At 45.0% G+C, this 57,671-nt stretch carries 47 protein-coding genes and 8 pseudogenes (2 of these 55 only partly in view); 23 read left to right on the plus strand and 32 right to left on the minus strand.

What is annotated here, in order from left to right; all coding sequences use genetic code 11:
- Positions 1-590, plus strand: the 3' portion of a protein-coding gene (locus XBJ1_RS16500; RefSeq protein ID WP_012990175.1) for a GNAT family N-acetyltransferase. Its footprint begins 7 nt before the window's first position; 590 of the gene's 597 nt are visible here — the last part of the coding sequence; its start codon lies off the left edge, out of view; the stop codon is at positions 588-590.
- Positions 591-622: 32 nt separating this feature from the next.
- Here XBJ1_RS16500 and XBJ1_RS16505 read toward each other — a convergent pair whose 3' ends face one another.
- The 12 genes from XBJ1_RS16505 to XBJ1_RS22825 form a co-directional block, all read right to left on the minus strand.
- The gene (locus tag XBJ1_RS16505) at positions 623-1,558 is read right to left on the minus strand and encodes a VirK/YbjX family protein (protein ID WP_012990176.1); all 936 of its coding nucleotides are present in this window, start codon (positions 1,556-1,558) and stop codon (positions 623-625) included.
- 392 nt (positions 1,559-1,950) lie between these two features.
- Positions 1,951-2,385: a GNAT family N-acetyltransferase gene (locus XBJ1_RS16510; RefSeq protein WP_012990177.1), complete on the minus strand. Its 435-nt coding sequence runs from the start codon at positions 2,383-2,385 to the stop codon at positions 1,951-1,953.
- 35 nt (positions 2,386-2,420) lie between these two features.
- Positions 2,421-3,572 carry an MFS transporter gene (locus tag XBJ1_RS16515; RefSeq protein WP_012990178.1) on the minus strand — a complete coding sequence of 384 codons (1,152 nt, stop codon included), beginning with the start codon at positions 3,570-3,572 and terminating at the stop codon, positions 2,421-2,423.
- 374 nt (positions 3,573-3,946) lie between these two features.
- Positions 3,947-5,302, minus strand: coding sequence for a DUF6687 family protein (locus tag XBJ1_RS16520; protein WP_038199392.1), 1,356 nt, complete (start codon positions 5,300-5,302; stop codon positions 3,947-3,949).
- Complete coding sequence (locus XBJ1_RS16525; protein WP_012990180.1) at positions 5,299-5,811, minus strand: DUF2165 family protein; 513 nt, start codon at positions 5,809-5,811, stop codon at positions 5,299-5,301. The genes XBJ1_RS16520 and XBJ1_RS16525 overlap by 4 nt, the downstream gene beginning before the upstream one ends.
- 35 nt (positions 5,812-5,846) lie before the next feature.
- On the minus strand, positions 5,847-7,250 hold the full coding sequence (locus tag XBJ1_RS16530) for an MFS transporter (protein ID WP_012990181.1): 1,404 nt from the start codon (positions 7,248-7,250) through the stop codon (positions 5,847-5,849).
- Positions 7,251-7,287: 37 nt separating this feature from the next.
- Positions 7,288-8,151 carry a VOC family protein gene (locus tag XBJ1_RS16535; RefSeq protein WP_012990182.1) on the minus strand — a complete coding sequence of 288 codons (864 nt, stop codon included), beginning with the start codon at positions 8,149-8,151 and terminating at the stop codon, positions 7,288-7,290.
- Positions 8,152-8,153: 2 nt separating this feature from the next.
- Positions 8,154-9,206 carry a methyltransferase gene (locus XBJ1_RS16540; RefSeq protein ID WP_012990183.1) on the minus strand — a complete coding sequence of 351 codons (1,053 nt, stop codon included), beginning with the start codon at positions 9,204-9,206 and terminating at the stop codon, positions 8,154-8,156.
- Between the two features lie 91 nt (positions 9,207-9,297).
- Positions 9,298-10,281 (minus strand): formylglycine-generating enzyme family protein, encoded by a 984-nt coding sequence (locus tag XBJ1_RS16545; protein ID WP_012990184.1) that lies wholly within the window; start codon positions 10,279-10,281, stop codon positions 9,298-9,300.
- A gap of 15 nt (positions 10,282-10,296) precedes the next feature.
- Positions 10,297-10,992, minus strand: coding sequence for a class I SAM-dependent methyltransferase (locus tag XBJ1_RS16550; protein WP_012990185.1), 696 nt, complete (start codon positions 10,990-10,992; stop codon positions 10,297-10,299).
- Positions 10,989-12,686: a WD40 repeat domain-containing protein gene (locus tag XBJ1_RS16555; RefSeq protein ID WP_012990186.1), complete on the minus strand. Its 1,698-nt coding sequence runs from the start codon at positions 12,684-12,686 to the stop codon at positions 10,989-10,991. The genes XBJ1_RS16550 and XBJ1_RS16555 overlap by 4 nt, the downstream gene beginning before the upstream one ends.
- Positions 12,683-12,940: a GTP cyclohydrolase gene (locus XBJ1_RS22825; RefSeq protein WP_012990187.1), complete on the minus strand. Its 258-nt coding sequence runs from the start codon at positions 12,938-12,940 to the stop codon at positions 12,683-12,685. The genes XBJ1_RS16555 and XBJ1_RS22825 overlap by 4 nt, the downstream gene beginning before the upstream one ends.
- Positions 12,941-13,332: 392 nt before the next feature.
- On the opposite strand from XBJ1_RS22825, the gene XBJ1_RS16565 reads away from it, so the two are divergent.
- Entirely contained in the window at positions 13,333-13,977 is a 645-nt protein-coding gene (locus XBJ1_RS16565; protein ID WP_329840990.1) for an ArsR/SmtB family transcription factor, read from the plus strand.
- Positions 13,978-14,030: 53 nt separating this feature from the next.
- On the opposite strand, the gene XBJ1_RS16570 is transcribed toward XBJ1_RS16565, so the two are convergent.
- Entirely contained in the window at positions 14,031-15,239 is a 1,209-nt protein-coding gene (locus tag XBJ1_RS16570; protein ID WP_012990189.1) for an MFS transporter, read from the minus strand.
- Positions 15,240-15,837: 598 nt separating this feature from the next.
- On the opposite strand from XBJ1_RS16570, the gene XBJ1_RS16575 reads away from it, so the two are divergent.
- From XBJ1_RS16575 to XBJ1_RS16585, 3 genes are all read left to right on the plus strand, one after another.
- Complete coding sequence (locus tag XBJ1_RS16575; RefSeq protein ID WP_071822527.1) at positions 15,838-16,074, plus strand: transposase; 237 nt, start codon at positions 15,838-15,840, stop codon at positions 16,072-16,074.
- Positions 16,075-16,963: 889 nt separating this feature from the next.
- Positions 16,964-18,160, plus strand: a complete 1,197-nt coding sequence (locus tag XBJ1_RS16580) for a hypothetical protein (RefSeq protein WP_329840987.1) — start codon at positions 16,964-16,966, stop codon at positions 18,158-18,160.
- 254 nt (positions 18,161-18,414) lie between these two features.
- Positions 18,415-19,671, plus strand: coding sequence for a DUF1479 domain-containing protein (locus XBJ1_RS16585; protein ID WP_012990192.1), 1,257 nt, complete (start codon positions 18,415-18,417; stop codon positions 19,669-19,671).
- Positions 19,672-19,873: 202 nt separating this feature from the next.
- Here the strand turns inward: XBJ1_RS16585 and XBJ1_RS16590 are convergent, their stop codons facing one another.
- Entirely contained in the window at positions 19,874-20,851 is a 978-nt protein-coding gene (locus tag XBJ1_RS16590; protein WP_012990193.1) for a GlxA family transcriptional regulator, read from the minus strand.
- Positions 20,852-20,961: 110 nt separating this feature from the next.
- Here XBJ1_RS16590 and XBJ1_RS22655 point away from each other — a divergent pair.
- The 7 genes and pseudogenes from XBJ1_RS22655 to fghA all read left to right on the plus strand — a co-directional run.
- A pseudogene (locus tag XBJ1_RS22655) lies at positions 20,962-21,548 on the plus strand (IS1 family transposase); the annotation flags it as partial.
- 37 nt (positions 21,549-21,585) lie between these two features.
- The gene (locus tag XBJ1_RS16600) at positions 21,586-22,623 is read left to right on the plus strand and encodes an IS630 family transposase (RefSeq protein WP_041573280.1); all 1,038 of its coding nucleotides are present in this window, start codon (positions 21,586-21,588) and stop codon (positions 22,621-22,623) included.
- Positions 22,624-22,626: 3 nt separating this feature from the next.
- Positions 22,627-22,761 (plus strand): annotated as a pseudogene (locus XBJ1_RS20250) (IS1 family transposase); the annotation flags it as partial.
- Between the two features lie 151 nt (positions 22,762-22,912).
- Entirely contained in the window at positions 22,913-24,589 is a 1,677-nt protein-coding gene (locus XBJ1_RS16605; RefSeq protein WP_012990195.1) for a beta-ketoacyl synthase, read from the plus strand.
- A 111-nt stretch (positions 24,590-24,700) separates the two neighbouring features.
- A pseudogene (locus tag XBJ1_RS16610) lies at positions 24,701-24,865 on the plus strand (metal-sensing transcriptional repressor); the annotation flags it as partial.
- A 67-nt stretch (positions 24,866-24,932) separates the two neighbouring features.
- Complete coding sequence (locus XBJ1_RS16615; protein WP_012990197.1) at positions 24,933-26,042, plus strand: S-(hydroxymethyl)glutathione dehydrogenase/class III alcohol dehydrogenase; 1,110 nt, start codon at positions 24,933-24,935, stop codon at positions 26,040-26,042.
- A 69-nt stretch (positions 26,043-26,111) separates the two neighbouring features.
- Positions 26,112-26,957, plus strand: coding sequence for an S-formylglutathione hydrolase (fghA, locus tag XBJ1_RS16620; RefSeq protein WP_012990198.1), 846 nt, complete (start codon positions 26,112-26,114; stop codon positions 26,955-26,957).
- Between the two features lie 64 nt (positions 26,958-27,021).
- Here the strand turns inward: fghA and XBJ1_RS16625 are convergent, their stop codons facing one another.
- From XBJ1_RS16625 to XBJ1_RS16640, 4 genes are all read right to left on the minus strand, one after another.
- Entirely contained in the window at positions 27,022-28,002 is a 981-nt protein-coding gene (locus XBJ1_RS16625) for a 3-oxoacyl-[acyl-carrier-protein] synthase III C-terminal domain-containing protein (protein ID WP_012990199.1), read from the minus strand.
- 314 nt (positions 28,003-28,316) lie between these two features.
- Positions 28,317-29,348, minus strand: a complete 1,032-nt coding sequence (locus XBJ1_RS16630; RefSeq protein WP_012990201.1) for a 3-oxoacyl-[acyl-carrier-protein] synthase III C-terminal domain-containing protein — start codon at positions 29,346-29,348, stop codon at positions 28,317-28,319.
- Positions 29,338-31,035: a thiamine pyrophosphate-binding protein gene (locus XBJ1_RS16635; protein WP_012990202.1), complete on the minus strand. Its 1,698-nt coding sequence runs from the start codon at positions 31,033-31,035 to the stop codon at positions 29,338-29,340. The genes XBJ1_RS16630 and XBJ1_RS16635 overlap by 11 nt, the downstream gene beginning before the upstream one ends.
- Before the next feature lie 753 nt (positions 31,036-31,788).
- Complete coding sequence (locus XBJ1_RS16640) at positions 31,789-32,316, minus strand: single-stranded DNA-binding protein (RefSeq protein WP_012990203.1); 528 nt, start codon at positions 32,314-32,316, stop codon at positions 31,789-31,791.
- Between the two features lie 250 nt (positions 32,317-32,566).
- Here XBJ1_RS16640 and uvrA point away from each other — a divergent pair, with 250 nt between their 5' ends.
- The 4 genes from uvrA (at position 32,567) to XBJ1_RS21040 (ending at position 37,245) form a co-directional block, all read left to right on the plus strand.
- A complete protein-coding gene (gene uvrA / locus XBJ1_RS16645; protein ID WP_012990204.1) occupies positions 32,567-35,398 on the plus strand; it encodes an excinuclease ABC subunit UvrA in 2,832 nt (943 codons plus the stop codon).
- Positions 35,399-35,647: 249 nt separating this feature from the next.
- Complete coding sequence (locus XBJ1_RS22660; RefSeq protein ID WP_038199401.1) at positions 35,648-35,800, plus strand: DUF5993 family protein; 153 nt, start codon at positions 35,648-35,650, stop codon at positions 35,798-35,800.
- A 12-nt stretch (positions 35,801-35,812) separates the two neighbouring features.
- Positions 35,813-36,379, plus strand: coding sequence for a disulfide bond formation protein B (locus XBJ1_RS16655; protein WP_038199400.1), 567 nt, complete (start codon positions 35,813-35,815; stop codon positions 36,377-36,379).
- 171 nt (positions 36,380-36,550) lie between these two features.
- A protein-coding gene (locus XBJ1_RS21040; protein WP_143827612.1) for an IS1 family transposase occupies positions 36,551-37,245 on the plus strand; the annotation gives its coding sequence in 2 pieces (ribosomal slippage) (positions 36,551-36,806 and positions 36,806-37,245; 696 coding nt in all).
- Between the two features lie 180 nt (positions 37,246-37,425).
- Here the strand turns inward: XBJ1_RS21040 and XBJ1_RS22665 are convergent.
- The 7 genes and pseudogenes from XBJ1_RS22665 to XBJ1_RS16690 form a co-directional block, all read right to left on the minus strand.
- Positions 37,426-37,554: pseudogene (locus XBJ1_RS22665) on the minus strand (RNA ligase family protein); the annotation flags it as partial.
- 282 nt (positions 37,555-37,836) lie between these two features.
- On the minus strand, positions 37,837-39,030 hold the full coding sequence (locus XBJ1_RS16665) for an amino acid aminotransferase (protein ID WP_012990210.1): 1,194 nt from the start codon (positions 39,028-39,030) through the stop codon (positions 37,837-37,839).
- A gap of 122 nt (positions 39,031-39,152) precedes the next feature.
- On the minus strand, positions 39,153-40,232 hold the full coding sequence (alr, locus tag XBJ1_RS16670; protein WP_012990211.1) for an alanine racemase: 1,080 nt from the start codon (positions 40,230-40,232) through the stop codon (positions 39,153-39,155).
- 49 nt (positions 40,233-40,281) lie between these two features.
- A complete protein-coding gene (gene dnaB / locus XBJ1_RS16675; protein WP_038187337.1) occupies positions 40,282-41,691 on the minus strand; it encodes a replicative DNA helicase in 1,410 nt (469 codons plus the stop codon).
- Positions 41,692-41,977: 286 nt separating this feature from the next.
- A pseudogene (locus XBJ1_RS16680) lies at positions 41,978-42,439 on the minus strand (phage major capsid protein); the annotation flags it as partial.
- A 235-nt stretch (positions 42,440-42,674) separates the two neighbouring features.
- Positions 42,675-43,070, minus strand: coding sequence for a DUF1240 domain-containing protein (locus XBJ1_RS16685; RefSeq protein ID WP_012990214.1), 396 nt, complete (start codon positions 43,068-43,070; stop codon positions 42,675-42,677).
- The gene (locus XBJ1_RS16690; protein ID WP_012990215.1) at positions 43,067-44,032 is read right to left on the minus strand and encodes a membrane protein; all 966 of its coding nucleotides are present in this window, start codon (positions 44,030-44,032) and stop codon (positions 43,067-43,069) included. The genes XBJ1_RS16685 and XBJ1_RS16690 overlap by 4 nt, the downstream gene beginning before the upstream one ends.
- Before the next feature lie 233 nt (positions 44,033-44,265).
- On the opposite strand from XBJ1_RS16690, the pseudogene XBJ1_RS22670 reads away from it, so the two are divergent.
- A pseudogene (locus XBJ1_RS22670) lies at positions 44,266-44,376 on the plus strand (IS30 family transposase); the annotation flags it as partial.
- A 242-nt stretch (positions 44,377-44,618) separates the two neighbouring features.
- Here the strand turns inward: XBJ1_RS22670 and XBJ1_RS16695 are convergent.
- Positions 44,619-45,602 (minus strand): IS30 family transposase, encoded by a 984-nt coding sequence (locus XBJ1_RS16695; protein WP_012988237.1) that lies wholly within the window; start codon positions 45,600-45,602, stop codon positions 44,619-44,621.
- A 255-nt stretch (positions 45,603-45,857) separates the two neighbouring features.
- Between XBJ1_RS16695 and XBJ1_RS16700 the strand changes: the two genes are divergently transcribed.
- The gene (locus tag XBJ1_RS16700) at positions 45,858-46,391 is read left to right on the plus strand and encodes a tetratricopeptide repeat protein (RefSeq protein WP_012990218.1); all 534 of its coding nucleotides are present in this window, start codon (positions 45,858-45,860) and stop codon (positions 46,389-46,391) included.
- Between the two features lie 156 nt (positions 46,392-46,547).
- Positions 46,548-46,649: pseudogene (locus tag XBJ1_RS22785) on the plus strand (IS1 family transposase); the annotation flags it as partial.
- Positions 46,650-46,682: 33 nt separating this feature from the next.
- Here XBJ1_RS22785 and XBJ1_RS21045 read toward each other — a convergent pair.
- Positions 46,683-47,377 (minus strand): IS1 family transposase gene (locus XBJ1_RS21045; RefSeq protein ID WP_143827612.1). Its coding sequence is split into 2 segments (ribosomal slippage): positions 46,683-47,122 and positions 47,122-47,377, totalling 696 coding nucleotides; the frame shifts between segments, so codons are not numbered across the junction.
- A 67-nt stretch (positions 47,378-47,444) separates the two neighbouring features.
- Here XBJ1_RS21045 and XBJ1_RS16710 point away from each other — a divergent pair.
- Both XBJ1_RS16710 and XBJ1_RS16715 read left to right on the plus strand, forming a co-directional pair.
- A pseudogene (locus XBJ1_RS16710) lies at positions 47,445-47,704 on the plus strand (IS1-like element transposase); the annotation flags it as partial.
- A 221-nt stretch (positions 47,705-47,925) separates the two neighbouring features.
- The gene (locus tag XBJ1_RS16715) at positions 47,926-48,909 is read left to right on the plus strand and encodes a quinone oxidoreductase (protein ID WP_012990220.1); all 984 of its coding nucleotides are present in this window, start codon (positions 47,926-47,928) and stop codon (positions 48,907-48,909) included.
- A gap of 27 nt (positions 48,910-48,936) precedes the next feature.
- Here XBJ1_RS16715 and dusA read toward each other — a convergent pair whose 3' ends face one another.
- Positions 48,937-49,974, minus strand: a complete 1,038-nt coding sequence (gene dusA, locus XBJ1_RS16720) for a tRNA dihydrouridine(20/20a) synthase DusA (protein WP_012990221.1) — start codon at positions 49,972-49,974, stop codon at positions 48,937-48,939.
- An 87-nt stretch (positions 49,975-50,061) separates the two neighbouring features.
- Here dusA and XBJ1_RS16725 point away from each other — a divergent pair, with 87 nt between their 5' ends.
- Positions 50,062-51,171 (plus strand): tyrosine-type recombinase/integrase, encoded by a 1,110-nt coding sequence (locus XBJ1_RS16725; RefSeq protein WP_012990222.1) that lies wholly within the window; start codon positions 50,062-50,064, stop codon positions 51,169-51,171.
- A gap of 483 nt (positions 51,172-51,654) precedes the next feature.
- Entirely contained in the window at positions 51,655-52,512 is an 858-nt protein-coding gene (locus XBJ1_RS16730; RefSeq protein WP_012988522.1) for a phage tail protein, read from the plus strand.
- A 156-nt stretch (positions 52,513-52,668) separates the two neighbouring features.
- Here the strand turns inward: XBJ1_RS16730 and XBJ1_RS22675 are convergent, their stop codons facing one another.
- The 4 genes in view from XBJ1_RS22675 to XBJ1_RS16750 are tightly spaced (at most 50 nt apart) and all read right to left on the minus strand, a layout consistent with a single transcriptional unit that may run on beyond the window.
- Positions 52,669-54,168 carry a hypothetical protein gene (locus XBJ1_RS22675; RefSeq protein WP_012987786.1) on the minus strand — a complete coding sequence of 500 codons (1,500 nt, stop codon included), beginning with the start codon at positions 54,166-54,168 and terminating at the stop codon, positions 52,669-52,671.
- Between the two features lie 50 nt (positions 54,169-54,218).
- Positions 54,219-54,881 (minus strand): hypothetical protein, encoded by a 663-nt coding sequence (locus tag XBJ1_RS16740; RefSeq protein ID WP_012987785.1) that lies wholly within the window; start codon positions 54,879-54,881, stop codon positions 54,219-54,221.
- A gap of 8 nt (positions 54,882-54,889) precedes the next feature.
- Complete coding sequence (locus XBJ1_RS16745) at positions 54,890-55,189, minus strand: hypothetical protein (RefSeq protein WP_012987784.1); 300 nt, start codon at positions 55,187-55,189, stop codon at positions 54,890-54,892.
- A protein-coding gene (locus XBJ1_RS16750; protein ID WP_012990223.1) for a host specificity protein J crosses the window boundary here: on the minus strand, positions 55,186-57,671 show its 3' portion. Its footprint extends 700 nt past the window's final position; the window shows 2,486 of its 3,186 coding nt (coding positions 701-3,186); its start codon lies off the right edge, out of view; the stop codon is at positions 55,186-55,188. The genes XBJ1_RS16745 and XBJ1_RS16750 overlap by 4 nt, the downstream gene beginning before the upstream one ends.

The following is a 57,671-nucleotide window of genomic DNA, read 5'->3' on the forward strand; positions in this document are numbered from 1 at the left end:
AAATAACCGAATGGGTCATATTATCTGGAAAGTTCGTTACTCTGGTGCCTTTGGAACATAACAGGCATGATGAATTTGTGCGGGCTATTGAAGAGGGGCAATTGCATCAGCTGTGGTATACCAATATTCCTGAACCCGCTAATGTGAAGGCTGATATCGAACGCCGTTTGGCGTTGCATGAACAGGGCAGTATGTTGCCTTTTACTGTGATTGATAACCAAACCGGTGTGGCAGTTGGCATGACCACCTATATGAATATTGATGCCAAAACTCCCAGACTGGAGATTGGCTCAACATGGTATGCACGTTCTGCCCAGAGAACGCCTATCAATACAGAAGCTAAATATCTACTGCTGGAATATGCGTTTGAACAACTTGGCGGTGTTGCCGTGGAATTTCGTACCCATTTTCTGAATCACCAAAGCCGCAGAGCTATCGAGCGTCTGGGTGCAAAACTGGATGGTATTCTGCGCAGTCACTTGCGTGCAAAGGATGGTTCAATAAGAGACACTTGTGTATACAGCATGCTTGCCAGCGAGTGGCCTGCCATTAAAACTCATCTTTTATGGCTAATGGCAAAGCCACGCTAAACACGCGATCAAGTATCCCCTTTTGATGATAATTAATCAGTCAGGGCTGCTTTGATATGGTTATCCAGCTCGTCCAGCAGTTGGTAACGGCGGCGATATTCGGCGCGTTTCTTGCTGGCGATTTCTTCCAGGGATTTCCTTTCTATGGCTGATGGCAGATGGAAATCATTATTTTCCTTCCTGATACCATTCAGGGATTCCCAGAAGGCGTTATAATCGGCCACCATCTTATCTTTCTTTTTATGCCAATAGCGGATACTGCGATAAATATGTGTCTCATTGCTGACCGCCAAGATCTGCTCACAATTCGCATGAGAGGCAAAACGGCAGATGGATTCAATCAACAAACGTTTAGGAAATAATCCATAACATTCTTTGGTGGCATGGCGGATAATATCCAGAGAACTATCCATTTTAGCAGGGCCTTGTAATACACCAATGAATAATGTTTGCTTACCCTTAATCGTCAATAAAGTGAATGCGCATTTCGCCAGAATGACATTTTCTGTTGTGGTAATATATAACGAAAGCTCACCTTCTTTATTAAGATTATCCAATGAATCAATATATATCATGAATGATTCATTTTTACCCTGAACCGTTGCCAGCAAATAAGCATGAGTATCAAATATTTTGTTGATAACAGCCGGCTCTAATTGTTCAAATAATATCTTATAATGTTCATTAAGTGCACAAACAATCTGTTTACGCTTGAAATTGATGCTCAAATATGGACGATGCAATTTGCAGGGCAAGCTGGGTTGCTTTTTTAAAATATCCTTATAAAGCGGTGTCTTAGCAATTTTATTTAAAAGCTTAAGTGTAGAAATAGGCGTAAAAATGCTGCGCAGAGCGAATTTAGTTCGATAACTGGAAGAATGCCAGTATTCACCGGGGGTAACACGCTTTCCGACAAGATCAGCAAACAGCTTCATACCTGAAGAAGCAGGTTGTTGTAGATAATTCATTAGGATTAAACTCAATAACTAAAAACTTTGCCAAGTATATCATTGATTCACTCAATGATATTAAAACGTTTGTAAATCATTTAATTACTTTAAATTTCTTTATTTAATGTTTTTTATGCAGACCTTTGTTGATAAATCTTATTATTTATTTAATGTTATTAAAGAGGAATTTATTAGTATTAATGGTTAGAATAAATAAAATTATATTAATATATTCATATAAATAATGAGTTATTTATTTTATATTCTTTATAAATAAGATGTAATTGTTAATATATTTGAGTAAAATTGTAATTTATTCTCCAGAATAGCCCAATTTGCTGTTTAACATTCTGGGCTATCAATGTGGCTTATTCTTGTTTGTCTAAAACGGAAATGAATATCGGCTGAATTTAAGCGAGTTTCATATGCAATAGTGGAAATGGATTCCCTTGCCCATCGACTGCTGAACGGGCAAAAACCTGAAACCCCATATGCTTATAGAAGCCAACACCTTGTTCATTCTGTTCGTTTACATCCAGTTCGTTGATCTGCAATTCAGTCATTGCAAATGCCAGCAGCATCTTGCCGATCCCTTGACCTCGTGCCTGTGGTGAAATAAATAGCATTTCTACTCGTTGTTGATCGACTGCCACAAATCCTTCGATGATATGTTGATCATTTACAACCTTATAGATGATTAAATTGGGTAAGTAATCATTCAAGATAAGGGGACGTAGATCTTCAATTATAGTTTCAGGCAGAAAATCATGGGTAGCACGCACAGAGGCTTCCCAAATCTGGATAAGAATCGCGAAATCCGTTTCAGTGGCTTGCTTTAAATACATCATATATCTCCGCAGATTATGCCTTGGTTTAGCCACTAGTTTGCCAAAATATGGTCTTTACGGCGCAGGCTCGCCAGTAGCATATAAATAGCAGTGGCCAGTAAGACAATGAAAAAGAAATTCATTAATCCATTGTGTTGCAGCATAAAATTCCCTGCGCCCAGGGGGCCAATGGAGGAGCCGATACTGTAACTTAACAGCATCACTTGAGTTGCAGCCACAATGCAGGATGAATCCAGATTATCGCAGGCCAGCGTGATGGCGATCGGATAGAGTGCAAAGGAAGACATTCCCAGAAGCCCCAATGCCACGATCATTACAATATAATTTTCAGAAAGGTAGATCATTCCCATCGCAAACACGCCGAGTAGTGAAACCATTGCCAGTAACAGCGTTTTGCTCACTATGACAGACAGTCTACTGACAATGGGCTGAATCACCATTCCGCCCAAAATAGTCGCGGCCATTAATACACCAACCTGCTCACCATCGAAGTGGCTTTGGCTTAACGATAAAGGCATCAGACCGTAAATCGTCCCCATGACAACCCCTGACGTAATACAACCGACTATCGCTGGTTTGCTGAATTGGGCAATTTTTTTCAGCGATAAGCTCTGATGCTGGAGAGCGGGAGGTTGCCCTTGGCTTATAAGTAATGGCGGCAGGATGGCTAGCAATAGCAGAGCCAGCACCACAATGAAAGGCACTATACCCTGAGTCCCTATAAAGCCAATAGCCAGCTGACCCAGTGTTGTACCACCATAGAGGGAAGTCATGTAAAAACTCAGACGTTTGGCCCGTTCTTTAGGGCTATCACCCATTAACAACCAAGACTCTACCACGACAAAAATCCCTGCAACGGCGATCCCCGCCACGCAGCGAATAACCAGCCAGATCTCTTTAGTCGGAAAAAAAGGCAAAACAACAACCGTCGTGGCTAAAAGCAGCAAAAAACTAATAAATGAAAAGCGGTGGCCTATTTTGGCAATAACAGGTTCAATCATAGTTGAGCCTATTAATAAACCTACGTAATAAGCGCTGGCCAACCAGCTGGCATAACCCGTATCGATGCTGAAACTTGCCATCGATAACGGAATTAAACTCATTAAGTAACCAGAAGCAATCGCAAATACCGTCAAGCCTGCGACAGGTACAAATGCACTGTCATTGTTGCGCAGCAGTTTCACTACTGTCGTCTCCACATAAAAAATCAGCTAGATATGCGCTGCTTCTCATCAAAATTTTGCCGAATGGCGGTAACGATATATGCCAGGGATTGGGATATATCTTGGTGATTTAAGCAGTAGATAAGTCGCTCAATAACCTTGAGCGCTGCGGACTATAGCCCTTTACTCCGGAGAGATACAATGAGAAAAACTGATACTCATGAATGAAAAGATTCATGAAAGAGTGGGGGAAAATAATTAGTCAATGTTGGGTTAAGGCGCATTGACCTTTTGCTGTTCAATCGATTTGACTGGAACAAAAAATATGTTCCAGTCAAATCGATTGAACAGCCAGATACAAACCTGAAAAATGCTTTTAGCTAGGCCAACTTCCACTACTTTGGCGCAGCATACACACTTGGCGACCAAGCGGCCGGTGCAATCGCGAGGAAGCGTTTCAGTTCACATACTATCGTCTCTACCGACAAGCTACTCAGCGATGCGCCGTCGCGTCCAAGCCGTGGCATAATGTGTTGCACACCATCGTAGTGCCAGCGGCAATCTTTCGTTTCGGCTGACTGTAACGCCCGCGCTAAAATCGATAGATCACGACGCGGCCGTGGCGCAGCGGAATGTAACTCCACCCATCCTTCATAACGCTGATGGACGACTATGTCGCCCTGCGTGACGAGTGCAATCGTCGATAATGGCGTGCGGTTGTGGAAGGCAATAGACGAAAGTCCGAAGTAACGTTGCGGTACGCGTACATATGGCACATTAGAAGTAGGTAGACGGAATACCGCAAGATCAATCTCAGGATACTGCTCAACCATCACGTTCGGACTGTCGAGTAGCACTTCCGTTTCCATATGATGCTGCTCGGCGTCACGCCAAAGCGCATCATGGATCACAGAAGCATCCAGTAAGTCACGCAATGCCGGCAGCAGCGTGCGGAAAAGTGCCGTAATGCGCACACTTTCGTTTGGTACCGTTCCCGCGGCGTGCAATGCTTGCTCAGTGATTGCGTTCAGCGCGAATGCGAGTCGGCGCGCCTTCGTGCTATGACCACACGCGAAATCACCGAACCGTGCGACGTCGGCGAGAAGTTGTCCATGACTCTGCGCATGTTCAGGCGCGATCAGTGCGTAGACAGATGCGAGCCCGTCTAAATCAAAGTGGTCGGTCGTCACGTGCCGCACATCAGGATACTCTGACATGTCAGGCAAAAAGCGCAGTACGCTCTCAGTCGACAGGTTTGCTTGGTAGCGTGCGGGAGTCCGGTTCGCTGGCCAGTGCGACAGTGTAAGCCGTGTGGCTGTATTATGGATCGCGTCGGCTGCTATATTCGGCACGTTGCGCGTCTCTTCGAACGGCAGGAAAGCGAGGCGATCGCTGGGCGATAACCGTACTGCTTGGATAGGTGATGACGAGGCCGCAACGGTAACTTTCGGCGTGAGCACGGCAAGGCGAGCACCGTCAGCATCAGACTCACGCCATTCAAGTTCGCCATGACGGCTGAGATCGTAATACAGCACTGCAAGATTTTGGCGTCGTAGGTCGTATGGATTGCCGTTTCGTGTAATGGTCCCTCCTCCCGCAATCAGGTTTTGTAGATCGAAGAATTGATTGTCACGGATCGCGACAACGCGGCTTGCGAGAAGCCGCAGTTCAAATCCATCGAGCTTAGCGGCAACGTCATCATCAACCTGCACGAAGCAATCACCGTCGTGAAGAGGAAGGGAATTTATCATCGAATGTCTCCTATCAACTCGGATGTCATACTGAGATGGAACAACAAAAATGCGGCTATCGACCAGATGATGATAGCGATGTGTGTAAGTTGCAGACCTTCTTGGCGTATCCAGTAGCCATACCACAATCCCCCCAGTAACAGCACGAATGCGCACGCAGCAAAGCCGGTAATACCCACGCTGAGCCATAATAGCGTGTCCGGGTGTGATGCAGCCGTTGTCAGTAGCAAATAGCCGCTGATCCACATAGCGATAGCGGTCAGTGCCTGCAATATCACAATGACGGCAAGCGCAGCGCTATGTATCGCCCGTGATGTTGTTGCACGACGCAGCAACGGGGTATTCACGGGCGGTTCCTGTTTGAGCAGCGTCATGCTCATCATGCGACCTACTGTGCCCGTCGTCACTGTGAATGACTGCACATTATTGATCATGCCTATTGTCGCCCATCCGGCTATCCCGAACGCATGCAGAGCCTTAAATAGAGCAATTCCGGTTATCGGATCCATGATGAGTCCTTATTAATTGGAGACGTTCGGCGCGTCTATGTGAGGCGTACACGGCGTACGACAAACGTAGCGAGCACCGGAGCAATTGCAAAGACAGCGAACAGCCACATAGCGGCATTCTGCGCGCCAGCCAAACCACCTGGGTCAGAGAATCCGGCAAGATTCGCTACGATGCCTGCAAATGCGGAGCCAATGGCTGTCGCATACAGTTGCACCGTCGTGATCGACGTCGACGCAAGATCTTCCTGACCAGCAGGCGCGTTTGTAAACACCTGCGTGAGCAGATGCGGCCAGGCGGCACCAATACCAGCTCCAACCGCTGCGAGCGCTATGCACATCAACGTAAGGCTAGAAACCGGGCTGAGCAGATGCTGCGATGGCATGATGACTGCGAGCATGATGAGCGCAAGCACAACGAGAATTGGGCCTCGCCGCACAAGCGCCTGCGCAGTATGTGCGCTGCGTCCGGAGCTGAATAGCGAGCCAGCTGTCCAACCCGCCGCCATCAGTGCAGTCGCATAGCCGGCGATTAACGGCTGATAGCCGTGGATGGTCTGCAGAAAATACGGCACGAATATCTCGGTCGTCATCCCGATTACAAGCAGGCTCATGCATGCATAAATTGCACCAAGAGATGCGCGCACATCGTATGCGCCGGTCGGCAGTAGTTTAATTTTCGACTTACGATCAACGCGCGCAATCAACACGACGATCACGAGTCCAGCTGCGACACCGGCGATGTTTGCAAAAATCTCCTTCGACAGGCTGGCGACCGATATGATAAGTACCGATACACCGAGCAGCAGGATTTTGCCAATTGCGGCCCGATCCGTCTGTGCACTAGATTTCTCATAGGCGGGCAACTGGACGAGTACGATCACAGCAAGCACGGCGGCAACAGGCAAAAGAGCGATAAATGCAAGACGCCAAGTGTCTGAGTGCGCAAAGATGCCGCCGATTGCAGGGCCGCAGAGTGTTGCGATACCCCACATACCGGACACCATCGCCATTGCGCGGGGCCACAACCGCCCGTCGAATACGATACGGATGAGTGCGTAGCTGAGTGCAAACAGAATGCCACCGCCGAAGCCCTGCACAAATCGTCCAACAAGCATCCACAACATGTCCTTTGCACTTGCACACACGAGCGTTCCCACACAAAACACGATGAGAGCGACGAGATAAGCAGCACGTGGTCCGAAACGGCTTAGCACGTTTTTGGACAATGGCGCGCCAATAATCGATGCAACCATGAACAGCGTGGTGTTCCATGCATAGTACTCAAGCCCACCAATATCTCGTACGACGGACGGTAGGATTGTCGTCGCGATATAGATATTGATCGCATGTAGCGCGACTCCTCCTGCAAGCGCGATTGAAAGCAAGCCGTTGCGTCCGGAAAGCAGTTCCCCCCAAGAGGGGGCATTGTTAGAACTCATGGACTACCTCGTCTGTTGATAGGTTGAATAATGGTCATCAGGCCTGCGAAAAATGCTGTGAGATGAGATGCGGGTTACTCTCAAGCATTTCAATTTCCGGAGAATAGATCTCGATGACAAGACCGTCCGGATCTTCAAAGTAGAAAGCGGTACGCACACGATCCGGCCCAGTATGGTAGCCAATAGTTGGACCGTTACCCTTTACGATCTTGATACCACCGTCCGCCCCTACTATTGCTGCGATCGACTTGACACCTTCGGGGTCTGTGCGCACACCAAAATGGTAGCCGGGTGGGTAGGTAACAGTATCTGTTTGTTCGATAAAGAAATCGAATCCGTTTAGCTCCATCACAACCTTCTTTGGACCTAGGTTGTAGCAATAGGAAGCGCCTAAGATACGATGGTAGAAATCGACAGATTTGTCGAGATCCCGGGCGAGGATATTGATATGGTTCACACGTAGCTCGTGCGGCCTGCCATCTTCAGGTTTGTCGCGTAAGCGCCGCCACATTTTGATGCAGGCAGTAAACGTAGCGAAGCCTGCGAGCCAGTCGCGTACGACATCAGATGACGTACCCACAGATTCCATCTCAAGCGCGAGAGGATAGCAGAACACGCCCTGAGGATTTTCGTGCCATATCGCAGAAGCTTCACCGCCGGTATTTTTCGGATCGATACCGATCTGCGCGACAGCAATCCACCCAACTCCAGCGAGTCGCTCATTATTTATCGCAGTCGACGCACCATGAGAAAGCACAAACATCCCATCCGGCGTTGTATTGTCCACCTCTGCCATACTCAATCGGTAGCCGGCCGCTGCGCATTGCTCGGATAACACACGAGTGATCTGTTCTGCGTCTGTGGGATTAATATCAAGATTGATCAGTTTGAAGGTAAGCATAGTTATACCTCACTGGCAGGGCGTTGACCGATGAGAAGTGTGTAGCGGCCAATTGATAGCTCACTGATAGACAAGCCATTTCCATGTACAGCGCGAGCTATCCACTGCGTCGGATGTAGCTCGCCGTGATTGGTATTAACCATCATGTGAAGCGAGAAGTCAGCAGATAGCGCAGGCGTGACACGATTTTCATCCATTGTCATTGTGAGGAGCAAGAGTGCACCACCTGGCTTCACAAGACAGGCAGCGTGACGGATCACCGCAAGCGCCTCTGTTTCATTAAAGTAGTGAAGGCAATCGTTCAACATAACGACGTCGGCGGCGGCTCTCTCAAAATTGAGAGCGTCAAGCAGGTTTTTCTCACAAAACTTGAGTCGCCCACTGAGGCCGTATGCTTCAATCGTTTTTTGCGCCGCGTCGCGGGTCGTGGGTAGATCCCATATCTGGCCTGTTAGCTGTGGATGACGGAGTAACGCCTCCGCAAGGTAGGTACCATGCCCACCGGCAAGGTCGATCGATGTATTCGCGTTCGTGAAGATATTGAGGCCGCTTACGACATCACGCATGGGCTGGCTCAGACGTACCATCGCGTCATTAAACGCATCGCGAGCGCGTTCATCGCGCATGAAACGGTTTTCCTGTTGGAAATCGAGAGGCTTTTCGCTGCGTAAAATTTCGCCAAGCCGGGGCCAGTTGTCCCACTGAAGATGCTGATGCTCAACAATCGCACCTATGTAATCAGAACTCTTACTTGTCAAGTATCGCGTAGTCAACTCAGTATTCAAAAACTCGTTGCCAGCCTTCTTCAGAAGCCCGAGAGCAACAAGCGCGTTTAACAGGATTAACACCTTACCCTCGACCATGCCGAGATTCCCGGCAACTTTGGCTGACGTGCAGCTTTCCTGCGTCAAATCAAATAGCTTTTCAGCAACGGCATAGTGCAGGACTGCCGATTGCCGGTATTGATCGGACAATTTAACCAAGTCGACGACTGAAGTCAGTGCAACTTTATCGTTTGTCGACTCATAGATTGTCTCAGTGGCTAGCTCGCTCATTGAAGTCCCTCGTTAAATAATATGGTTTTTGGGAAACCGGTACACCTCACACTACAGTCAGAACGCGGTCGAATCACAATCCTGACCATGCTCAAAGCGACTCCACGAGCCGAAAACCCATCGCGTAGATGTCACGCTGGTAGTGGCCGTGACGACGTGCACAGCGTGTCAGATCACCAAAGCGCGTGAAGCTGCCACCACGTGCGATCCGATAGCTACCCTGAGTGCTTGCGAGGTCATCGTTAATGACTTCGCCGCCAGGGTAGGGAGAGTAATCGTCGGCGACATATTCCTCGACATTGCCGGCGAGATCGTCGATGCCAAACGTGCTACGACCAAGAGGAAAGATACCGACAGGCGTTGTCGACAAAGGCCCAGCTTCGACCGTATTGGCTGCGTAAGGATCGAACTCGTTACCCCACGGATACTCGGAACCAGTGCCTCCAGAAGCTGCGTACTCCCATTCGGCTTCTCCAGGCAACCGAAAACGCCGACCTGTAGCCTCGCTCAGCCAATCTGCATACGCTTCTGCTGCTTCCGGAGGGACAGACCAGACGGGATGATTTGCCCGTTCGACTGGATAGACACCGAAGGGCCAGGATGTCGGAAACCATGGCGCTCGCGTCTGCTCAAGAAAGAGCCGATATTCGAGATTGGTGACAGGATAACGCATAATCCGGAATGCCTTGATTTCCACGTTGTAGCATGGGCATTCCTTAGCTATCCATTCCTCGATTACACCGACACGCTGCCATTCAGCAACGATCTGTGGAACCCGTTCCGGTGCAGTGCCGAGCCAAACGCTTGCGCCGGGTACGTCACACATTTCTGGATCAAACGGACGAATACGTGGATCGCCCGAAAAGCTGAGCAATGTACCCGCTGCGTAACGGCGTTCAAATGATGTGGACGGATTCTGCGCGATTGCGATCCACTCTGCCGGCTCAGATTGCAGTAGATCGAGATGCATTGAAAACACCGTCGTGGGCATGCGGGCAACGAATATATTTTCAGGCAACGCCATCGCTGCACGGTCACTGAGATGGTTAGGGTTGTCGGCGAGAATAGGTTTCATGGGTATGGCCTCGCCTTAGTAGGAAGAAGATTTTCTAACTGTCAGAACCAAATAGTTCAGTCCGGCTGTTGGGCGCGGTACTCGGTGCACACTGACAAGAGTGAAATGCGCGGCGCGCAGCAACTCGGTAAGCTCAGAATCGGTGAACTCGCGATAAAGCCGTCGCATTTTATTTGCGTACAGCCGACCCGGCTCTTTCGACTCAAACACTGATATTGTGAAGAGCCCGGTTGGGCGTAAAAGCTTGTGGATGCGCCTGAGATACACAACGTAGGCGTCTGGATGTTGATGATGTAGGCAGCCATTGTCGAGCACACCATCAAAAAGGTTCTCACCGTCTAGTTCAGTCACTGGCGTTATGCGGAATTGCACCTGGCTACCCCAGTTCTGTACTAGTTGTGTCCACTCGGGAAGTTCGACGAGGTCAACCGCAGTGACCCGATGACCTTGCGCGAGTAAGAACCCAGTATCACGTCCGCGACCTGCGCCAGCGTCCAGGACATCGGAAGAACGACCGAGATGAGCATGCAAGATTGCACTTGCCTGCTGCATTGCAGCCTCTTCGGTCCAGACATCGCGCCCTTCGTTATAACTCGACACAAAATCCGAGCGTAACACCTTTTCATAATCACGCGGTGCCGTGCTTGGAACGTCAACAGGAACGATTGTCCGCTGAGCATCAATATAATGTGGTTTGGTGTTACTGCTCATATGGGCTCCATCGGGATGTGATAGACATTGCCGTCATATGAACTCGCAAGAAACACATGTGTGATCGGATCGTAGCTGAGGGATGACACGCCCGCAGTCGTCACCCACATATTGATCACCCAGAGGTCATCGATACGGTCGTAAATAGCGACACGGCCGTTATAGCTGCCAGTTGCGATATAGCGACCGTTAACTCCCGCAGAAACACATTTGAGCGAGTGCGTGTGGGGAGTCGCGATGACATCTGCCTGGTGATCTGGTGACCATATCCGCAATTTCAGATCGCGGCTCACCGACGCAAAATAGCCATCACCGAGGCCTATACAGCCATTCGCGATCTTCTCGTGTGCGCGCTTAAGCGTATACACCTGCTCAAGTGTTGACACGCGATACCAAGCCGCTGACGCGTCTGCCGCAATGGAGAAAAGCAGATCACCAGAGATAGCGACGCCCTTAACGGCGTTATCATGCAGTGGCAGATCAGCGACGTGCGTTACCTGAGAACCATCGATACGCAGCACAATACCTTCGCCCGTGTATGCACCGATCACCGCATGATCGATGCCATTACGCTTGAATGACACGCCGCAGTTTAGTGGCGAACGATGCTGGTACAATTCGTGACCAGTACGCGCATCAAACACTTTACCGAGCTGCCCACCTGTCAGGATCACGTCACCTACGGGCGTAAGAAAGTTGCACAGACTGCCCGTGTGTGTGTGCTCACGCTGGTCGATCCACACGATGCCTGCATCACCAATCGTCCATTGTTGGCCGTCGACTAACGCGGCTGCATTGACGACGAGTGTCGGCGCGAGTTCAGCCAAATCCCATTCATCGGTCTTCCAGTTATACAGACGATAGCTTGCTTGGAAAGTCGCGAACACAATGTGATCGTCACCTTCGAAGGAACATGAACGTGGCCATACTTCAGGCGGCAGCGACGCGCTCACGAGTTCTTCTAACTGTCCAAATGGCTCCACTTTCCATAGCCGCATTGTGCGGTCGTATGACAGTGACACCAGAAGCCCCCTGTTGTGGTCAAGCACGAGACGCTTCACACCCGCATCATGCGCCCTGAACGTCACCTGCGAGCCGTCAGTACCGATTAAAATTATCTCTCCTTCGTCGTTGCCAGCGAAGATGCGTCCGTCTGCTGCGATAGCGATAGTATCGGTCTCAATGCCACCGAGATCGATGTCAGCGACGAGGCAGTTTTTCTCAAGTGACCAACGCTTGATCGTACCATCGTCGCTTGACGAGACAAGCTCGTCAGCATTATGCATCCATTCAACCGAGATTACGTCAGCTGAATGGCCTTTGAACGTCTGCAACAGCTTGCCACTGAAATCGTACACCCGGACATGATGGTCGCGTGAAGCGGTTGCGACCAGAGGCTTATCGGGATGAAATACGCTCATTTCTACATCGTCCTCATGATCGGCGAACACGGCGACCAACCGCAGGTCGGGTACAGTCCAGAGCCGAGCACTATAATCGGATGATGACGTTACGGCGTAAGCACCATCGGGTGAGAATACGCCCTGATTCGCAAGGTGATCGTGCATCGCACGGGCGAGCGGACGCTGGGTTTTTGCATCCCACAGAATGATCTGGTTATCGTAGCCGGCTGTTAAAACGTACTTATCGCGGTACGCGGCAATCCCGCTGATCGGTGCATGATGAGTGATCATTGGAGTTCTCTGCCGCAGTCACAACGCTCAGAGCCGAATACATCGTCTGTTAGGTATTCGGAATGCATGCGAACGTGCGGTGAGTTACCGAGCGGTTCAAAGACGATCACAGGATACTCGCTGGTGTCGCAAGGGCCAGATAACGTTACCATCTCGGCTTCAAACCTCTGGTGACGGGTACGAGGATGTATAGGAACTTTGACGCGGGTCCGAACAGATGCGTTCAGTGTTAAGATGATTTGAGCTTCATTCATTCTGTGTCCCTCGTAGTTAGTCAACCCGTATTTTATTTAGCCACGATGGTTGGCAATAGATAAATTACTACGCCTATCGTAGGAACAGCTTCGCAAAAAAACCGCAACCTGCCAGTACAAACAACAAGAATGACATCTTCTCGGTGAAGCAAAAATCACGGTTGAGTCTAAATCAGACACCGACCAGAACCGTCTATGACCACGGAGTCCAGTACGGTATATGCGTGAATTCGCTCAATCTGCGGTCAGCTTATCTCATCAATCTATCATTCCAGCAATAAATGGATCAATGGCGCGATTAGACTAATTATGTTATCTATGTCGCAAATGTTGATATTTGAAGCTTTTACTTTATGAAGACGATTAATCGTACCTCTCATGCTCTTAGCGAAATGGCGGATTTCGCCAAGACACTTGGACATTCACATCGATTGACCTTGATTGAGGCAATCTTTCGGCACGAAAGCTCGGTGGAGCATTTGGCAGAGATATCCGGCCTATCCATCACCAATACTTCACAACATTTGCAGCAATTGCGACGTGCAGGGTTCGTCCAAACCCGTCGCGAAGGCAAACATGTCCTGTATCGGATTGGTGACGGCCCAGTTGCAAATATACTGGCTGCGTTACGAGACTATCTTGCTTATCAGCAAACGGAGATTCAGCGTGTCGTCTCCGACAGCATTCATCATCCAGAGCACTTAGAAGGTGTCTCTATTGAAGAACTGCTCCGCAGGCAGGAGGAAGGAGTACTACTTCTGGACGTGCGCTCGGAAGAGGATTACGCCGCAGGGCACATTCCGGGAGCCATCAATATTCCAACAGACGCTCTCGTACACCATCTTGGAGAACTGCCTCGCAATCAGGATATTCTCGCTTATTGTGGTGGGCGATATTGTGTGCTCTCTACTCAGGCGGTTTCATTACTGCGATCCAAAGGATTCAAAGCCCTACGCCTTGGAGATGGATTCCCAGGATGGCAAGCAGCAGGTTTACGTGTAGAAGTTTCTCCAATTAGGTTGAAGAAGCTCCAGTGAAAGATTCACGGCACTATGCCCGCTGCCAGCGCGGGCGGCCTGATTCAGAGTGATTAGTGGAAGGTCGGCTCGGCGCCAGCCGATGACGTGGCACGAAGTGTACGCAGCCCTAAAAGCACAATAACCACCATGACCAATCCCGCGACAATGGCTACACCGAACCCTGTCCGCGCGCCATAGACGTCGATGACAATGCCCGTAAATATGCTACCGAGCGCTACGCCGATGCTGAAGCCAGTCGTCATCCACGTGAGTCCTTCGGTGATCCTGGACGGTGGCACAATGATCGTACCGAGATTCATGACGATAATCATCGTTGGGGCAAATGACACGCCTGCCACAAAGAGCATCCCAGACAAGATGTAGACATTCGGTGAAAAAATAGTCAATACAGCTGTGACTGAAGTTACCAGTACACCAATGAAGAACTGCTTTTCAATCGGTAAGGAAACCCTTAATACGCCGAACATCAGACCCGCGATCATTGAGCCGAGCGCATAGGCTGCCAGAATGAAACTGGCAGACGCTGGCCAGCCTTGTGCGTTGGCGAAGGCAACCACAGCCACATTGATAGATCCGCCAATCGTCCCCATCGCCAGAAGCGCCAGAACGATGGTACGAACGCCGGGGATAAGTAAGGTCGAGCTTGCGTTCCTCCTGATACCTACGGCGATCTTCGGTTCTGTCTCCCTTTGCAGAAGAAATGTTGTCACGCCGATGATCAGAAGCAACACGGCAACAAGAGGTCCGGCTTCGGCGAAAAAACTGGTGCTCAGGCCAATGGCGAGTGGTGGGCCGATTATAAAAGCGAGTTCAGTTAGAACAGTGTCCAGGGAAAAGGCCGTGTGTAATTGTGGCTTACCACGGAAAAGCTGCGTCCAGCGTGCTCTTATCATAGCGGGCATGCTTGGCATCGTACCCACCAATACCGCAAGAATAAAAAGCAGTAGAGTCGGCGCATTCATATAGACAGCAATTATCAGCGCCAGCAACATACCAATGCTGAAGGCGGCCATAAAGGGCAGAACTCGACCCTGACCCCGCTGATCAACGAGTTTCGATACCTGTGGGCCGATAAGCGCATTCGTCAGGGCAAATGTACCGGCGATTGAGCCAGCCAGCCAATAAAGACCTGTCTTCTGCACCAACATGGTAATGATGCTGATGCCTATCATTGCCTGTGGCAGACGGACAATGGAACTCGCGATCACTAACCCCATGACGCCGGGGGTTGTGAGAAGTTCGCGGTAAGGATTAGCCATGGTTTCTCCAGTTACAATATTTCTGCCCGTGAAAAACAAGATTCATGGTCAAGAAAACCAGAATGTTTCTTTTCTACAGTCGAGATAAACAATGATCTTTGAGAATACTCAGCAAGAGGACTTCTATCCGATTTCATCACACATCGAAGTCAATGATGTTATTTCACTAATACGATGCCGCCACATTCTATCTATAGCACCTGAGTGTATCCTTAAGCGATATACATTTCTAGCTCTGGTCAATTAACTAATAATAGTTATATAAACTATATATCAAGGAAACCGATTCTTTCGCCGACAGAAAGATAATCATTGCTGGCTTTACCTGAATATGAATTGACTCTGACCCGTATGACATATTGCAGTAAGCAGGATTGTATCGGCCACCTATGGAAGCACACGGCTTTGAACGACCGCTTACACTGACCAAGTTCGGCGAATCACTTCCCAAAATTATGCAACAACTTACTTTGAATCACCCACACCAGGACATCCGTACGCGAGGAACGGGGATTACTCATGCTTGCCAGAAGAGGCGAACCGCCTCAGATCACCGCTGAGATAGGATGCTGTCTTCGAGTTACAGGATAATGCGCGTATCCACCATGGAATTGAGGAAAAAATCAGAAATCGCTGGTTACGAGAACGTAACATGTTTTTGCTTTATCTTCCTGCCTACAGCCCAAAGCTGAATCTGATTGAAATCATCTGGAAACAAACCAATTATCACTGGCGGCGTTTTATCACCTGGACTCAGGATACAATGGAGTATGAGCTAAATACTCTATTTGAAGATTATGGCAATCAATTTTCAATTAATTTTTTGAGCACTTAAGTAATTTACTTTAATTTAAAACAAAAAATGTAAAATTCTCTATTAATAATATTAATTCATACAAGAATCAACATACAAATACAATATTAATTTCACCTATTATTAAGACTTTCATTAATAAAATTATCAATAAAAAAATATACCATAATAACTATTTTTTTACGTAACAGTTATAAATGAAAATTATTTACAATAAACTCAATAAGAAACGATATTTACCCCTCATAAAACCATTCTATATACGCACAAAACATCAAATTAAATGATATAAAACACTATTGCATTAATCCATCGAATCCATTATTGTTTTATATTTATCCACTGAATAATCATTCAATTTAGTTAATCTATATTTCTTAAAATCTATATTTCTTAACTTTGGTAATTAATAATGAATAGTATTCATAGATTTTCTAACGCAGATATCAAGGCATTATTCCTATTTGTAGCATTCATGTTACTTTATTTATTGCCGGGAATTTATAGTCATACTCCTTGGAAACAGGATGAAAATTATAGTTTTGGTGTGATCCAAACAATGTATGAAACAGGTCATTGGCTAGTTCCCACCAATGCCGGTGAGCCTTTCATGGAAAAGCCACCGCTATATTATTGGACAGCTACTACATTTATTCATTTATTGTCTCAATGGCTGCCTATGTATGACGCCGCAAGAACAGCCACTCTATTTTTCTCCATAATTAATTTTTCATTTTTCATTCTTCTGGCTCGCCGTGCATTTAATGTACAGAATTTCACCAATAGTCGCATATGGATCGCCTTTGCACTGTATGCCTGTGCTCCGGGGATCGTTCGTCATAGCCACGATATGTTCACCGATACCTCTCTGATTACCGGCACGACGATTGGGTTATATGGTTTATTGGGGTTGATTAAAAACGAAAAAAAATGCTATTCCATATTATGGCTGGCTATTGGAACTGCTATCACAATGTTATCAAAGGGGGTATTCATCCCTGGGTTATTATGGATTTGCCTACTATTAACACCGGTTTTTCTAAAAAGCTGTCGGGCTAAACAATATTGGCTAAATGCCTTTTTCGCAGGGGTGATTGCTCTCATTTTAATTTTACCGTGGCCAGCCATGTTATTAGTTGAACACCCGGACTTATTTAAAGTTTGGTTTTGGGATAACAATATCGGCCGCTTCTTAGGGTTTTCTGTTGAAGATTTGGGTGCAAGAGCTGCTCCAAGTCGAATTCCAGAAGCTGTGTTATTATTCGCATTCCCGGCAGGCCTATTAGCCTTCATCGTTATTGTTAAAAACCCGATAAAAACACTTACCGATCAACGGTATTTTATTTTTGCAGCATTTATATTACTCGGTATCATCCTGTTACAAATATCAGCCTCCAGCCGTGCGCTGTACCTGTTACCCTTTATTGCCCCGATGGCTATTTTAGCCACGGGCATTTTTACTAAATTACCCGAAAAAATGTACAGCGTTCTGAGTCTCTGTTTTTCAATGCTGTGGTCTATTCTGATCCTCTTTGTATGGTCAGTTTATTTACTATCACTCTCTTCTGATTACAAACATTGGTTGGCACCTTTTGGAAAATGGCTGCCAATGGGCTATCAGATGCATTTTTCCGGTTTTATATTCACCAGCGCTGTTATTATTACCATTATCTGGGTAACTAAAAACAAAATACTGTCAAAATCTCCCGTTTTGCATACCGCACAAAACTGGCTCTTAGGGATTGCTGTTGTTTGGGGATTGGTATTTACCTTGTTTATCGGCTGGATTGATTATACCAAAGGCTATAAAGAGGTATTTACTGATCTTAAGCAGCGTTTAGCAGGGGAATATAAAACCGATGATTGCATGTCATCTTATTCTATCGGCGAATCAGAGGCGCCAATGCTTTATTATTTCGCCCATATACTCCATCAAAGACAGAAAGATTTTGCAGTTCCACAAACATGCCGCTGGCTTATCGTTTTATCCGAAGATATTGAATCCGCTCCGACAGGCATGGCGTTGTTCTGGTCTGGACATCGGCCGAATGATAAAAATAAAAATTTAGTGGTGTATAAAAAAGTAACGTCTGAAACAGCGCAGTGAACAGATTATTTGGATGAGAATCCCCATAAACTCATTATTAAATAATCAGTTAGTTTCCGAAGGAAAATGAGGAACGTCTTCTACAGGCGTTTCTCGAAACGGGAAAACTTCCCAGTGGGAACGCCAAAGAATAAATTCTGTGCGTTGGCTTAAAACCTTTTGCTGTAAATTTGTTAATATTTCGTTTATAAAATTTACATAAATCAAATTTACTTTCATACGAAAATTAAAACGATTAACAGAAAGAGTCTGCTATGAATACTTCTTTCACCTCTACAGTTTTTCCTGATGATTACCGACAAAAAATTCGCCGGATGAAACAAGCCATGCGCAAACAAATAGGCGATGTTGAAAGCCTGTTCGCTCAGGTATGCGACAGAATAGAAAAAGAGATCGCCGCCACCCGTGTGGATGAAAAAAACATCGGTAGCGCTTGGCCGGAAATACACGGGAGTGATGTGGCGGAACGCAAAGTAACAGAACAAACCCTACAAAAGATCAAACGTCGTGGATGTTTGGTCGTCAGACAGAACTTTCCACGAGATAAAGCACTGGCATGGGATCAGTCCATGCTTGATTACCTCGCTATCAATAACTTCGATCGCGTTTATCAAGGGCCGGGAGATAACTTCTTCGATAGCCTTGAAGCATCTCGCCCAGAGATTTACCCCATTTACTGGTCTCATGCACAGATGGAGGCCAGACAAAGTGAAGAAATTGCGCGGGTACAGTCTTTTCTAAACCGTTTGTGGAAATTTGAGTCAAACGGCATAAGTTGGTTTGATCCCGATATCAACATGATTTATCCCGACCGCATTCGCCGTCGGCCACCAGGCACAACATCAAGAGGGCTAGGTGCTCATACAGATTCGGGTACTTTAGAGCGCTGGCTGCAACCCGCCTACCAAAAAGTGTTTAATAAAATTTTCACCAACCGATTCGGAGAATACGATCCTTGGGATGCAGCCTACCGTCCAGAAGTAACCGAGTACGATAACACAACAAAATGCTCAGTTTTTAGGACATTTCAGGGCTGGACGGCGCTGTCTGATATGACCCTCGGTCAAGGACTTCTGCATGTTGTTCCTGTGCCAGAAGCGATGGCATACATTCTGTTACGGCCACTGCTGAATGATGTCCCCGAAGACGAACTGTGTGGTGTTGCCCCCAATAAGGCGCTTCCCATCTCCGAGAAATGGCATCCTCATCTTGTCCGAGGATTGTGTAGTATTCCATCATTGCAGGCTGGTGATTCTGTATGGTGGCACTGTGACCTTATCCACTCCGTCGCACCGGTGAAAAATCAGCAAGGCTGGGGCAATGTGATGTATATCCCGGCGGCACCACTGTGTGACAGAAATCTGGCTTATGCTCACCACGTTGCAGATGCTCTTGAACATGGCACATCTCCGGCCGATTTTCCCAAAGAACACTATGAAAAGAACTGGAAAGGTCGTTTTACGGCTGCGGATTTGAACATCATCGGCTTGCGTGGCCTTGGGTTGAATTGAGCTTAATACAGGCTCTTTACTATTTTGTCTCGGCTAGACAGGGAAAATATTACTTGCAAAATATTCTTAAAACGCTAATCCGTTTGCCCGCACCTGCGGAGCCGTTATTTTGGCGTTCAAAATCTGGTGTATTCAGAACTCGCTTTGAGGCCAATATTGTAAGGGATCTTCTGACACTATTCCGGCAAATAGATAATTAACATCAGGAATGGAAAACTTTGGCTTTCACCAGTTTACGGTAAGCAACGGGAGTCAGTTTAAAGTGTTGCTCAAATACTTTACTAAAGTAATGGGGATCCTTGAAGCCCACTAATTGCGCTATATACAGTAAAGTCAGGCTATTATCTTGCAGAAGCTGTTTGGCAATTAATAAACGCTGATCGAGCATGTATTTATGTGGTGAGATACCTACCTGTCCCTTAAACCTACGTATCAGGGTGCTCTCCGACACACCAACGTGAGTAGCAATATCCTTAATCGTGATTTGTGAAGTCACATGCTGCTTAATATAGCTTTGTGCTATCGACACCATTTCATCAAATTGCGTGTTGCCTCCCACTTGAAAAAACGGCTCTGACTGAAAATTTGATACTTCATGCATGAAATGTTTTTCAATGATCTTAGCAATCGGTGCACTGAAAAACTGGGCGATCAAGTAAACAAGTAGTTCGGTTTGGGAGTTAATGCTTCTCACACAATAAATGTTGTCACAATACGTGATGCTTGCCTTACGATTTACACCAACCGTCGGAAACCGACGTTCAAACTTGCCATAGAAAGACCAATGAGTTGTTACAGTTTTTTCTTCAAGTAATCCCGCTTTCGCCAGCCAATATACCCCGGTGCCAGTCGCAACAATAATAGCTTGATTTTCTTTTTGCCGACGCAACCATTCGATAATATCTTCCCTGCCAGCCATAGAAGGTGACGGATTTCCCCACATCGGAGGTAAAAAAACCAAATCAAAATCGACAGGATCCGAAAATTTATGGTGGGTATGTAGCGTAATCTGCGCTATGTGTTCGTTATTTTCCTTCACATCACCTATAACAGACATATAGAAAGGTTCTTCTCTCTGCTGTACCCGGCTTCTCAAGCTGCTGGCACTGTTTAACATATCCGATGCTAACGTTATCCCGCTTTGCAACGCTTTATCGTATAAGACAAATGCTATTTTCATTCCTTTTCTCCAGAATTGTGCGCACCTCTTTTATATATCACCACCAATATTTGGTCATGTATTAAATGGTTAGTTGCTGTGATATGCTTCCGGCTTTTTAAGGATGAAGTATGGCCAAAGTTGATGTCTATTGCCGTTATTGCCACAAATCAGAACAGGTCAAAGGACATGGGAAAGGAAATGGCGGACATCCTCGTTATCGCTGTTATAGCTGCTGTAAGGTCTTTCAGTTGGCGTATACCTATCAGGCCTGCAAACCCGGCGTTAAAGAACAGATTGTCGATATCGCGATGAATAACGGGGGAATTCGTGACACCGCTCGGATCCTGAAAGTCGCCACCGCCACCGTCATGAAAACATTAAAAACCTCAGACCCCGAAACGTAACGACACTTCCCCTTGCGGAATGTGGCATCCAGATTGTCTGTGAAATCGACGAGCAATGGTCGTTTGTCGGCAATAAGAAAAACCAACGCTGGCTTTGGTATGCTTGGGAACCCCGCCTGAAGCGAATAGTGGCTCATGTTTTTGGCGATCGCAGTCGAAAAACGTTAGACAAGCTGCTTACCCTCTTATCTTCCTTTACTATTCGGTTTTACTGCACGGATGACTATGTTGTTTATGACCCACTTCCCGAGGAAGAGCACTTGACTGGAAAGGCGTTTACTCAGCGTATATACCCGTCGTCATTGAAGATGCTTGATTTTTCATTTGTATCAGATCATGATTGCGCCCATGAAAATTAATCTAACAGATGCCCAAAAAGACGCCCTCGAATTGATGCATGATACGACTCGCGATGGACGAGTACGTGACCGCATCAAGGCCGTGCTTTTGGCCTCAGAAGGCTGGACTGCCCAGATGATTGCTCAGGCTTTGCGGATCCATGAAAGTACGGTGAGCCGCCATCTGAAAGATTACTTCTCTGAGGAAAAACTCGCCCCTGAAAATGGGGGCTCTGAAAGCCGTTTGTCTGCCGAACAAACAACAGAATTAGTTGAGTATCTGATGGCAAATTTGATGCACACTACCGCACAAATTGTGGCCTATGTTCGGGCACGATGGCAGGTGACTTTCACTGTCGCAGGAATGACGAAATGGCTTCACCGTCAAGGTTTCAGCTACAAGAAGCCAATGGGTGCTCCGCATAAATTTGATGCGGATAAACAGCAACAGTTTATTGAAACCTACAACGCGCTGAAAGAAGAATGTGGCCAGAATGCGCCTATTTTATTTATTGATGCGGTTCACCCGACCCTGTCCACAAAATTAAGTTATGGCTGGATGAAGAGCGGGCGGAAGCACGTCAAAGTGGTTGAAACCACAGGCAGTCGTACTCGACTCAACATCATGGGTGCCCTTAATTTACAACGGATTGAAGAGACTATTGTTCGTGAATATCCGACGATTAACGCGAAAAATGTCGTCCTTTTTTTCGGCTCAATCCGGGAAACCTATCCACTTTCGCAAAAAATCCACATTATTCTGGATGGTGCGGGTTATCACCGTTCCGGAGTCGTCCAATTTTTTGCCGAGGTTTTGAATATTGAGTTGCACTACCTGCCGCCTTACAGCCCTAATCTCAACCCGATTGAGCGATTATGGAAGTATGTGAATGAGCAGGTACGAAACAATGTCTATTTTCCGGATACCAAAACATTCCGTGAAACGCTGCGCCACTTTTTTCATGTCACATTGCCAGAAAAAGCGAAAGAACTCACCACTCGGTTGACTGATAACTTCCAGATTTTAAAACCCGCATCTTCAAGTTAATTGCGTATAGAGAGAACGAATTTAACGCATCGTACCCGAATCAAAAGGCTGAATAGAAAAACCATTGGGTATTCAAAATCGGAAGAAATGCACGATAAAGTGATAGGAACCTTTATTGAACGTGAACATTATTTTTAATACCTAATCTAATCATTTAATACATGACCCAATATTTAGCTTCGAGATAGTCGATAAGGTGTGACCATATTCTCAGCTTTAATGACAGGGATATAAGAGTTTTAATTTATCCTAACTGCTAGACTTCAAGAAAATTTTTTCGGAGTTCGTAATGAGTAATTTACCCGTAATTGTTGGTTTGGGTGGTATCAATGCGGCCGGAAGAAGTTCTGGATTCCACAGCTATAAACGCATTGTGTCAGACAGTCTCAGCGACGAGATCATGCAAGATACATGGCTCGATTTATGTCATCGAATGGGCATTGTTAAAAATACAGTATCGGTTACAGATGCCCATATCGAGAGTGCCAAAAACGGCACACTGATCAGAAAAATAACGCACTTCGATACGCAAAAAGTATCTTCTGTAACCAGTGCGGGTCAGTTGCCGGAAGGATTTGAAGTTGGTGATTTATATAACGCAAACCATCATCCGCGCGGTTTACGTCTGACAGTCTATGGAGCCTCGGATTTACTCAGTTCAATTGGCATTTCATGGCCAGATATCGCCAAATTGGTGGAACCCGATCAAATTTCTGTTTATGCCAGTAGCGCTCTGGGTCAGATAGACCGATTTTCATTGGCAGGTTTAATTGGCAACCCACAGAATGGCACACGTATTAGTTCCAAAATGCTAGCGCTTTCCCTTGCTGACATGCCGGCAAATTTTATTAATAGCTATATTATCAATAGTATCGGCAACACATCAGCTAATCTAGGTGCCTGTGCAAGCTTTCTGTATAACCTCAAACAGGGCGTCAATGATATCAAACAAGGTAAGGCAAAGATCAGTTTAGTCGGATGCTCTGAAGCAGCTATCGTCCCTGAAATTATCGAAGGGTTTCGAGTTATGGGCGCTCTCGCAGAAGACCATCAACTATGTAAACTGGATGGAACCGATATTGTTAACAACCGCCGTGCTACCCGACCATTTTCAACTAATGTTGGATTTACCATTGCCGAATCTGCGCAATTCGTATTACTCATGAGTGACGATCTTGCTTTACAGTGTGGTGCCAACATCCTTGGCGCTGTGCCTGATGTTTTCGTCAATGCGGATGCCAATAAAAAATCAATATCCTCACCCGGAATTGGTAACTACATTACCATGATGAAAGCAGCCTCCCTAGCTGACCATCTACTGGATGGCAAATTACAGTATTCTTACGTTCAGGCACATGGTACTGGAACACCACAGAACCGAGTCACTGAAAGTCATATCATTAATGAAGTTGCCAAAGTTTTTGGACTCAAATGCTGGGATGTCACCGCCATAAAATCGTATGTAGGACATTCCATCGCCGCCTCTGCGGGCGATCAATTAGCCTGTACATTGGGGGTTTGGCAGTACGGATGGATCCCTGGTATTAAAACCATCGATCACATTGCCGAGGATGTACATGCAACAAATCTGAATATTTTGATGCAGAATAAGTTTGCAGGCGAGCACGGTGAGGAGATGCGTGCCACAATCATCAATACCAAAGGATTCGGTGGCAATAACGCCAGTGCAGTTATTTTATCTCCACAGCAAACCATGCAGATGCTGAACAAAAAACACGGTAGCTCCGCTGTCTACACATATCATCAGCGTAATCAAATTGTTAAACGTATAAGTGAAGATCAGGATCGAGCAATTTGTCGTGGTGAAGAATCGGTTGTTTACAATTTCGGCAACGCAGTGATGCAATCATCAGATATAAAACTTTCACGTCAGGAAGTGAAATTATCAGGATATAATCACACCATAAAGTTGCCGAATGCAGAGGAATTCAGTGCATTCTTGTGAGAAAGCCATAGGGAATAGCCAAGTACAGTGCAGTATTCAAGCGTTATTTTATGGCTTTACTGCCTGCCATATAAAACTACGCCTCAAATCATAATAAATTAACGATGCCCTGTGTTACAGCAAATTGCCGCTATTCGTGGTGCCGTCAATGGACTAATGGCGGGTGTCCTTGAAAGCCATTTACGTGAAGAACTGACAAATACCGAGCAAACACCAGAAGCACAGAAAGCCTCGATCGAAGATGCCGTTTCTCTGATCCGAACTTATCTTCGCTGATACCCCAATTAGCTTTATTAATCCATATCCGCGAACATATAACACTGCCTATTCAAAAGGAGAGTTTATGAAATCACGAGCCGCTGTTGCATTCGGGCCGGGCCAGCCCCTTGAAATTGTTGAAATTGATGTTGCACCGCCTCAGGCCGGAGAGGTTCTGGTTAAAATCAGCCATACCGGTGTGTGTCATACAGATGCCTTCACCCTGTCAGGGGATGATCCGGAAGGCGTATTTCCCGTCATACTCGGGCATGAAGGCGCAGGCGTAGTCGTTGAGGTGGGCGCAGGCGTTACCAGCGTCAAACCCGGTGATCATGTTATCCCTCTTTATACCGCAGAATGTGGAGAGTGCCTGTTCTGCAAATCCGGGAAAACCAACCTGTGTGTCGCCGTGCGGGCAACTCAGGGAAAAGGTGTCATGCCGGATGGCACAACTCGTTTTTCCTATAATGGACAGCCTATTTATCATTATATGGGATGCTCCACATTCAGCGAATACACCGTTGTCGCCGAAGTCTCACTGGCAAAAATCAATCCGGAAGCCAACCATGAAGAAATATGCCTGCTGGGTTGTGGTGTCACTACCGGCATTGGCGCTGTGCACAATACTGCGAAAGTGCAATCTGGTGACTCTGTTGCTGTCTTTGGGCTCGGCGGTATTGGCCTTGCCGTGATCCAAGGTGCTCGTCAGGCAAAAGCAGGCAGAATATTTGCTATTGATACCAATCCGGCAAAATTTGAACTGGCCAAACAGTTCGGTGCAACCGACTGCCTGAACCCGAATGATTACGATAAACCTATTCAGCAGGTCATTATCGAAATGACAGAATGGGGGGTGGATCATACCTTCGAGTGTATTGGTAATGTCAATGTCATGCGTGCCGCACTCGAAAGTGCGCACCGGGGCTGGGGGCAATCTGTCATTATTGGTGTAGCGGGTGCCGGACAGGAAATCTCCACCCGGCCATTCCAACTGGTCACCGGCCGTTCATGGCGCGGAACTGCTTTTGGCGGAGTCAAAGGCCGCAGTCAGTTGCCTAAAATGGTGGAAGAGGCAATGAAAGGTGAAATTGAGTTAAAACCTTTTGTGACCCACACCTTACCACTTGAGCGCATCAATGAAGCATTCAACCTGATGCATGAGGGAAAATCCATTCGTACCGTCATTCATTACTAAGTCGTATTGCGGAAATTAAAAACCGCGCTGTGAAAGGAGTGAACCTGTATGTTTTACAGAGAGGAAAAAATGGAGAGGATTGAACGCCGCGCTTGTTTTGGGGGATGGCAGGATGTTTATCAGCACGATTCGACCGAGCTTGGCTGTACCATGAGTTTTGCTGTCTATCTTCCTCCTCAGGCTGAACATCAGAAATTACCGGTGCTGTACTGGCTCTCGGGGCTAACATGCAATGAACAGAATTTCATCACTAAAGCGGGCGCTCAACGCTATGCTGCCGAACAGGGTATTATCCTTGTCGCTCCAGATACCAGCCCGCGTGGTGAGAACGTTGCGGATGATGATGCTTATGATTTGGGTCAGGGAGCCGCTTTCTATCTCAATGCAACACAAGAACCTTGGGCACCGCACTATCGCATGTACGATTATGTGGTGTCAGAGTTACCGGCATTGATCGAAGCACATTTTCCAGTAACAGAGGATCGCGCTATTAGCGGCCACTCTATGGGAGGTCATGGCGCACTGACAATCGCGCTACGCAATCCGGATCGTTATCACAGTGTATCGGCATTCTCGCCCATTGTTGCCCCCTCTCAAGTTCCCTGGGGAGAGAAAGCTTTTCGTGCTTATCTGGGTGATGATCGTGACACATGGAAAGCCTATGATACCATCAGGTTGATCGCCAATAGTGCTAAACCCTTACATTTGTTGATTGATATCGGTAATGATGATCCGTTTCTTGCAGAACAGTTACGCCCTGAATTGCTGAAAGAGGCATGCGAAAAGGCCGGACAGCCTTATACACTGAATCTTCGCACGGGTTATGATCATAGCTACTACTTTGTCGCCAGTTTTATCGGTGAGCATATCGCATATCATGCTGAGGTATTGAAGGGCTGCTGTGCTGATAATTGATGGATTACTGCAAGTTAAGACAAAACGCCTCGCAATTTAGCGGGGCGTTAGATAATAACATCATTTAATATTGCATTAATACAGCGATACTTTGCCAGCCAGCACCAATCGTCCAGAAAATCAGGAAATCACCCCGGACAATTTTTTTTCTTTCCAGCGTTTCATAAAGTGCAACAAATGGGCTATTGGTTGCAGTGTAACCATACTCATCACCAATAAATAATGCCTTATCCTGATCCACACCAAGTTCTTCACAGAGTCGTCGAATGTTACTTACAGAAAATTGTGAAAACATAAATCCCTTAATATCAGCAGGAACTAAATTATGTCGTGAAAGTAACAATTGGATAGATTCGAATGCGGCGGTAATACAGATATCATCATCAAAGGGGGTGAATTTGACTTGTGCAGAAACATCATGCCGGTGAATATTTGATAATCCACATGCAGGGAAAAGTGAATTATCGATTACTGAGGTTTGTATACGAAATTCTGAGTCTATAAAACCATTGCCCTGTTCAGTTTTATGAAGGATTACCGCTACAGCCGACTCTGCAAAACATGAGTGGTAGACCGGTGCATTACTGCTGTGAGCCCCAAGATAGTCGCTGCCTACAACCAGTGCAAGCTGGCATGACGGACTTGCCATCATCGCCCTGGAAACCATTTCTACCGCAACTAATAACCCCGCACAATTGGCATTCATGTCAAATGCCAAAGCCCTTTCTCCGCCTCCAATAGCATGATGTATTTTGAGCGCCGTTGAAGGAATGAGATATTCTGGCGTTTGAGAAGCAAACACGATGAAGTCTAGATCCTTAGCCTGACATCCCAGCCGCTGAATAGCATTATTAGATGCTGCAACTGACATCGTGAGTGTTGTATCAGATGAATCACGGATCAGGTAACGATTTTTATGGCCAAGCGCATTCAGCAAACCACTCATATCAATGCCTTGGGCGGCATAGTGTTCTATAAACCAATTATTATTAACCGAAGTTGGAGGATGCCAAATTCCTAACGATGCAATCGCTACTCTTGTCATAATTGCTCCTATTTATAATCGTAGTCATTAGAAATACCTGATTTATACTAAATAGTTTCATCGGCAGGGATTAAAGTTATAAGAAACTTACGGACGTTCCTCATTTTTTTAATGTCACTCTCCGAGAAAAATCGAACAATTTTGCTTGCCGAATTAATGATAATTTTCAAATCGTAAATTCTGCATTTTAAAGTTAATGGGTATACATATATAAAGCCATGTTTTAATACATACTAGCACCCTATAATCAAGCATCAGGCTCATCCCAATCTCGACTATTAACACATAGACATGATCAGTTTTGCCTGAATCAATTAAATATTTTGAGTCACACCACTAGGTAACATTGGATTACTTAGCTGTGTCTTATGATCATAATAATATACATTGCAAGGAATATTCTGCCATCGAAATAGAACAGCAGTCGCAGTGGTCGAAGGGCCCAATCCCATAACAATGACCCAATCAGAGTCAGTCAAATTTTTATTATCCTGCATTTCCATAAAACCGAAAAAGCTCTGTGCTGGCCCCAAACTTCCATATTTGTGAAAAATAGAGATAATTTTATCTTTCCCTACGCCCAACGCTTCTGCAGCTGCACTGGCAACCCAATCGCTCGGGTCATAAACGTAAAAAGCGCTGACCTCATTTAGACTCATTCCGTTTGATTGACACACTTTATTACAGCACTGGTAAATCGTCTCCTTCATATTATTAAATATATATTCACCCCCCTTCGGTTTATAGTAGACATAACGTTCAGGTCCTTCATTAAATTTCAATACATCGTAATGTGCAGTACTCAAAGTATGACAACCCGTCACTGTCATACCTTGTTTTCGGCTAAGTACTAAGCATGCAGCACCATCACTTAACAAAGTCCTCGCGGGATCGCTCATTGAGAACCAATGCGAATAATTACACCCCGCAATAACAGCGATGTTATGAAATTCAGAGTTAGCAAACATAGCAGTGGCGATTTCCAGTCCAGTTGCACCACCACTTGTTCCGACATTAATTGACACCACCGGACAGGATAGCTTTAGTTCTCTGGCCAGTCGTCCGGCCTCATCGCCCAAAATGTTATCAGACCATACTTGGCTAAGAATCAGATAATCAATATCTGAAATATCCATCTGTACCTGTTTTACTGCTGCTAACAAACTGACTTTCATTAATTCAATTAAATCTTTTTTATGCTCTAAACGCCATAAAGTGCGTGATCGAGATAACTGCACTTCACCGGGTGCGCTGAATTCATTACGTATGTTATCTTCTGGGTGAATAATAATGTTTCCCGGTGGCAGGATACCTGCCGCCGAAATAATTGAGATGTTATTTTCCATCCAGCTCTTCCTTTAATTTCCTGAAAGTTTCAACTCTATCACCGAGAGGAGGGATCTCATATTTATCAATAAATGCATTAATTACGGCAGGTTTCTTTTCTTCAATTGCATGAATAAGGGCTTCACGTAATTCTTTTTTATTCCTTACGTTATAACCTGTCGCTCCAATAGACTGTCCAAATACAGCAAAGTCAACTTGAGGTATACTGCAGTCAAGTGGCGGATAACCTAATAGCTCCTGCCCCTGTCTGCACATATTGTAACCGGAATCATTCATCACAAGCCAGATAGCAGGTAATCCGAATCTGACTGCCGTACTTACTTCATTCGACATCAGCATTGCGCCATCACCTATGATACCTACTGCACAGCGCTCTTTTGATGCAGCCATTCCTACCAATCCACAAGCGTAGTGCCCCATGGCGCCATAAGCTGTACTTACACGATATCTCAATGGATTCGAAAACTTCAGGTAGCGATTAGTCCAGACAAAGGAATTTCCCGCTTCTGAAGCAACATAACAATCGAACATATCGATAGCTATTTCCTGAACCACACTCATCACATCAAGCGGGTGGATCACATCTTTTGCTGCATCTGAATAGCATTTATGACTGTCATGTGGTGCTGAAATGGCCTTAATGTGACTGGAAGGTATTACTTTCTCAGCCAAGCAGGTATCAATAGAAGTGAGAAATGTTTCAATATCGCTGTCAATGAGAACAGTATGCGAGGGCAGATTCCCTTTAATTTCCTGTGCATTTAGACCTATATAATAAACTTTAACCTTCTTAAGGTTATTTTGGGCATAGGATGAACTCAGCTCACCCAATCTGCTTCCCATAATGATAACAGCTGACAATAACGGACAATGTAATGTTTTATTAATACTTTCTGAATCCGATCCTAAACCACTGGTTCCGGCATAAAGACTATGTTTTTCATCAAAGATCCCTTTCCCCCGCGGAGTAGATATGACCCGTGAATTTGTTTTTATAGCAATCTGTGTCAACAATGCAGAAGCATGCCGAGCACCAAATCCTGCCCAAAAAACAGCATTTTCATTGACGAGCAAATCGGCTATTTCCCGTGAATGACGTTTCGCATTTTCGTCTAAATCATCATGAGATAAGGAAAGCGCCTCATCATTTTCATAATCGATGATTTCCTGCTGCACTTTTGTTGTCAAAAATATACCAACCACGTAACCGTCTTTCTTATTTAATCCTTTCCTTAATTTGCTCTCGACGTGAGCGTAATCATCCTTTTGGTTTATGATGATGATTTCATCAAAATAACCGTGTCCATCAGGGATACACAGTCCATCTATATCTTGTACTGTAGTTTCCTGTAGGCTCCACTTTCCTGAAGAGGCAACAGATGTGATTGATGAGATAAAAATGACCTTTGCACCATCTAACTTTGCTGCTCTTAACCCAGTTAATGCATTACTTATTCCCGGACCCGCTGTAGCAAAAGCGACGGCTGGAACCTGATGACATAAACTGAATTCAGATGCAGAAAAGGCTCCTCCCGACTCATGTCTACAGTGAAATAGTTTTATTTTTTCTGATTCCGTTAATTCCTGCCATATAGGTGCAATAAACCCCCCGGAAACCCCAAATGCCGCTTTAACCTCACAATCCTCAAGCAATTTAACTAAAGCTTTCGCAATATTAACTGACATGTTATATTTTTTCCTTTTTTAAGAATAAAGCGTATTAGCCATCCTAATAAAAATAAATTTATGATACTAACCGCTATCATTAATGTTCACTCATAGCATGTAATAAAAATCTAAGTATGCACACTAAAAAAAGCCGCCATTTAAATTCATAATGAGATAGTTACATAATTATAATAATAAAAAACTCCAATATATTATTAAATACATAATTCATTCGGATATAATTTTCATAAAAGTCACTTATATATTATTTATTAGTCATATTACATTTAACTCAGGAAAATACAAAATTATCAGTATATTTATTTTTAAGAATAATTTAAGGTATTTTGTAAAGCATAGACTATTATCTAAATCGGCCTATTCTATTGTAGTTATTATTAGATCATGATACACAGACAGGGCATAATTTATAACTTACCTATTGCAAATATTTATTTTTTTCTTCTGATCCCATGCAATCCGTTGACAATCAATACCTCTATTTTGATCACCACGATTTGTCCATGAATTTAAGAAAGAAGCAGCTCGACAGATCAACAAATGAGTTTAATCACTGAGCGATCTATCACTCAGGTTCCCACTGATGGCAATAATTTATCATAGAAAGTTTCAGTCAGCGTCCACATGACACCATCTCTACGCAGGAGGTGGTATTCAGTTAAATAAAAAAACCCAGCATATTTGCTGGGTTATGAATTAATTCAGCTATTAAAAGCACTTATATTTGCACTTTTAATTTATATGTATCTGTCAAAAAGGAATATCATCATCAAAGTCCATTGGCGGCTCGTTGCTCTGTGGAGCTGGAGACTGTGCCGGACGAGATGGAGATGGCTGCTGACCACCACCACTGAATTGCTGAGAAGCTTGTGGCTGCTGAGGCTGCCCCCAATTACCGCCTTGTGCTGGTGCATCCTGCGACGCGCCGCCGCGACCACCCAGCATCTGCATTGATCCACCAATATTTACCACAACTTCAGTAGTGTAACGTTCTTGACCGCCCTGATCCTGCCATTTGCGAGTCTGCAAAGAGCCTTCGATATAAACCTGAGAGCCTTTGCGCAGATATTCACCTGCGACTTCTGCCAGTTTGCCGAAGATCACCACTCGGTGCCACTCGGTTTTTTCTCTCATCTCACCGGTTTGCTTGTCACGCCAGCTTTCAGACGTTGCTAGAGTAATGTTGGCGACTGCACCGCCATTCGGCATATAGCGAACTTCCGGGTCCTGCCCCAAATTACCCACTAAAATAACTTTGTTTACGCCTCTGCTGGCCATTGGGAATACTCCTGATGAAATGAATTTTGCTAAAAATGGATTTCTCTAATTATAAGCAAAGTAGTTTACCATGCGAGGACTAAGTTTAAACATAGACCCGTTATATTATACTTTGCGAAGTTTATCGTACTTTACACTGTAATGGTTACAGCATGAATATCCACCTAATACTGTATATCCACTCAGCAATATTTGTGCAATAATAATGCGTTTATTTGTTACACACCATCAATTATCTGGGAAGTCGTACATGGATAACATCGAAGTTCGGGGCGCCCGCACCCATAATCTCAAGAATATCAATCTGATAATTCCCCGTAACAAACTGATAGTCATTACAGGATTATCAGGCTCCGGTAAGTCGTCCCTAGCTTTCGATACATTATATGCGGAAGGTCAACGTCGTTATGTGGAGTCACTCTCTGCCTATGCACGCCAGTTTTTGTCTCTCATGGAAAAACCGGATGTTGATCATATCGAAGGCCTCTCTCCCGCCATTTCCATTGAACAGAAATCGACTTCCCATAACCCGCGTTCAACTGTCGGGACGATTACCGAAATTCACGATTATCTCCGCCTGCTGTTTGCACGCGTAGGGGAACCCCGTTGCCCCGATCATGATATTCCGCTGGCTGCCCAAACTATCAGCCAAATGGTGGATAATGTGCTGGTATTACCGGAAGGCCAGCGTCTGATGCTGCTGGCTCCTGTCGTCAAAGAACGCAAAGGGGAGCACACCAAGCTGCTGGATAACCTGTCCGCACAAGGCTACATCCGCGCCCGTATTGATGGAGAAGTGTGTGACCTGTCTGACCCACCAAAACTTGAATTACAAAAAAAACACACTATTGAAGTGGTCGTCGATCGCTTCAAAGTCCGCGCTGATCTGGCTCAACGACTGGCAGAATCATTCGAAACCGCGTTAGAACTTTCCGGCGGAACGGCTGTTATTGCCAATATGGATGACGAGCAGGCTGAGGAATTAATCTTCTCCGCTAATTTTGCCTGTTCCGTCTGTGGTTACAGTATGAGTGAACTGGAACCACGCCTGTTTTCCTTTAACAATCCCGCAGGTGCCTGCCCTACTTGTGACGGTTTGGGCGTCCAGCAATTTTTCGATCCTGAGCGAGTTATCCAGAATGGCGATATTTCTCTCGCGGGTGGTGCGATCCGAGGTTGGGATCGCCGTAATTTCTATTATTTCCAGATGCTTAAGTCATTGTCAGACCATTATAAATTTGATATCGAAATTCCATTCAATGACTTAGACCCAGCCATCAGAAAAACAGTTTTATACGGTTCAGACAAAGAATCCATCGAGTTCAAATACACCAATGATCGGGGCGATACCACAGTTCGCCATCATCCGTTTGAAGGTGTGTTGCACAATATGGAGCGCCGCTATAAAGAGACCGAATCCAGCGCAGTGCGGGAAGAACTGGCAAAATATATCAGTAACCGTTCCTGCATCTCCTGTGATGGAACCCGGCTGCGCAAAGAAGCGCGTTATGTCTTTATCGAAAGCACCACGCTGCCGCAAATCTCCGAGTTCAGTATTGGTCATGCGATGGCGTTTTTCCAAAATATCAAACTGAGTGGGCAGCGCGCCCAAATTGCTGAAAAAATCCTGAAAGAGATCCGGGACCGCCTGAAATTTCTGGTGAATGTTGGCTTGAATTACCTGACCCTTTCCCGGTCAGCGGAAACCCTTTCCGGCGGTGAAGCACAGCGTATCCGGCTGGCCAGCCAGATTGGCGCGGGTCTGGTTGGCGTCATGTATGTACTGGATGAGCCATCTATTGGCCTGCATCAACGTGATAATGAACGTTTACTGGAAACCTTGCTGCATCTGCGCAATTTGGGGAATACCGTCATCGTAGTTGAACACGATGAAGATGCCATTCGGGCGGCGGATCATGTCATTGATATCGGGCCGGGTGCCGGTGTGCATGGCGGCAAAATTGTTGCCGAAGGGACTATTGAGGATATCATGACCAACAAGGAGTCTCTCACTGGGAAATTCCTGAGCGGTAAATGTAAAATTGCAATCCCTGAACAGCGTGTTCCTGCCAATCCCGATAAAGTACTGGAATTGATTGGTGCCAAGGGCAATAACCTGAAAAAAGTGACATTAAAACTGCCTGTCGGCTTGTTCACTTGTGTTACGGGTGTTTCAGGTTCCGGAAAATCGACTCTGATCAACGATACACTATTCCCAATTGCGCAACGTCAGTTAAATGGAGCGACCAATATTAATCCAGCGCCTTACCTTGATGTTCAAGGGCTGGAACATTTTGATAAGGTCATCGATATCGACCAAAGTCCGATCGGTAGAACGCCCCGCTCCAACCCTGCCACTTATACTGGCGTGTTTACGCCAGTGAGGGAGTTATTTTCTGGCGTGCCTGAATCCCGCGCCCGTGGCTATACACCGGGGCGTTTCAGTTTCAACGTCAAGGGCGGGCGCTGTGAAGCGTGTCAGGGTGATGGCGTAATTAAGGTTGAAATGCACTTCCTGCCCGATGTTTATGTGCCTTGCGATCACTGTAAGAGTAAGCGCTATAACCGCGAAACCTTGGAAATCAAATATAAGGGCAAAAATATCAATGAAGTGCTGAATATGACCATTGAAGAAGCCCGTAAGTTTTTTGATGCGGTTCCTGCTCTCGCCAGAAAACTGCAAACCTTGATGGATGTCGGTCTTTCCTATATTCGTCTGGGGCAATCGGCAACCACGCTCTCAGGTGGAGAAGCACAACGGGTCAAGCTGTCACGTGAATTATCCAAACGTGGTACAGGCCAGACGCTGTATATTCTTGATGAACCAACAACTGGCCTGCATTTCGCCGATATTCAGCAATTGCTGTCTGTCCTGCATCAATTACGTGATCAGGGAAATACTATCGTGGTGATTGAGCATAATCTGGATGTTATCAAAACCGCTGACTGGATTGTCGATCTTGGCCCTGAAGGTGGCAACGGTGGCGGTGAAATATTAGTGTCAGGAACACCAGAAGAAGTGGCTCAATGTGAAGAATCCCATACGGCACGGTTTTTGAAACCGATACTTGAGCGTCAATAATATTCTTTAGCATCCCACATAAACAAATATTCTCCCCACTCTGTGGGGAGTTATGCCCATTTGTTGACCAATCTTATTTTTTCCCCATGCAATAAGGGTATTTCCTACAATCATTTCTAATAAAATAAATTTTTGCTTAATCAATGATCTTTTATTGAACTAATATTATTACTGATCACATTATCGGTGCATTAATGCCATAATGATATAACATATGCTTTAAAGTGATAATGGAGATTCAACATGTATATGTTTTTACCTTTCTTAATTGCGTTAGTTATCATTCCAACAGTTATTATTGGCAAGAAAAAGCTGACCTACACTCTTTGGTTTGCATTATTAATCATCACGGTATTTTGGTTTAAATATCATGCGACTGATGCATTGAACCTTTCTTTCTAACCGGAGACCGTAATGAATAATACAATGTCAGCATCCCGCAGTCTTAATCCTGCAATGGTCTTAAATATCCTTGGTCTATTCGGCATCAGTGTCGTTTTGATAATCGCGTTCTATTATCAATTGGCACGTTTTGAACTTCCCTGCCCATTATGTCTGTTGCAACGTGCAGGTATCATCATGATTGGCTTAGGTTTTCTGTTCAATATTTATTTCGGTATTAAAAATGCTCACTACAGTCTATCTCTGCTAGGCTGCCTCGTGACCGGTTTTATCGCTATGCGTCAAGTCTCTCTACATATCCTGCCGGGAGATACAGGATATGGCTCCACCTTCTTAGGCTTACATTTTTATACTTGGGCCGCAGTCTTATCTATTCTTACCATTATTGCCATCGCTGTCATTATGCCTCTGAAAGCAGGCAACTCCGATTCATCAAGATACACACCGCCCACATTAGGCAAAATAGCCATGGGGCTGTTTGCATTTTTGATCGCAGCTAATCTGGTTTCTACTGTGCTGGAGTGTGGTAGCGGGCAATGTGATGATAACCCAACATTTTATCAGCTATTGAAAAAGTAACCCTGTTTCATTGGAATAGCTAAGACAGGAAGGCTGATATATTCCACAGCCTTCCACTTCTCTACAAAAATATTCAGCGACTATTTATTTAACGTCAGCTCTGCTTAAGAACCGGTCATGTATTAAATGGTTAGTTGCTGTGATATGCTTCCGGCTTTTTAAGGATGAAGTATGGCCAAAGTTGATGTCTATTGCCGTTATTGCCACAAATCAGAACAGGTCAAAGGACATGGGAAAGGAAATGGCGGACATCCTCGTTATCGCTGTTATAGCTGCTGTAAGGTCTTTCAGTTGGCGTATACCTATCAGGCCTGCAAACCCGGCGTTAAAGAACAGATTGTCGATATCGCGATGAATAACGGGGGAATTCGTGACACCGCTCGGATCCTGAAAGTCGCCACCGCCACCGTCATGAAAACATTAAAAACCTCAGACCCCGAAACGTAACGACACTTCCCCTTGCGGAATGTGGCATCCAGATTGTCTGTGAAATCGACGAGCAATGGTCGTTTGTCGGCAATAAGAAAAACCAACGCTGGCTTTGGTATGCTTGGGAACCCCGCCTGAAGCGAATAGTGGCTCATGTTTTTGGCGATCGCAGTCGAAAAACGTTAGACAAGCTGCTTACCCTCTTATCTTCCTTTACTATTCGGTTTTACTGCACGGATGACTATGTTGTTTATGACCCACTTCCCGAGGAAGAGCACTTGACTGGAAAGGCGTTTACTCAGCGTATAGAGAGAACGAATTTAACGCATCGTACCCGAATCAAAAGGCTGAATAGAAAAACCATTGGGTATTCAAAATCGGAAGAAATGCACGATAAAGTGATAGGAACCTTTATTGAACGTGAACATTATTTTTAATACCTAATCTAATCATTTAATACATGACCTAAGAACCGCTATTTCAGAATCACGTAAATTCAGACTCGGCTTTTTACCAAAATCCGCTGTAAACCCTCGATAGGGCGGGAAGCAGTCATAGAGTAACAGTCGGATATATCAACCTATGGAAGATTTCCCAATGATGAAAAAATTTGTAATCGTATGAATGAGGTGCTTAATTTTCTGTACATCTTGCCACCAGCCATGATTAATACGATCATCACTGGTCGTGCCTGGTGAGAACGGATAATGAAACGTTCTACCATACTTTCTTGATTGCATATCCATAATGCTTTGACTCTTTTAAAAAATTATCCTAATAAAAGCGTATTTATACCTTTACAGATTAATGTTCATCTTAAAATCGATGAAAGAGCTCAAAAATTGGTATTACATTTTCTTTATTCCTGATTTTAATCTTTTAATATGTGGAATATTAATACTGTTATTGTTTTAATGATTTATTTTTTAGAAAAATTAATTCTGTATGGTAACAAAAACCCCCTGCCTAATACTACAACAAGGGATTATAGTTATATATTCAATATATATTCAAGGGAATAAAAATTATCAACTAACCGCCGCAAACGCCTCAGCAATTTTCTGTACGTTTTGGTGATTCACACCCGCCATACAAATACGACCAGAGATTACCAGATAGACGCCAAATTCTTCACGCAAGCGATCAACCTGTTCCTGACTGAATCCGGTATAACTGAACATACCACGCTGTTTCAACAAGTGATCAAAATTTTTCTCTGGCAGCGCACTTTTCAGAGCATTAACCAAAACAGTTCGCATTTCCTTAATACGCAAACGCATCTGCTCAACTTCTTTCAACCACAGGGCTTTTAATTCAGGATCGCTCAATACCCTGGCAACTACCTGCGCACCAAAATTAGGTGGGCTGGAATAAATACGGCGCACACTGGCTTTCAATTGCCCTAAGACACATTCACCTGCTTTTGCATCATCACAAACGACTGACAATCCACCAACGCGCTCACCATACAGGGAGAAAATTTTTGAGAATGAATTACAGACCAGACATGGCAGTTCCGCATTCGCCATCGCACGGATAGCGTAAGCATCTTCTTCTACACCATCCGCAAATCCCTGATAGGCAATATCAAGGAATGGAATCAACTCTCGCTCTTTTGCAACCTGAACCACTTGATCCCACTGGTCATTGGTTAAATCAGAACCGGTTGGATTATGACAGCAAGGATGCATCAAAATAATACTTTTTGCCGGCAGTTGGTTGAATGTTGCCAACATTTTATCGAATTTTACCCCTTTAGTTTTATCATCAAAATAAGGGTAATAATTCACGTTGATCCCTGCTCCAGCAAAAATCGATGCATGGTTTTCCCATGTCGGATCACAGCACCACACTTCAGAATCAGGGAAATAACGGTGTAAAAAGTCAGCGCCGACCTTTAACGCACCAGAGCCCCCAACGGTTTGGATCGTTGCAATGCGCTTCTGCCCTAATAAAGGATGATCTTTGCCAAACAACAATTCCTGAATTGCCGATCGATAGGCAAGCAATCCTTCCATCGGGAGATAAAGAGAAGCAGACTGCGGCAAAGCACTCATTTGTTCTTCTGCGGTTGCAACAGCCTGCAATTGGGGTGTTATACCCTGTTCATCGTAATACAGGCCGATGCTCAGGTTGATTTTTTCTGCACGGGGATCTTTTTTAAAGGCTTCCATCAACGAAAGAATAGGATCACCTGCATAAGCATCAATATTCTGGAACACTGCGTATACTCCCTGTTACTGGGTTATATATACCCTTTATCTGTCCGATTGCAGCTTTGTCGGCTGCAACGAGAAATCTATTGGGTATAAGGACACTGTAACAGACAATATAATTTAACGGGTTATTCGTCTAGATATTCCATCACAACACGTGAAGTCAATTTTGTGATCAGTTCATAAGCACTGATACCGGTGTGTTCCGCAATTTTTTCAACAGGCAGGATATTCCCCCAAAGGGTAACTTCATCCCCGACTTTGTCATAACATTCTGGCCCCAAATCGACGGTAATCATATCCATTGAGACCCGACCAACCAAAGGAACCTTGCGCCCATTAATCAATACAGGCGTACCCGATGGCGCACTACGCGGATAACCATCACCATATCCCACTGCCACAACACCAAGAGTTGTATCTCGTTCACTGATCCAAGTGCCACCGTAACCAACCGATTCGTCTGACTTATGTTTACGCACGGCAATTAAGCTGGATTTCAATGTCATCGCAGGGATCAAGTTGAAGTCAGCAGCAGTTTTATCTGCTATCGGCGATGCACCGTACATCATAATACCCGGACGAACCCAATCCAGATGTGCCTGTGGCCACAATAAAATGCCACCCGATGCAGCGATGGATTTTTCACCCGATTTATCTGCGATAAATGCCATAAAGCGATCAATTTGCTGGGGGGTTGTATCCACCGTCAGCTCATCTGCACGGCTAAAATGGCTGACGATATTAACCGGCTGCTCAACGTTATGGCAGCAACTCAAGCGTTGATAAAATTCTTCCGCTTCATCAATACGAACGCCCAGACGGTGCATTCCCGTATCCAGTTTCATCCACACTTTAATGGGATGGGATAAGTTCGCCTGTTCCAGTGCTTCTAGCTGTTCAATGCTGTGGACTACGGTTTCTATATGGTTGACGACCAGAACGGGCAAATCTGCCGCTTCAAAAAAACCTTCCAGTAATAGGATAGGCTTGACGATCCCACCATTACGCAGGGCCAGTGCTTCTCCAATGCGAGCGACACCGAAACTATCAGCATCTTCCATTGTGTACGCTACTTCTAAAAAACCATGTCCATAGGCGTTTGCTTTCACCACTGCAACCAGTTTGCTGTCAGGAGCTTTTACTCTGACCTGTTGCAGATTGTGTCGCAGAGCGCGGCGGTCAATAACAGCAGTTGCCGCTTTCATTTTGTCCCCTCGTTACTATTTTCCGGTCAGTTGGTTTTGGTAAGTACGATTATTCGTCGCTATAGCTTGGTCCTACGTAATTATCGAACCGTGACCATTGGCCGTTAAACGTCAGCCTTATCCTACCAATAGGGCCGTTACGCTGCTTACCAAGGATGATCTCTGCCACACCTTTCAGTTCGCTGTTATCGTGATAAACCTCGTCACGATAGATAAACATGATCAAGTCGGCATCCTGCTCGATAGAGCCGGATTCACGCAGGTCTGAGTTAACCGGACGTTTATCAGCACGTTGCTCCAAGCCGCGGTTAAGCTGAGAGAGTGCCACAACTGGCACTTGAAGCTCTTTTGCCAAGGCTTTCAGGGAGCGGGATATTTCCGCAATTTCCAGTGTACGGTTGTCAGATAGGGAAGGAACCCGCATCAATTGCAGGTAGTCGATCATAATCAAGCTGAGTCCGCCATGTTCGCGGAAAACCCGTCGGGCACGGGAACGTACTTCGGTAGGGGTTAAACCCGATGAGTCATCAATATACATATTACGTTTTTCCAGCAAGATCCCCATAGTGCTGGAAATACGTGCCCAATCTTCATCGTCAAGCTGACCCGTACGAATACGTGTTTGATCCACACGAGAAAGCGATGCCAGCATACGCATCATAATCTGGTTGCCGGGCATCTCAAGACTGAAAATAAGTACCGGTTTATCCTGCATCATCGCCGCGTTTTCGCACAAGTTCATGGCGAAAGTTGTTTTCCCCATTGAAGGACGCGCAGCGACGATAATCAGGTCAGATTTCTGTAACCCGGCAGTTTTTTTATCAAGATCTTGATATCCCGTAGAGACCCCCGTTACTCCATCATGTGGACGCTGATAGAGTTGTTCAATGCGTTCGACGGTTTCTTCAAGGATCTGTTCAATGCCTTTCGGGCCTTCATCTTTGTTTGCCCGATTTTCTGCGATCTGGAATACCCGTGATTCAGCCAGATCTAATAAATCTTCACTGGTTCGTCCTTGTGGATCATAACCCGCATCCGCAATTTCATGGGCAACCGCAATCATATCTCGGACAACAGCGCGTTCCCGAACGATATCAGCATAAGCGTTAATGTTCGCTGCACTTGGGGTATTTTTTGATAACTCTGCCAAATAGGCGAACCCGCCAACGCTATCAAGTTCCCCATTCTGCTCAAGCGATTCCGATAAGGTGATCAAGTCGATAGGTTGACCCCTTTCGAGCAGACGCTGCATTTCAGCAAAAATGCGCCGATGTGGGCGGCTGAAAAAATCATTGCTGGAAACTCGCTCGGAAACATTGTCCCAGCGTTCATTATCCAGCATCAAACCGCCCAACACGGATTGCTCTGCTTCCAAAGAGTGTGGTGGAAGCTTCAGCCCTTCCACTTGGCGATCTTTTGGTCCAGCCATACTGTTGTTAGTTGGTTTTTTTCCAGCCATGTATACCGCATTAATCCACTAAACAAGAACGAAATAGCGCATCAGTATACGCCATGAAAACAACCTTGAGTAATTATAGATAGTCTGCACTTATAGCTAAGACATAATCACTTGATATTAAATAAATAAATTTTATTTCTTAACTGAATTTTCCTTACTTATTTATATAATTGTTTATACATAAAACACTGAACGAACCTATAAACAAAGCATAAGATAAAAACAATACAAAAGAAAAGAAAGAATGAGAGTGAATGTGTGATCAATAAAACATGGTCAGTACGCTATCCACATCGCTAAAATCGATAATTTCTTGGGTGGTTTTGGGATAGGCATAAATAGGAAATAGTTTGATGCTGACTTCTTCCATTTTCGATGTAGCAGTTTCACTGCGTGACTTGCCTTCTTCCCCGTGTACCACGGCTGCGCCACCGACCGAAACAAGCTGTTTATATTCATTGCTGCGGGTGGTTTTCACCGTACAAATCCGGCGCATGACCGACTCATCAGCCAGTTGCTGCATGATCTGCTTATTCAGTTCAGGGATAACGGTATAGCCGCCCTCTGAGGGAACGCCCGTAGACAAGGTGCGGGTTTCTCCGGTCAGAATATAGTGGCGCAGTTCGTCGAACTGTTTGGCTTCATCGGCAGTCAATGAGTGCTTTTCGTCTTCGGCTTTGGTGAGCAACGAACGCATTTGTTCGGTAAAGGTTGCTTTTTGCTGGCGTAATTCGAGCAGTGTTTTCATAAAAGGGTTTCCGTAACAATGATGTTAAGACGTGAAACCAGCGCTGAGAGGGGCAGGCCGAATAATCTTTTTCTGCGTCTCGCAGGCTACTTCTCGCAGCTTGATTAAACGGCCTGATGGCGGCTCACGCCTGAGTGCCACCTCTTAATATATCTATGAAAAATATAATAAAAAGACCTCAGCATAGGAGGTCTAAACTTGCGGAAACATGAGGACGGGATATTTACAAAAGTTTTCACTTACATAACTTAATGTCTTTAACATAAGTCGTAGGTGACATCCATGAAATTTTATCACATGTCAGATAACCATCACTTTTTAACTTATAGTTAACATAAAAAGAGACAGGTAAGCTGATGATAAATGATAAAATTGCCAGCCAAACCATAAAGTTAATAATCACTTTATTAAATTTAGGTTGCCTATTAAAAATAAAGAAAAAAATAGAGCATAATAACGCGTAAAATAATAGAGGTGAAGACATGACACCAATAACAACAGTGCCAGAAAATGTTATTTCATCTTTCATTAATATTAATGAAACAGCATCGCCAATAACAAAAATAACCGTAAATATTACTAACAATAATAATATTAGAACACCTAATAATTGAAAGTATTTACTATTCATCTAAACCTTCCTAATCCATTAAAAAAATGCTGTAAATCCGCTTCCGGTGTTCTTGGTTTTCTTTTCATTTCTTCTTTCAAAAGTGCTATTAATTTTTCACTTATCCCATATTTCTTATCAAGAGTATCTAAAATATAAGCCGCTAGAACTCCAACAGCTAAAACTATCAGAGCAACAGCAATAATACTTCCACCTAAAAATGCAGTGGCAGTTAAAAGTGATCCTATAACCCAGGAGGAAGCAGCAATAATAGCGGTTTTAGCCATATCCATTGTTATGTTTCCGATAAAATCGGCTAAAGTATATTCATCCTTGAAAATACTTTCTATCAATCTATAGCCAATCGAAAAGACAATACAGAATCTAACACCTTTGATGATACTAGCATTAAGCCCCTGCTGCCCTATTCCCATTCCAAGCATTTGGGGATTTTTGGCACGATAGCGTGTCCCCATGATACGACTCCTAAGACCTGCATGCCCTGATATGTGAATATACTTTTCCCCATTTTTTCCTACATGTTCTGTAGCTTTAATGCCCAAGCTCTTAAACTCTCTGCAAACTTCAGAAAACCCATGCGTATCATAGATATTTCCCGCATAAGTGGAAATAGGATCAGTGACAGAAAATATATGTGCCATAGGATTTTTTATCTTGTTGCCGGAGTCCGTACCTCTTGAAAATGCTTCTTCATAACTTAGATGTTTTTCGTTCATACCTCTTGCAAATGCATATCCATAACTTGGACTTTGTGGACGGCGGGAGCTGATATCCTCAATAATGCTTTGAGCTTCTGATAATGTGAGAACAAAGTGATATTGGGTATTATCTCTCAATACTTTTTCTAGCCCAATAGCATCAAAAAATTCATGCTGGGGTTTTAGCTGATTAATTCCTACATTACCCCTTAAAACATCCCCCATATAACCATCCCAAGTGGGGTTATATTTCTTATGTGTCATTCCTTAATTCTCCATAGCACTCAATATCAAATTAATAATTGATTGACTTGTGTCAAGATTCCCGATGTAGCATCAATTAAGCAGGATATAACAACAATGCTTACCCATTCCAGCATGGAAAAGATACACCTTTAAATTTGTGATGAATCTCTATTCTTAAGCAAAATCAGACAATTACTTAATTTTAATTTCAGTCACACCATAATAAAAAAATTATGCACTACTTGGAGGTGTCAGAGCGGGAGATTAATCTTGTGGCAAACCGATTAAATAATCGTCCTCGTAAAATACGAGATTACAAAACACCGAATGAGTTATTTAAAGGAATACCCTCTCATTTACTTCGTCCATTACGGTGTTGCGCTTACTATGTGAATCTAAGCAAGTTATTTATTATTTGTCGCGATAATTTCACCGAGAAACTCATGAGATAGAAATTTTTTGTGGTGTTACTTTTTTATTTCTTAATAAACACAAGCGAAATTACGAAAATTTTCATGTTAAATCACCTTTATTTTTTACTCTCTATATAAATACATGGGTTTTCGCCGAGTTACGGAATTGATATGTTTCTTGGATTCACATATTAAGCGCAACACCGTAATGGACGAAGTAAATGAGAGGGTATTCCTTTAAATAACTCATTCGGTGTTTTGTAATCTCGTGTTTTACGAGGACGATTATTTAATCGGTTTGCCACAAGGTTAATCTCCCGCTCTGACACCTTATTAAAATCAGTTCCTTTTGGGAAGTAATCTCTGATTAATCCATTCGTGTTCTCATTTATCCCTCTTTCCCAGGGGGAATACGGGTGAGCAAAATAAATTTTTGTCTCTAAATTTTTACTGATCAGTTCGTGTTCGGCAAATTCGAGGCCGTTATCAAAGGTCATTGTTTTAATTTTATGTTTTATCAGTGATAAATGTCTTGTTGCCGCTTTTGCGACCCCTTCTGCTGTTTTATTTTCAAGTTTAATTATAATAGTAAATAACGATTTTCGTTCAACTAATGTCAATAATGCACTTTTATGATTTTTACCCACGATAGTATCTCCTTCCCAATCACCAATACGCTGCTTTTTATCAACAAGTTTGGGGCGCTTATCAATACTGACTCTGTTTTTAATTTTTCCTCTGCGCTCATAACTTCCATAGCGTTTACGATACGGTTTTTTCGCAATCCTAAGATGTTGCCATAAATTACCATCATTAAGTTTATCCTTATAAATCAATCGATAAACTGTTTCATGATGCAAAGATATTATATTTTCCCTTTTGAGATAACCGACTGTTTGTTCAGGACTTAAATCTTGCCAAATTAACTGTTTGATCCACATTTCTATCTCTGGTTTCACTTTTACTGCTTTTGTAGCACACTGTCGGCGCGCTACGGCCTTAAGCTGAGCTTGTTCAGGCGTATATTTCTTTGCCTCCCGATTTCGTCTCAATTCCCGGCTAATCGTTGATGGGTTTCGATTGAGTGACTTTGAAATCTCCCGTTGTGAAAAACCGGCTTCTTTCAGGCTGAAAATCTGATATCTTTCTGTTTCGGTCAGTTGTTTATAGGCCATAGCGCATTTTCCTTTGGCAAGAAAGATGCCTACTATAGCAACTGACCGCCTTTCTTAGAAATTGCACTTATTATGCGAATCCAAGTTTTATCATTAATTATCAATACGTTAATTAATCCCGTACAATCCCATAATTTTTCTAAATTACTTTTTATTACTTGAAACTCAATACATTAATGCCTACCAAAAAATCGCCTTTTTGAGTATCATGACCTAACTGAACCACGATTTGCATTTTTAATAATAAGAATGATTATGAAAAAAAAATCCCAAACATTATTTGCTGTATTTTTGTTAAGCATCACTACTGCTTGTTATTCAGAGAGTAACGGGAGTGAACATTTTAATGTTAAAACAACACAGGTGGATGAAAAAACTCATATTGAAATAATACATGCATTGGCCAATAGTGGGCATATAGGAGCTCAGTATGAATTAGGTACAATGTATTCTGAAGGGAAAGGAGTCAAGCAGGACTATATCAAAGCAAAAGATTGGTATGAAAAAGCCGCTTTACAGGGAGATATGAATTCTCAAGTTTCATTGGGCGTTATGTATTATTATGCTGAAGGAATACCTCAAGACTATATAAAAGCGAAAGAATGGCTTGAAAAAGCGGCGGCACAAGATAGCGCAGGTTCTCAGGCTATTTTGGGTATTATGTATTATGTAGGTGAGGGAGTACAAAAAGACGATGGAAAAGCAAAAGAATGGTTTAAAAAATCCTGCGATAACGGATATCAGGTAGGATGTGAATCTTTTGCAAAAATGAACATACATAGTAAATAGTTCAAAATATGTATTATTCTCCATAAATATCATTAATAAAAACTCATCACGGTAAAATGATGAGTTTTTTAATATTACATTATTAGCACTCAAAAATAGGGTCATGACTTCAAAGCGTTAATTTGATATTCCTGAACTTTTTAATGGGATATCATCATGACTGTTACGATAGAAGTGACTTGTCGATATTGCGACCAAGCAGAACCTGTACGCAAACACGGAACAGGTAAGGCTGGCTTCCCTCGCTACTATTGCAAAGGCTGGTCATGTATTAAATGATTAGATTAGGTATTAAAAATAATGTTCACGTTCAATAAAGGTTCCTATCACTTTATCGTGCATTTCTTCCGATTTTGAATACCCAATGGTTTTTCTATTCAGCCTTTTGATTCGGGTACGATGCGTTAAATTCGTTCTCTCTATACGCTGAGTAAACGCCTTTCCAGTCAAGTGCTCTTCCTCGGGAAGTGGGTCATAAACAACATAGTCATCCGTGCAGTAAAACCGAATAGTAAAGGAAGATAAGAGGGTAAGCAGCTTGTCTAACGTTTTTCGACTGCGATCGCCAAAAACATGAGCCACTATTCGCTTCAGGCGGGGTTCCCAAGCATACCAAAGCCAGCGTTGGTTTTTCTTATTGCCGACAAACGACCATTGCTCGTCGATTTCACAGACAATCTGGATGCCACATTCCGCAAGGGGAAGTGTCGTTACGTTTCGGGGTCTGAGGTTTTTAATGTTTTCATGACGGTGGCGGTGGCGACTTTCAGGATCCGAGCGGTGTCACGAATTCCCCCGTTATTCATCGCGATATCGACAATCTGTTCTTTAACGCCGGGTTTGCAGGCCTGATAGGTATACGCCAACTGAAAGACCTTACAGCAGCTATAACAGCGATAACGAGGATGTCCGCCATTTCCTTTCCCATGTCCTTTGACCTGTTCTGATTTGTGGCAATAACGGCAATAGACATCAACTTTGGCCATACTTCATCCTTAAAAAGCCGGAAGCATATCACAGCAACTAACCATTTAATACATGACCCCCAAAGGCTGCCAAAGAACCTTTCAACTCAACTATCGTTACAACGGTCATAAACCGGGTATGAAAGAAAAAATTGTGGATATGGCAATGAATGGCTCTGGCGTGAGAGACACAGGCCGTGTATTAGGTCTCGGTATCAATACAGTGATGCGGACATTAAAAAACTCTCGCCAAAACAAGTAACATCGCGACAGATCGCTTATGACGATGTCACACTTATCTGTGAATTGGATGAGCAGTGGTTTTTTATAGGCAATAAAAAACAACGTCCAAGAGGGGTCAAACGTCAATAAACACTATAACGAAATACAGTTGAATTATTAATTATTTGGTATTTATATAAAAATAATAATCATGGACAAACTTCAAAACACTAAGTAAATATAGATAGTCTGTAATGATTTCGAATACATCAACGCCGTTTGCAGCGACTTCATTTCAAACATGCGAAGCTTTTCCCAATATTTCTAAAATAATAAGAGGCTGATTCATGGTAAAACACATCGAGTTTTCCACGTCAGGCGACCCTGAGGTGATACAATATTGCGAATTTACCCCTACCGCCCCTGCTCCTGATGAAGTACAGGTTCAGAATAAAGCTATTGGGATTAATTATATTGATACCTATATGCGTAGTGGACTATATCCAACAGCAAATCTGCCCAGTGGCCTCGGAACCGAAGCCGCAGGTATTGTGACCAAGATTGGCTCTGGCGTGACATCCATTAAAGTCGGTGATCGTGTGGCTTATGCTCAAGCTACCCTTGGTGCTTACAGCGAAGTACATAATGTGCTTGAAAGCAAATTAGTTGTACTACCGGACGCAATCTCATTCGAACAGGCTGCTGCATCTCTTTTAAAAGGTTTAACCGTTTATTATCTGTTCTATAAAACACATAAAATTCAAGCGGGAGAAACTTTTCTGTTCCATGCAGCAGCGGGTGGTGTCGGATTAATTGCCTGCCAGTGGGCAAAAGCATTGAGCGCAAAATTGATCGGGACTGTTGGCTCCGATGAAAAAGCAGCCCTTGCCAAAGCATCGGGGGCATGGCAAACCATCAATTACAACCGTGAGAATATTGTCGAGCGCGTCACCGAAATCACTGGCGGAGAAAAAGTGGGGGTAGTCTATGATTCCGTCGGTAAGGCGACATGGCTCAATTCGCTGGATTGCCTGAAACGACAAGGTTTGATGGTCAGTTTCGGTAATGCTTCTGGACCAGTGACTGGGATAGATTTAGGCATTCTCAATCAGAAAGGTTCTCTGTTTGTCACCCGTCCTGCAATTAATGGTTATATCACTACCCGTGAAGAACTGAATGAAGCCAGCAAGGCGCTGTTTGATTTGATTGCCAGTGGCAAAATCAATGTCGATGTGGCAGAGAACCAGAAGTTTCCATTAAGTGAAGCTGCAAAGGCGCATCGCACACTAGAAAGCCGCGTCACCCACGGCTCCAGCCTTCTGATTCCTTAATTCCACCCACAAAAATGGCAGAGCGGATCACATCCGCTCAGTCACCATCTCCAGTGCTTTTTCCACCACCATAATATCAGCACCGGCCTTATGGGCATTCTCACTCAAGTGGCGGCGCCACTGACGCGCACCGGGAATTCCCTGAAAAATTCCCAAGATATGGCGGGTGATGTGCCCCAGATAGGTGCCTTTTGACAATTCCCGTTCGATATAAGGATAAAGCGCCTTAATCGCATTAATGGTGTTCACCACCAATGCCGTTTCATTAAACAACTCACGATCAACATGCGCCAGAATAGAGGGATTTTGGTAGGCTTCCCGTCCAATCATCACGCCATCCACATACTGTAAGTGCTGCTTTGCTTCTTCGAGTGATTTAATGCCACCGTTAATGGAAAGAGTTAATTGTGGGAAATCTTTTTTCAATTGGTAAACCCGTGGATAATCCAATGGTGGAATTTCACGGTTTTCCTTTGGACTCAGACCCGATAGCCAAGCCTTACGTGCATGGATAATAAAATTATCGCAATCACTGTTTTTCACGACTGTATCAATGAAATCACACAAGAATTCGTAACTGTCCTGTTCATCAATGCCGATACGGGTTTTAACCGTGACAGGAATATCCACAACATCCTGCATAGCCTTAATGCCGTCTGCCACCAATTTGGCTTCCCCCATCAAGCAAGCACCAAAGCGGCCATTTTGCACCCGATCAGAAGGACAACCAACGTTCAAATTGATTTCATCGTAACCTCGCTCCTGCGCGATCTTAGCACACTGCGCCAACGCCTGGGGTTCACTGCCGCCCAACTGCAATGCCAGCGGATGCTCCTCCTCGTTATACGTTAGGTAATTCCCTTTACCATGAATAATGGCACCCGTTGTCACCATCTCAGTGTAAAGCAAAGCTTCCTTACTCAACAGACGATGGAAGTAACGGCAATGACGATCAGTCCAATCTAACATGGGGGCAACGGAGAAACGAGAAGACTTGAATTTACCAGCACTCGTTGATATGGCAGTGAATTCACTATGTTTTTGTATATGTGTATTTTCGTGCATTTAAGGTTATTTTAGGCTATTTTTGGATTATTGGCACCCCATATAGAACCCCATTAATATGGGGACCTGAACAGGAGAGCATCAAAGATGGCCTACTATAGCATAGAAAAGCGCCCTCGCGCAGATGGCACCACCCGCTATCGCTGCACCGTTGGCGTTAAATCTGGTGGTAAATATATTTACAGAGAAAACCGCACATTTGGGAAGCAGTCCCACGCCAAAACATGGGGTGCTATGCGGGTTGCTGAACTGGAACAAAACGGGGTTCCTACGCAAAACGATACCGAAGAGTTGACAGTTGGTGAGCTGCTATATAAATACATCAATGACCCAAATCTAGGCGTGAAAGCAGGAAGAACTAAAAAGTATGTATTAAACATGCTTCTAGATAGTGATTTAGCAAAATTAACCCTAACTGAACTTTCAGTTAGTCACATTATCGAATATTGCAAGCAAAGGCATTCTACTGGTATCACTCCCTCAACCATCAATCATGATGTCAGCTATTTAACGTCAGTATTAAAATCAGCCAAGCCAATCTATAACATAGATTATGTCTCAAATCCCGCATATGAAGCACGCCCTTTGTTAATTCAAATGGGGCTTATAGGAAAGTCTCAACGCCGTAGCAGGAGGCCAGTGCAAGATGAAATTGACAATCTCATTGAAGGATTGCGCAAGCGCAGTAGTCATAGAGAGGGAAAAATACCCTATGAAGACATTTTGAATTTCTCCATTCTTAGCTGCATGCGCATAGGGGAGGTATGCAAAATAAGATGGGATGATATAGATGAGAAGCAAAGATCTGTCATAGTCAGGGACAGGAAAGACCCAAGAAAGAAAACAGGTAATCACATGTCTGTTCCTCTACTGGGAAATGCATGGGAAATAGTTCAGCGGCAACCAAAAACGAGTGAATGGATATTTCCCTACAATTCCAAAAGTGTAACTGTGGGGTTTCAGTGCGTCCGTAATGCTCTGGGTATTCAAGATTTACGTTATCACGATCTACGCAGGGAAGGAGCAAGTCGATTATTTGAGGCTGGCTTTTCTATTGAAGAAGTTGCTCAGGTTACTGGACACCGATCTCTCAATGTATTGTGGCAGGTATACACAGAACTGTACCCGCAATCATTGCATGATAAGTTTAATAGACTGATGCAGCAGAAAGAGAATGATTCCACCTCGACCATCTAAAGAAAAGCGCGAGATTGTGGAACTGCGGGAAAGAAGCTACTGTCACTATAGGGCAGAAATCTGCCCTTTAGCATATGGGGTATCTGCACAAACAAAAGGTATTGAGGAAATCCCAATACCCTCACCCGTGAGTATAAAACCAAAGTAGGCATTCCGTTTGAAACGGAAGGATTGAATTAAAAGGTGAAAAATTCCCACCTTTAGATAACTTGTTGATTTTGCTTATTTCCGGCATGGGGCGGGAATTTAATTAAATCAAGAGGTTAAATTAAAGGGGAGGATTGTCCCCTTTAAACTCATAGTCTTATCAGTCAGCCATAGGCAAATAGATTTTGTTAATGTCCCACCAACCATTCCATGCCATCCTAATCAGAAGTTCTCTCCAGTATTGATGAACCTTTTTATTGATGTTCACCGGCGGAGAAGTAACCCGCCTTCATGTTTTTTAGCAATGTTATTGTTGATTAAATGAGGGAATAAATTATGCAAGATAAAAAGCCTGATGTGCCTGTCTCAGAAGATAGCAATCTCGTTATTGTTACAACACCGGAATATGTCAAAGATTCAATCAAAGAAGCCATTGCAGCACACGCCACAAGCCGTAACCATCCTTATGCAACTCAGGCAGAACCGGGATTTGTCACTTTAAATAATGAAGTCAATAGCGATAGTGAGTTAACCGTCGCAACCTCTAAAGCAGTAAAAACGGCATATGACCTCGCCAATACAGCCAATCAGAATACCAAGAGTGCAAACGAGAGCGCTGATAACGCAAATGATAATGCCAATACTCGCTTAGCAAAAGACCAGAACGGAGCCGATATTCCTAATAAGGAAGAATTTGTTAAAAACCTCGGATTAGAGCCAAGGATGGAAGGATTGGCTTTACCTGTTGGCGTCCCCGTTCCTTGGCCAACAGAGAGCCCACCTGAAGGCTGGTTGATATGCAACGGTGATTCATTTGATAAAGTAAGATATCCAAAACTTGCTATTGCTTATCCATCTGGAAAATTACCTGATTTAAGATCTGAGTTTATTCGCGGTGCAGATGCAGGACGTGGAATTGATCCAACTATTAATGTGTTATCCGCAAAGCCCAGCCAAATCCAATCACACACACATGATTATCGTGACCGATATTATAGCGAGAACAGTGGCTCTATTGATGGTGCTACAAACTGGGAGTGGCAACCTGATGGGTATAACAATTCCCTAGGTTCAGGTAGAACGGATAATGACAATAACACATTTCTGTATTATAACGGCACGACCAGCAGCACTGGTGGAACTGAAACACACCCTCGCTATATCGCATTTTTATACATAGTAAGAGCCGCTTAAGGCGATGCATATACAACTCATACCAACCCGCACCTTCCTGCGGGTTTATTGCCATGCTTCGGCTTTTCATCTCAAATCCCACACCAAGCCCACCCACCAGTTTACCGCCCACAATTTCCCCAATCCACCCAACTACCCGCTAATCTCCCCTATTGGCTATTTATTGACGGCTGACGTGACGCCGTACTCCTGCTGAGGATCAGATGCCAATACCTGTTTCTGGTTCCAGATAGAATCCTCCGGCATCTGGACGCGGACGTCTAATCGGGTGCCGGCTGGTAAATCACAGGGTTCATCATCCGTGTAATAAGCCGGCTCATCCACTGACTTCATGCGCCTGTTCTGTAATCGGGCAGGCATATGCGCGTTCTGTCTGTGTGTGACTTTGATTTCAATAGCCCCATCCGGCAGCACTTTATCATCAACATACACTAACTCATTGCCATTGACGTCACGGGGAACGCTGATACCGCCATGAACACCCCATGCACCGTCTGAGTTATAGCCAAGGATGCCGGATAGTTTGTAGTGACCGAGGCCGAGTCTGGTGACTGTCGCCCCTTCGGATTCGTCGTTAGTGGTAAAGGTGCCATCGGGGTAGATTTGGATGATGGGGGAGGCTTTCTTGAGATAACCGCTACCGTCAAAGGTCGTGTTTTTGGTCGTAATAAACTCAATTTTATCATCCCATTTGCCATAGCGTCTTCGCCTATAATACAGGGGGACGGAGCCTAAATCGCCACCAATAATGATATTGAATTCATCATCACTGAATAAAGATACTGCTATCTGTGTATACGAATCTGTCCATGAAACAGATGAATTGGCATTGCTGTTAAAAAATCCTATTGTTTTGATTTTGTTAAACCCAGATAAATATTCACTGGTTGCGGAAACATATGATTTCCATTTTGTCCACTGATTACCACTCCGATAACGACTAGCCAACCCTGTATCATCCACCTGAATTTGTGCGATCATTCCTGTGTTATCCATACCGCCACCACGAGTCATGGCCATAATGGGGGCGTATTCGTTCCAGAAGTTTTTTGCACTACTGCCCCCTCCTGCATACCAGCCAGCCTCAGCCAACGTATTTGCATCCGTAAAGGTCTTCGCTGTTGATGGCGTTGCGCCCACACCGAAATCCCCCACTTTCAACGTTCCCGCTAAACCCAGGTTTTTCACAAACTCCGGCTTATTCGGAATATCTGCCCCGTTCTGCTCCTTAACCAGTTTCCCTTCCACCGCCGTCTGCAATGCCCGGATGGAGTCCAGCGTGACTTTCTGCCCGTTCGGCATCTCCACTTCGACCTTGCCGCTTTCACTCATCCACCGGTCCATGTTTTGCAGGAACAAGATGATATAGGCGTTAATGGCGCATATATGCCGGACACCATCGGAAACCGTATCGGGAACGGTGGTTGAGATAACATAGTTTGCATTATCAAGGTTGACCGAGGGTGCAAAGGCCAGCACCAGTTCCGTGTCTGAATTCACCGACCGGATGACATTCTGAATCACCGTATTACCGGATTGAATGGAGATAATCTGGCCTGCGGCAATGCCGTTAATATTGGATTTCCATTGGGTGCCCGTTCCCCGGACAATAGCCGAGCCTGACACGATATTTGTTGTGCCGTCTGAGTAGATCATAATAATTTCCTGAAAATAGGATGCAAAAAAAACGCAGTTACGCGGTTCGGTTAATCGTAGAGCGTGCAATCAATATAAGGGCTGGTCAGGTTCCATGTTCGTTCACTGATAATCCAGTTCGTCTCACCGTCTGCCACGCGCGCCATTAGCCGGGTATTGTGTCCATCAAACGCAGTGGAAAATGAAGTTTCGTTATCCCGGGTTCGTGTATCATCGGGCGTATCATATTTGGACAGTATCCAACCCGTTTTCTGCATTAATATGCCTTTTTTCCCTTGCACCACAGTTTCTTTGCTGCTGTGGGAACTGAGTTCCCCTTCGATACTCAAAGGCCTTGTATCGCTGGTAATGACACATTTTCCTGCTTCGTCCCAGACAGCAATTCCCCAATCCGGGACAGGCTGGGGATAAACCAGAGTGAACAGATAAATCTCACACAAGATCGAAGTCTCAGTGCCACTCTCGCCCCGGGTTATCTCAATACCCCATTCCGAACCGCCCCCGAACATGACCCCATAAGGTGCATACCAGACATTGCTGGTGTGAGCACACATAAACGCCATGCAGGGTTGTTTCGTGCTGATACCCGTTTCTATCCGCTTCACGTATCTGTCAGTCCAGACCGATTCTTTTCTCACAAAAGAAAGGGGGGTCGTTTTGGGTGTCCACCACGGAACACCGTTACCCGTTGTTAAAAATGCACCCCAATCCATATATCACCTCACGCAGTGTAGTAAGCAATCAGCCATCCCTCAACGGCGTCGTCGTTGCCATCCGAAATGATGATTTGATTATCCTTTACCAAAAATTGACGTTTTTTATCTACCTGGTATCCCCGGTCAGTACAAAGAAAGACATAAGAAAGCCGCAATCCTTCATTCATCGGCTCCCGGGGGACAGTGAGCGCACCTGTCGTCTGCCCGCTCTCCAGCTTCATAAAGCCAGCATAAAGAAAGGGGCGAATGCCGGTATTACGCTGCCGCCCCTGTTCATCCCAGACCCCAAACCCGTAATCACTCATCGTCGAAATTGTCCTATATAGCCCATGGCCGCCCGAACCCGTCCGCTGGGGTCATAGCAGGCTATCGCCCCGTTTGCCCAACGCAATCCCGCCCGAACCCGCATGTCGTTAAATTCAAAAGCGCCGGTCGCCGCATTAATCAAAAAGCCCGCCTGATACTGCACGTAATTTTTAGATCTGATGGCATCAGACAGGATAGCCTCCCGCATTAAGGCCTGATCAATAAACGCCTGCCGAATAAAAAGCTGCCCGTTCTTAGCCGCCATAAAGGGTTCCATCTTGCCGCTGGCCGGATTGAACCAGACGAAGTTGTTAGCGTTAAAGCCGATATTGGTATGCACTTCGCCATTCTTCACCTCAGCCCCTATCACCATCCCGGCTTTATAGAGCTGGCCTTTGTACTTCACCCCGGCTTCAATCTCTTTGAGGGCATAGCCGTTACCGTCAATATCAAAGACCACTGTCGCCTTTGTCTTTACAGCCGCCGCATTCTCCCCGACATCGGCCTGCACCTTTTCCATCTTCTCCGCAAAGGCTTCCCGGTCGGTCACCTGCGTGGTTTTGACTTCCAGTATTTCGGCTCGCATATTGCCGTTTACTTGCAACTGTCGCTGAACAACTGCCCCTGTCAATGCGGCGTTCTCCATGATGGCTTCGGAGTTAAAGTCCATTTGAGACTGCAACCGTTGTCCTGCTTTGTTGGAAAGAAATTCCTTACCGGCTGCATCAATGATCCAGTTCGTATCCGAAGACGACTCCCCACGAATGAACGCCGTCCACGGGGATTGATTGCCGGATTTATCCACCAGACGCGCACGGAAATAAAATGCAACGCCTGCCGCCAGCCCCTGCATCGTGTGCATTCGCTGGGGATAGGGAATATCGGCCAGCAACAGTAAACCCTCACCGTCATTCGTCCTGCTGTACTGGATTTCAGTTTTCAGTGTGTCGTCGGTCTGGGGCGCAAAACCCCAGTCAATCTGGATACCGAAGATGATCGGGGTTGTTCTGAACCCCAGCGGTGCCGGAGGGTTGCCCTCCTTGCCTTTTAAACGGGTTTCCGGTGCATTCGCCCAGAGACTGGATATCTCAGCGGCATTGATCGCCCGTACTCTCGCCTGATAGCGTCCGGCGTAGATATTGGGCACTTCAAAGCCCTGCGTCGAGGTGCGGGGTGCGGATATCCAGTTGCCATTATCCCGTCGCCATTCAGCTTCATACGCGATCGCACTCTCGGCTGCATCCCAAGTGACTCTCAGTGTCGTGATGGCAATCCCCTGATTGACCACCGAATAACTGCTGATACCGACATTTTTCGGCGGCGGCTGAACTCCGGGCGGAATAACGGAAATGGGGCGCACGTCTATTCGGGTGCCGGTGTCGATATGGTCATATTTATCAGGGTTATGCTCAATGGCGGTGATATCGAATGACACGCCGTCCTCACCCTCTTTAATGCCGGTCACCCTGAATTGCTGGACAGCCAAATCCGAGGCATCAATCGCCCAGACATTTTCAGTGGCGGGTAGCTCGGAGTATTCCGTGGTTACTGTGATTGTCTGCCCATTGACAGCCTGAATCGTGCGCCCTTCCGCTTTGCCAGACGGCAGGTTCAGGATTAACCGCTCACCGACCTTCGCAGACGATACCCTGTCGAGGGTAATATTGCGCCCGTCCACCGCACTGATACGGCCACCCAGCACACGGCCGGAAAACATTTCATCCGCCACCCCGATAATATAGCCGGGCAAGGGGAGCTTTCCATCCAATCCCACCGCAAACGACACCATCCGGTCATATTCATTGGTGTGCAGTACCCATTTCCCGCGCCGTATCGCCTCACTCTGGCGGGTACAGCCAATCGCGGTGATATCGGCCTGTTTAACCCCGAATCGGCGTATCAGGCGGTTTTCGAAGACGGGTTCTATGGCATCCTGATAGCCGTTCTGTGGATCTGACCAGCTCACCATTGCGGTAGAGTAATGAGTTTTCTCGCTGGCACTGGCATAGGTAAACTTACCGTCACGGACATTGGCACGGGTATAGATATAATCCATATCGCGCGGCATATCGGCCAGCGCATTCATGTTGTTGTTTGCCCAGAAGGTCATGCCCCGAAAGATACCGGCAATGTCACGCAAAACTGTCCATGCGTCCTCTTGTGACTGGATATACACATTGCAGGTAAATCTCGGCTCCTGACCGCCCTTACCATCAGGCACAGGCTGATCACAATACTGGGCGATACGGTACAAATCCCATTTTGCCAGCGCGAGGTTTTCAGCTTTCACCCGTGCGCCGATACTGAACCGGTCATTAATCATCAGGTCATACAGTACCCACGCCGGATTATCTGTCCATGCCCATTTAAATGACCCGTCCCAGACACCGGAATAATGGCGGCTCTCAGGGTCATAGTTGGCCGGAACGCGGATAATGCGCATCTTCGGCTCACAGGATATCTGGGGAATGTTGCGGAACT

The sequence above is a fragment of the Xenorhabdus bovienii SS-2004 genome (assembly GCF_000027225.1).
Lineage (GTDB): Bacteria > Pseudomonadota > Gammaproteobacteria > Enterobacterales > Enterobacteriaceae > Xenorhabdus > Xenorhabdus bovienii_C.

Excerpts from the sequence above, each read along its gene's own strand:
- XBJ1_RS16535 (WP_012990182.1), bottom strand. The coding sequence starts at position 8,151 with ATGCTTACCTTCAAACTGATCAATCTTGATATTAATCCCACAGACGCA.
- XBJ1_RS16585 (WP_012990192.1), top strand. The coding sequence starts at position 18,415 with ATGAATACTTCTTTCACCTCTACAGTTTTTCCTGATGATTACCGACAA.
- XBJ1_RS16635 (WP_012990202.1), bottom strand. The coding sequence starts at position 31,035 with ATGTCAGTTAATATTGCGAAAGCTTTAGTTAAATTGCTTGAGGATTGT.
- XBJ1_RS16615 (WP_012990197.1), top strand. The coding sequence starts at position 24,933 with ATGAAATCACGAGCCGCTGTTGCATTCGGGCCGGGCCAGCCCCTTGAA.
- XBJ1_RS16730 (WP_012988522.1), top strand. The coding sequence starts at position 51,655 with ATGCAAGATAAAAAGCCTGATGTGCCTGTCTCAGAAGATAGCAATCTC.
- dnaB (WP_038187337.1), bottom strand. The coding sequence starts at position 41,691 with ATGGCTGGAAAAAAACCAACTAACAACAGTATGGCTGGACCAAAAGAT.
- XBJ1_RS16565 (WP_329840990.1), top strand. The coding sequence starts at position 13,333 with ATGGCGGATTTCGCCAAGACACTTGGACATTCACATCGATTGACCTTG.
- XBJ1_RS16745 (WP_012987784.1), bottom strand. The coding sequence starts at position 55,189 with ATGAGTGATTACGGGTTTGGGGTCTGGGATGAACAGGGGCGGCAGCGT.
- XBJ1_RS16510 (WP_012990177.1), bottom strand. The coding sequence starts at position 2,385 with ATGTATTTAAAGCAAGCCACTGAAACGGATTTCGCGATTCTTATCCAG.
- XBJ1_RS16600 (WP_041573280.1), top strand. The coding sequence starts at position 21,586 with ATGAAAATTAATCTAACAGATGCCCAAAAAGACGCCCTCGAATTGATG.
- XBJ1_RS22675 (WP_012987786.1), bottom strand. The coding sequence starts at position 54,168 with ATGATCTACTCAGACGGCACAACAAATATCGTGTCAGGCTCGGCTATT.
- XBJ1_RS16655 (WP_038199400.1), top strand. The coding sequence starts at position 35,813 with ATGAATAATACAATGTCAGCATCCCGCAGTCTTAATCCTGCAATGGTC.
- XBJ1_RS16540 (WP_012990183.1), bottom strand. The coding sequence starts at position 9,206 with ATGAGCGAGCTAGCCACTGAGACAATCTATGAGTCGACAAACGATAAA.
- dusA (WP_012990221.1), bottom strand. The coding sequence starts at position 49,974 with ATGCACGAAAATACACATATACAAAAACATAGTGAATTCACTGCCATA.
- alr (WP_012990211.1), bottom strand. The coding sequence starts at position 40,232 with ATGAAAGCGGCAACTGCTGTTATTGACCGCCGCGCTCTGCGACACAAT.
- XBJ1_RS16740 (WP_012987785.1), bottom strand. The coding sequence starts at position 54,881 with ATGGATTGGGGTGCATTTTTAACAACGGGTAACGGTGTTCCGTGGTGG.
- fghA (WP_012990198.1), top strand. The coding sequence starts at position 26,112 with ATGGAGAGGATTGAACGCCGCGCTTGTTTTGGGGGATGGCAGGATGTT.
- XBJ1_RS16640 (WP_012990203.1), bottom strand. The coding sequence starts at position 32,316 with ATGGCCAGCAGAGGCGTAAACAAAGTTATTTTAGTGGGTAATTTGGGG.
- XBJ1_RS16715 (WP_012990220.1), top strand. The coding sequence starts at position 47,926 with ATGGTAAAACACATCGAGTTTTCCACGTCAGGCGACCCTGAGGTGATA.
- XBJ1_RS16685 (WP_012990214.1), bottom strand. The coding sequence starts at position 43,070 with ATGAATAGTAAATACTTTCAATTATTAGGTGTTCTAATATTATTATTG.
- uvrA (WP_012990204.1), top strand. The coding sequence starts at position 32,567 with ATGGATAACATCGAAGTTCGGGGCGCCCGCACCCATAATCTCAAGAAT.
- XBJ1_RS22825 (WP_012990187.1), bottom strand. The coding sequence starts at position 12,940 with ATGAATGAAGCTCAAATCATCTTAACACTGAACGCATCTGTTCGGACC.
- XBJ1_RS16525 (WP_012990180.1), bottom strand. The coding sequence starts at position 5,811 with ATGGATCCGATAACCGGAATTGCTCTATTTAAGGCTCTGCATGCGTTC.
- XBJ1_RS22660 (WP_038199401.1), top strand. The coding sequence starts at position 35,648 with ATGTTTTTACCTTTCTTAATTGCGTTAGTTATCATTCCAACAGTTATT.
- XBJ1_RS16625 (WP_012990199.1), bottom strand. The coding sequence starts at position 28,002 with ATGACAAGAGTAGCGATTGCATCGTTAGGAATTTGGCATCCTCCAACT.
- XBJ1_RS16545 (WP_012990184.1), bottom strand. The coding sequence starts at position 10,281 with ATGAAACCTATTCTCGCCGACAACCCTAACCATCTCAGTGACCGTGCA.
- XBJ1_RS16550 (WP_012990185.1), bottom strand. The coding sequence starts at position 10,992 with ATGAGCAGTAACACCAAACCACATTATATTGATGCTCAGCGGACAATC.
- XBJ1_RS16520 (WP_038199392.1), bottom strand. The coding sequence starts at position 5,302 with ATGATAAATTCCCTTCCTCTTCACGACGGTGATTGCTTCGTGCAGGTT.
- XBJ1_RS16695 (WP_012988237.1), bottom strand. The coding sequence starts at position 45,602 with ATGGCCTATAAACAACTGACCGAAACAGAAAGATATCAGATTTTCAGC.
- XBJ1_RS16700 (WP_012990218.1), top strand. The coding sequence starts at position 45,858 with ATGAAAAAAAAATCCCAAACATTATTTGCTGTATTTTTGTTAAGCATC.
- XBJ1_RS16630 (WP_012990201.1), bottom strand. The coding sequence starts at position 29,348 with ATGGAAAATAACATCTCAATTATTTCGGCGGCAGGTATCCTGCCACCG.
- XBJ1_RS16690 (WP_012990215.1), bottom strand. The coding sequence starts at position 44,032 with ATGACACATAAGAAATATAACCCCACTTGGGATGGTTATATGGGGGAT.
- XBJ1_RS16605 (WP_012990195.1), top strand. The coding sequence starts at position 22,913 with ATGAGTAATTTACCCGTAATTGTTGGTTTGGGTGGTATCAATGCGGCC.
- XBJ1_RS16570 (WP_012990189.1), bottom strand. The coding sequence starts at position 15,239 with ATGGCTAATCCTTACCGCGAACTTCTCACAACCCCCGGCGTCATGGGG.
- XBJ1_RS16530 (WP_012990181.1), bottom strand. The coding sequence starts at position 7,250 with ATGAGTTCTAACAATGCCCCCTCTTGGGGGGAACTGCTTTCCGGACGC.
- XBJ1_RS16725 (WP_012990222.1), top strand. The coding sequence starts at position 50,062 with ATGGCCTACTATAGCATAGAAAAGCGCCCTCGCGCAGATGGCACCACC.
- XBJ1_RS16590 (WP_012990193.1), bottom strand. The coding sequence starts at position 20,851 with ATGAAAATAGCATTTGTCTTATACGATAAAGCGTTGCAAAGCGGGATA.
- XBJ1_RS16505 (WP_012990176.1), bottom strand. The coding sequence starts at position 1,558 with ATGAATTATCTACAACAACCTGCTTCTTCAGGTATGAAGCTGTTTGCT.
- XBJ1_RS16555 (WP_012990186.1), bottom strand. The coding sequence starts at position 12,686 with ATGATCACTCATCATGCACCGATCAGCGGGATTGCCGCGTACCGCGAT.